This is a genomic window from Lactobacillus leichmannii (genome assembly GCF_024701915.1).
In the GTDB taxonomy this organism is placed as follows: domain Bacteria; phylum Bacillota; class Bacilli; order Lactobacillales; family Lactobacillaceae; genus Lactobacillus; species Lactobacillus delbrueckii.
The window spans coordinates 1-53,308 of the sequence record NZ_QOCY01000053.1 but is presented as its reverse complement, the minus strand read 5'-3'; the positions used below and the strand labels follow the sequence as shown (position 1 = coordinate 53,308).

Sequence of the window (53,308 nt, the reverse complement as noted above, 5' to 3'; positions counted from 1 at the left end):
ACAGACCGTCTCAATCAGCTCATAGCCGAAACGGACGAGCCTGTCTTTGTAGTTGACGACTATCTTGCTGCAGCCTACCACTACTTGAAGTCATTTATCAAATAGACAGAGAGAAAAAGACGACTGAAATTAAGCAGCCGTCTTTTTTTGTTCACTTTTCTGTCCCGCCCTTTTCCAGGTCAAGGAGAAGTTTTTTAGCTGCAAGGCCAGCGGCGTAGCCGGTAAGGCTGCCGTCGGCCCCGATAACCCGGTGGCAAGGGATTAAAATTAAGATCGGATTACAATTGTTGGCCAGGCCGATTGCCCGGCTGGCATTCTTGTCGCCGGTCATTTCAGCCAGCTGCTGGTAGCTTCTGGTCTCCCCGTAAGGAATCTGCTGGAGCTGCTGCCAGACCTTTTGCTGGAAGCTGGTGCCTTCAGGTGAAAGGGGCAGGTCAAATCTTTGTCTTTGGCCGGCAAAGTATTCCTTCAGCTCCCTCATGCAGGCCTTAACCAAGTCACCTGACCGGTCATTTGGGATAATCCGGTCAGCCGGGACTTGCTCTATAGCTTGACCAGCCTTTTTCTCAAGATAATTTGCCGGTTCAACACAGAGGATGGCGTCTTGGGAAGCGACAATTCTGAGGGGGCACAATTGGCGTGTCCATGACGGCCCGGGAGATATTTTGGGCAAAAAGCTGCCGGTACTTAGCTGGCGGCATCCCAGACAGATTGCGGAAATGGGCATAAAAGCTGGAGTAGTTAGTGTAGCCGGAATTAGCGGCAGCGTCGAAAACGCTGGATCCGGCCTGCAGGGCTTGCTTAGCGGCAGCGATTCTCACCTGGATCAAGTATTCTGCCGGCTTCATGTCATAGTAACGCTTGAAAACCAGGGACATTTGCTTTCTAGTTACGCCCAGCTCTTTCAGCTGCTGGTTAAGCTCTTGCCGGTCAGTAAAATATTGGTCAAAGACGGCCTTGCTTGCTTTAGCCAGGTCGCGGTCCGGGTCATACTGGGGCAGGTCAGGCCGGCAGCGTTTGCAGGGACGGTAGCCAGCGGCTTCTGCTTCCGCACTGCTTTTGAAATACTCAACATTGTTTCTTCTGGGACATTTTGACTTGCAAGAAGGCCGGTAGAAAATTCTTGTTGTCTGCACAGCATAAAAGAACTCGCCGTCATAAGCTGGGTCGCAAGTTTGGACTGCCTGCCACATTTCGTTGTCATCCATAGCTCTTCTCCTCGTTGTCAAACAGTAGAAAGTTTTTAAGAAGCACTTTCAGCTATATGAAACTTTAACATATTTAGTCAGTCTTTGCTTCCGAAAAAGGCAGATTCAATTGTTAGGATAAAAAGGCGGCTGACCCAAGTCAACCGCCTTTTAACTCTATGCAATTATTTCTCAATGGATTTGGCTGCTTCCAGGCCGGCAATGCTGCCGGAGTTTACGGCAAAGCCATAGTGTTGCCTGGCAGGGTAAAGTTATAGCTGTCAGCATAGATGGTGTTAGCATCTGATCCCGCGCTGTAGAGACCTGGAATAACCTGATCTTCGTCCATCCAGGACTTGGCAGTTTTCGTCAATCTTAACGCCGCCAACCGTGCCATAAGCACCGCTGTAGAACTTGCCAACCAGGTAGCCGCCCTCCCCGGTCAATTTGTGGAGGTAGTCAGGATTCTTGAAAAATTCCCTGTCTTGGCCATGATCACAATAGCTGTTGTAGTCGTCAATAGTCTTTTGCAGTTTAGCTGCTGGGATGTTCAGCTTTTCAGCTAATTCGCCGACGCTGTCAGCGGTGATGATAGCCTCATAGCCATTTTCTTCAGCCTTCTTAATGACTGGGTCCAGCAGCTTAAAGCCAGCAGCTGGGTGGACGATGTCTATGATGTCGGGACCTTCATCTTGGTACTGCTTCAGAATTGCCCGGTCCATGATGACATAGGCATAGTGGCCTGGCTGAAGGAACATGGCATTGCCAGAGAAGGTGGTATTGCCCAGCATCCCTTCATCCATAAAGCGGTCCCCGTCCTGGTTGATCATCAAGTTAGGCTGGCGCAGAACCCCATCGACCACCATGTATTCCAGGTTGTGCGGCAGGATGTAGATCATTTCGACCGTGTCGCCGTACTTTTGGGCCCCGGCCTGCCACATCATCTTCAAGCCTTCGCCCTTGATGCCAGGCACGTTGAAGGTAAAGAAGTTCTTGTCCAGGTCAAAGCCCTGCCGCTATTTCAGCATTTCTGCGCTTAACCCGTAGCCGCCAGTCGCAACGACCACAGCCGTGGCTTGGACCGTGTATACAGCTGTATCACTGGCCGGTCACCTTGCCTTCTTTAGTCAACAGCTGCTTGACAGGGGTCTCCAGGTAGAACTTGACCCCCAATTCTTCAGCCCGCTTGGTTAAAGACTTGTTCACGGCTGAGGCACAGCACAGCCCGGCCCGATCTTGCCATCCCCTGGGTCAACGATGTGCCAGGTGGCGTTAGATTCCTTGAAGTAGCGGAAAGCCCCGGCAAACTTGACCCCCATGCCTTCCAGCCAGTCAATGGTTGAGGCGGATTGCTTGAAGTAGCGGGCGACCAGGCGGCCGTTGACCCGGTAGTGGGTGTATTCCATCTGGTTCTTCAAGGCTTCAGCCACGGAGATTTCATTGAAGTTGGCCTTTTGGATCTTGGTATTGATCCCCAGTGGCCCCATCCCCATGTTAGCGGTCCCGCCAGTAATCTTTTCCTTTTCAAAAACGAGGACCTTGACCCCCCTGTTCAGCCGCGGCAACGGCGGCCGCTAAGCCAGCTGGGCCGGCAGCAACAATAGCCAGGTCGGTGGTCAATTCTTCAAAGGATAAAACACGAGAGATATTAGAATTATCATGAGGAAAATCTTTGTTAATTCTACTCCTAACAATATGGATAAGTTTATATCTATCTCCAACTTTTCTTGAACTGAGTTACGGCATACTTAGTCTTAGATAGAAACTCCAAAGTATTTATCTTTATTGACGTGAACTTACGAAAAGAGCACAAAAAACGCGAAATTAGTTTAATCAACATTTTTTCGCGCTTTTTTATATACTCAAATATTAGTGAGTAATCTTTACTCTACAACCCTGTCCTTGCCTGCTGCCTCTTCTAAAGCCTGCTGCAGGGCTGGGTCAACAGCGTGAAGATACAAGCCGTGAACTCCCCGTGTCAAGAGAACATTCAGTTCGTTTGGCAACAGATCTTCCGCAAAGTTTTCCTTAGTCCCATCCGCAAAAGTACGATACTGGATAGCATCTTTATTGCAGCTCTCTGCAGGGACATGGATGATTTTGCCATCCTTAAGTTTTACAGAGGGGCCAATTTCAACACCAACATAGTTGAGGTCAAAGCCTTGGACTGTGTAGGTTGAGCCAATCTCATCAATTGTCACTGGCTGTTGTGCCCATGACAGCTCCTTATAGCTAACGCCATCGTCAGTTCTTCTAGGCTTTTTGACTTGGTAATTCCATGGCATCTTCCAGTCACCTTCACTGACTTGCCAGAATTCAGAGCCATCGTTAGGGCTGCTCTGGCTGGAATATTCCCAGTCGTAAGTTGCAACCATCCGGCTTATGCCATTATTTTGGTCATCGTTCTTTTCTTGGATGGCTTTCTGCATATCTTGGGGCTTCTTGAAGACTTTAATTTCATACTTGCCATCTTCTGGAACCTTGTCAATCAGCCCCTTGTTTATGACATTATTCAGCCATTCAATAGTCTGAGGCTCAGCATCGATCCGCATTTGGTTGTGCAAATGGATAATGTTCTCTTCTCCAATGCTGTCTATAAGCTCTTGGAATGAATTACCTTGCCAAACTTGAGTCTTAGAAAGCACCTGCTTTTTATCATAAATGGCAACAACAATTTTTGCACGCTGGCGAATATCTGTCAGCATGTTAGCCGTATCTGACGTGTAGCCTTGATTCTTCTGAGTTCTAAGTAGGTGCGCTTCATCAACAAATGCTACGTCTACCGGATCATCTGGAGAATAATGGTTTATAAAGCTAGCTGGTTTAAGAACGCTCTTTTCATCCCCGATACCAAGCTTCTTAGCAATCTGCTGGTAAACTTTGAGCTGTTCATCATGGTTGACCATCATTGCCAAAGAAATCTTATTGCCATCTTTACCAGTCAATTTGGCCAAATCATAATAAACGTTGCTCATCAAGACGGTCTTACCAGCACCGGCATCCCCGGTAACCAAGATAAGCTTGCCTGTCTCATTCTTGTCCAGAGCCTCTTGAACGCGCTGAAGAATCAGATCCTTAGCCTTGTTCTGTTCCTGCGTCAGTTTGTTAAAAGGTGAAGCTTTAAAAATCGATGAATTTTCAATTTCTTTTCTGGCAGGGAAAAGATACTTGTAGTCTTTTTTCGCTGCTAAAGTATCCCAGATCTTATTGAAAATCGGCACAAACTCATCTTCTGTGTAATACATCCGCTGAGCGTTTTCACGGCGGTTATTTAAGTGAGAGACCGCATCGACACTACTCAGGTACTGCATCATCCGATTCTCGATGTCCAGGGTTAGTGACTTGTTGAAGTGCTTGTGACCGATGACAAACATGTGGGCATTATTGGCGTTCTTCAAGCCCTGCCAGTCTGTTCTGCGCTCTGCATCCCCATTCAAGTGTTCTAGAGTACGCCGCTGAATATCAAGGGTTTCTCCGACGTAAACGGTATAGTCATGACGGTACTTGCTTTGCTTGCCCGGTTGGTAAATGATATAGACAGTCGGGTAATCGATCAAAAATTCTTGATCTGCCTTGTCTGCGTATGCTTGACGAATCTCTTCAATGATTTGCTTAGCATTGTCATCGCTATATTGAGTTTCGTAGATTATTGGTTCGTCAACTTTCATTTTGCTCCATCCTATCACGTAGTGTATATTCCTAGCTTATACTTTAAAGAGCTTTTGTTAAAAAGGCAATATCTAGGGAGAAAAATCATCCTAGATAGATATGGAAAGATTGACCGTATTTTATAAATTGTCACTTTGGGCGGCTACATAGATTTTCCATGAAGAATCATATCTTCAAGGTCATCAAAACTAATGATTTTTGTCCCGTTCTTAATAGCTTCTCGTTCAGCTCGAGCTGGTCTCCCATTCATCAACCGATCCTTTGTCACATGACCCTTTACCAGATAATCTGTACGACCACTAACGCTCTTTGTAAATATACCACCATGTTGCTCAACTATCGCCTCCACCCTTCTTGGTGATAAACCATATGACATACCCATGGTACAAAATCGGAGCCCAGATAGCTCATCCGTTGGTTGAAATTTTTCAAGATGATTTGTGGCGAATCTTTTGTAGATCTCCAGAATCGTCTTACAATTTTCTAATGCATTATGCTTACCATACGGTAACCCAAAATAGCTTCTCAGTATTTCCAAATCAAAATCTGTTAACTCTTCAAACATCTGCTCAAGCAACCACGCTCAACTAGGTATACCTATTTAAATTATTTCTTGCTTATTGAATTTGACTTTTTCTGGCCAACCTGCTACACAGCTCTTATTTTTTGCACAAAAAATCCTTCCAAGCAGCTTGCTTGAAAGGATTTTATCTTCTTATTCCCACAAGAACTTCTGCAGGACCCGGTCCACCTGGCTGTTTTCATGGAGCCGGCTGTGCTGGCCGCCCTTGCCAGTGATCTTCACTTCCTTGTAGCTCTTGGCCTTGATTAAAAGATACTTGAGGGATCTTGATGAATTGTTGTAGACGCTGCCGTCTGACTTTTTACCAGTATCGCCGTATATGTTAAGGACGTCAATCCCCTTTGGGTAGACCTGCTGGAGTTTCGTCAGTTCTTGATAAGTTGAATTCATTTTCTTCGGCTTGCCGGCTGCATCGATTGGGGAATCCTTCTCTATACCAACAATCCCGTTGAAGTGGCCGGCAATATCAACCTGTTTCTTGATCGTTGGGAAATTCTTTTTGGCAGAATAATCCATGATCATGTAGCTGATCGCCATATTGCCCATGGAGTGGCCCACCAGGTTCATCTTGGAAAAGCCCAGCTTCTTCTGGGCTGCCTTAACTGCCTTGTAGGCATACCAGCCATCCTTGTGGTAATCAGGATTCCGGTTGTCGGAGAAGCCGACCAGAACGATTGGGTTCTTCGGATTATCCGCGAGCTTGCCCTTGATTTTGACTAACCCGTTTTCTTCAACCCTGGCTTCTAAAACTTCATTGCTCTTGCCTGCTTGTCTAGCTGCATTTGCCATGTGTTTTTCTGCGTTGATGCTGGACCCGTAGCCATGGAAGAAAAAGGTTACCGTTTCTTTGGCCTGCTCCTCTTTTTCCGCCTTAGTCAAAGGCTTTTGACAAGCCGTCAGGAAAAGCAAGGCGGTCAGCAGAACCGGGATAGTTTTGGCCAAAAATTTGCTTCTTGTTTTCGTCTTCATACTTTCCATCTTTCCAATTTGTTTATTTACTCACGTCTATTCTACCTAGATAATTCTTCACTGACAAATAGTAAGCAGAAAAAATCCTTCCAAATATCTTGGAAGGATTTTTGTCATTTTTCCGTATTTTTTACTCGCCCAAATGCCTGTCAAACCAGGTCTGGATTTCCTGCAACCGGCTTAAGCGGTTCTTTGGCCGGCCGCTTCTGGACAGTTCGTGGTTTTCCCCATGGAAGACCACCATCCGGCTTTCCACGCCGTGAGACATGAGAGCATGGAACATCTGCATCCCTTCTTCAACCGGGCAACGGTAATCCTCATCTGAATTCAAAAACAGAGTCGGTGTCTTCACATTTTTCACGTACTTGAGCGGTGAGTGCAGCCAAACCTTTTCCGGATTATCATCTTCACTGGCCCCCACCTGGTCAACGCAAAATTCTGGGGCGATGTCAGACATATGTTCAAAGCTGAGCCAGTTGGAGATGGACCGCTGGGAAGCTGCCGCCTTGAAGCGATCGGTATGGCCGATCACCCAGTTGGTCATAAAGCCGCCGTATGAACCCCCGGTGATGCCTAAACGGGTCTGGTCGATGTCTGGATAAGCCGCCAAAACCGCGTCAGTAAACTTCATTAAGTCCTCGTAGTCTACTGTCCCGTAGCGGCCCCGCAGGTCCCCGTACTGGTTCCCCTGCCCGTTTGAACCGTGGATGTTGCAGAAGAAGACGAAGTAGCCGGCTCCGGCCCAAACCTGCATCTCATGGAAGAAGGCCTTGCTGTAAGTGGCGCGGGGGCCGCCGTGAACGTCCAGGATCGCCGGGTATTTTTTGCCTGCCTGGTAATCCTTTGGCAAAAGCACCCAGCCGTGCTGGATCCCGTCTTCAACTGATTCATATTCGACTTCATTGACTTTAGCTACGTATTTGCCCGCTAAAGCCTGGTTATTGTAGCTGGACAATTTTTTCACCTGGCCATTTTTAACCAGGTAGAATTCCAAAAGCTCGTTGGCAAAGGCTGCTTCCAGGAAAAATTCATTTTCACCCGTCAAACGGAAACCCTTGATGATGCCATCCGTAGCAAAAAACGGCTTGACTTCCTGACCGTCAAAAACGTAGATTTCATCGTGGTCAACGATGGTGGTCACGAAGTAGAACTTGTCGCCATAGACGTCAAAGGCATTGCCGCCGATCACCCCGCAGTCCCCAGCAATCGCGCTCTGGCCGGAATTGTCAAAGTTAGCTGCTAATTCCAGGCCATCTTCCGTCAGCCGGTAGAATTCCGGATTTTCGTTTAAGCCGGTCTTTTTATGAGTGTTAGCGAAGCAGTAGACTTGATTGTTAAGAGCAAAAATCGCTGAAACTTCGGCCTTGCCTGCTGGTAAAAGGAGCTTAGCATCACCAGTACTTGGATCGACTTCATAGACCGCCCCGTCAAATGGACGCCGGGTCTGGTAGCTGACCCCGACTACGTAGACTTTTTCCTTGGCAACAAAGGTCTCCATGACCGTGAAGTTCGGATCGTCTTTAAAAAGTTCAGTCAGCTTTTCTTCTGCCAAGTCCCAGACATAAAGGCGGTCGCGGAGCTTGTTGATGTAGCCCTGGCAGTTGAAGTAGTATGGCAGTTCATCCAGGACCTGGTAATCGGTGGACTTTTTCTCAGCTAAATCTACCCGTCTGGACAAAAGGAGATAGTGGCCGGCAACGGAATTGATTACCTGGTAGCCTGCTTCTTTGAAAGCAGCGACTTTTGCCGGACTGGCTTGGTCAAGTTCCTGCTTGTAGAGCAAGCAATTGCCTTTGCCCTCTTGAGCGGTGTAGTAGACACTATTATTTACCAAGGCATAGCTCTTTTCCTGCCCCAAAGTCGTTAAGCGCTTAAGCTCACCATTTTCAAAGACGTCCAGCCAGTTCCAGTAGCCTTCTCCATCGGCTTTGGCCTGGTTTCTGGCCAGTACTGCCCTTTGGCCGTTTGCTTGCAAGTTGCCCAGGCTGACGACTTGATACAAATCTTCTGCTTTAACTGCTTCCATTGTTCTTTTTCCTCCTGCATCTTGTATTTAGGTGACTTCATTATAGCAAAGTTAAAGTATTAAATTTACGCTTAATCTGGATTTTTTGTAATAAAACTGATTTTTCTGCCAAAATTGACCATATCGGCTATAATTTGGTTAGCGCTTACATACGAAAGGAGAAAAACATGACACTTGATAGAAAAATTTTACAAGCTGTTGAAGAAATGCGGACTGGATCTAAGATGCATGACGATAAGCGCGATGAAGGCTTGCCAACCGAAATTCCAGAAGTCGAAAGAATCAATGACTTAAGCTACGGGCCAGACCCAAAGTGGAACTTACTGGACATTTACTTGCCTAAGAAGCGGACCGGCAAGATCCCGGTCATCATCAGCATTCACGGCGGCGGCTGGGTTTACGGGACTAAGGAAACCTACCAGTTCTACGGGCTGGGCCTGGCTAAAGAAGGCTTCTCCTTTGTCAACTTCAACTACCGCCTGGCTCCAGACGTTCAGTTCCCAGGCGAAATGGATGATGTCAACCGCTTGATGCACTGGGTGGCTGAACACGGAGCTGAATATGACTTGGACACGGGCAATGTCTTCTTAGTTGGCGACTCAGCCGGCGGGCAGATGGAAGAGCAGTATCTGGCTATCTTAACCAATAACAAGTTCCGCCAGCTTTTTGGCTACGAACTGCCAAAACTAACAGTCAGAGCAGCCGCGCTTAACTGCGGGGCCTACTTCATGCTCACCCCGGGCTTTACTGATGGCGCGCCGAGTGCCTACTTTACCCCAGAAGCAGTCAGCGGCAAGGAAGAGATGCTGAACACAGAAAAGTATCTGACGCAAAACTTGCCACCGCTCTTTATCATGACGGCTAACCAGGACTTCCTGCACGATTCCGCTGTCCGCTTGGACGGCTATCTTTTGGCCAAGGAGATCCCGCATGAGCTCCACATCTACGGGGATATGGAGAACCCGCGTGGCCACGTCTTCCACTGCAATCAAAGAGACGACATCGCCAAGCAGTGCAACCTGGACGAGCTGAACTTCTTCAGAAAGCACTTAAAGCAGTAGCTACAATAAATAAACGCGCCCTTGTAAGAGGACGCGTTTTCGTTTGTTATTTTTGATCTGGCTTGGGACTGAGAATAACATAATAGATCTCACCAAAGTAGGGATTTTTGACCATATGAGCCACTGCATCATCGCTGTCCCCCACCTGCTGGTCACAGCTCTCTACAGCTTCAGCATAGTCTTCCGGAGCGATCAAGCCCTTGACTTTCCGGCCGATAAATTCGATAAACACTTCCATGCTAGAGCATTCCGTAATCCGCAGCAGTTCCCTGTTGGCAAAAAGGATCTTCCCGTCATCAAGTCTGGGGCGGCATTGCTTTGGGCAAGCAAAGCAGTTCCCTGTTGGCAAAAAGGATCTTCCCGTCATCAGCCCGGTAGATGAAGAAGGCACCAGGCAGGTTGACTGCCAAGTCGCGCAGATTAAAGCCCAGTTGTGCCCGTCCTTCCTTGACCATATCCGGGTGGTAAGCCGCCATCGTTCCCTTCCCGGTCATTTTCACGGCATAGAGGGCCGTATCAGCCTTGTTCAAGAGTTCTTCCCGGCTTGCCCCCTCAAAACCCAGGGAGATCGTATAAGGATAGTCTTTGCCTTGGTAGCTAAAAGTCAACTTTTGCCGGAAGAGCTTTTTAAAAATCGCCCGTCCCTCAGTCATTGTCGTCCGCTTCAAAAAGACGGCAAATTCATCCCCGCCGTTGCGGCAGACCTTGCCCAGCTGGCCGAAATTGTCTTCCAGAACCTTGGCAAAAGTCTTTAGCGCCGCGTCACCTGCATCATGGCCATAGAGGTCATTGATGTACTTGAAGTCATTGCTGTCGATCAAGGCACCAACTGAAGGCTCTCCTTTATGTTTATCCAGATATTTGCTTACATCCCGGTCAAAGTCAATGCCTTAACTTAATGACATTGTTCCCGAAGGAAACTGCTTTTAGCCAATCTATTCTTTTTGCTAGTCGACGAACTTGACGGCGGTCCCGTAAGCTACGACTGACTGCATGTCGCCGGCGATTGAGCCGGAGTCAAAGCGCATCATGACTACGGCGTCCGCGTCAAGTTTGCCTGCTTCTTCACGCAAACGGTCCAGGGCGACTTCTCTTGAAGTCGTCAACATCTTGGTGAAGGCCTTGATTTCCCCGCCAATCATGCTCTTAAGACCAGCCCCAAAGACTGACGCGAAGTTCTTTGACTGGGTGGTTACCCCAAAGACTTCACCGATTACTTCATACTTGCGGCCTGGGATATTTTCCGTCGTTACTACCAACATTTTGTTTTCCATTTCAATTACCTCGTTTTCTTCAAACGTTTCCTAGATTGTAGCACAAGGGAAAATTTTGGAAAGAGGTTTTTCTATACTTGTTGTAATATTATAAAGCACTAAAAAAAGCCGCCAGCTGGCGGCTTTTTTGCTAATGTATTACTAATTAAGCGTTAGCGTTTTGCTTTGCTTCTTCTTGTTCCTTCTTGTAAGTCTTGAGGTCGAAGCGCTTCATGAATGGGTACCAGATTAAGAAAGCAACGATCGCGCAGACGATCGCTATGACAGTACCTCTCCATGACAAGGTAGCCAGGTAGCCGCCAAGGCCGATTGGAGTTGGCCATGGTTGTTGAACTTTAATATCTGGCATAAAACCGATCGCGTGGAAAATGTAAGCTACGATGGCAGAAGCCATTGGCGCGCCGATGAATGGTACAAAGAGGTTAACATTGTAAACTACTGGCAGACCAAACAAGAATGGTTCATTGATGTTGAACAAGGCTGGAACTGCTTCAACCTTACCGATTTCACGAAGCTGGGTTGACTTTGCCCGGCCAGCCATCCACCAGGCGATCAGGAGGGTTGAACCTGAACCACCAAGGATGATGAAGGCGTTCATTGGGTCACCAGCAAAGAAGTTGTGAGCACCCTTAACGTTGGCTGCAAGGTTAGCCAAAGCGATTGGAGTGTAGAATGAGCTCATGATGTTGGCACCGTGGATCCCGAACCACCAAAGGAAGTGGATGAAGAAGACGATGAGCAACACGCCCCACCAAGTACCGGCAATGTTGCCGACGAATGAGAATGGCACATACATAACCTTGAAGATGTCAGTGCCCATCAAGACAAGGATTAAGTTGATAGTTGCTACTACAAAGGCAACGCAGAAGCCCGGAATCAATGAACTGAATGAGTTGGAAACACCAGCTGGAACGACGTCTGGCATCTTGATCTGCCAGTTGTGCTTAATAGTAAAGCGGTAGATCTGTACCGTTGCCCAGCCGATCACGATCGCCGTGAACAAACCGGTCGTCCCGATTCTGGTCACACCAGAAGCTGAAACTTGAATACCGCCACCGATGATGTTATCTGCCTTCAATGATTGTACGAACTGGATTGACCCGTTCTTGTAAACCATTTCTGGAACAGTGATAAACATTGCCATCAGCATCATGAACAAGGCATTAAGTGGCACGATGTTGATCTTCTCTTCTTGCTGGTAGATCTTGGCGTATGAGTAGGTAAACTGCCCGCCGAAGATCAATGACAAGATACCCATGGTGGCGTTGTAAACGACCGTGAACATGTTTGAAAACTTGCCAAGCGTGTGCGCGTACAGACCGGCGAAGCCCGGGATCGGAAAGGCTTGCGGCAGAACCGTCAGGATCAAGAAGATCGCCCCGACGATCGTAAAAGGAATTACCGCATAACCGGAATCAATGATCGATCTAACAAAACGTGAACCAGCAAACTTCCCAATGCCAGTCGCGAGTTTATCTCTTAATGAGCTTTGTGATTCAGACATGATATTTTCCCCTATTTTTTCTCTTCAATAACTTTCGATAACTCTTTTTGCTTCATAAAAAGCAGCTACTCCTGGTCCAAAGCCCGGCTCTTTTCCGCATTGCGGATCAGCGGCAAATATTTGTCTCTTCCCAGGAAAATATTGTGGATCCTTACTAAAGCAGCAAAAGCGGCTGCCATCCCGAGCAGTAGTATGCAAAGCAAGGCCAGAACGTCACTCTTATTAATTGCAAAAGGATAGATCATACTCTTTAAAGGCGTGAACAAGCATACGCTCAGCAGCAAGTTGAGAACAAGCTGGAAAATAAGGTATTGCCGGGTTCTCGGCACATCAGCCTGCTTATTATGCAGCTTGCTCAGCTGTTCAATCACACTGACCGTGCACCACGCGACAGCTACTGCCGCCAAGATCATTCCCAGCTGGCTGTTAACAGAATAGCTCACCAGCAGCCAGAAGAAGTTGGCGAAAAAGAAAGCGATGACGAAGTAGCGAACCATCATATAGCGGGCAAAGTAGGCGTAACGAACCCGGTCATCATGCCGTCTGTCCACGTAAGTCCGGCTTTGCTGCTTAGTTTTTGCAGACATGCTTGCTCACCTCCCTCGCGCTTACACTTCGGTCTTCAAACTGCCGCTGGCGTAAAGCTTTTCGTACAAGTCGACCATTTCCCCCGCCAAGTCGCGGAAGGTGATGGCGTTCATCAAGTGGTCCTGTGAGTGGACAACCAAAAGAGTCACGTGGGTATGCTGGCCTTGGGCTTCTTTAGTTAACATGTCCGTTTGTGAGTTGTGGGCGTCAAGCAGAGACTTGTCTGCTTCTTCCAGCTTCTCTCTTGCTTCTTTGATCTTGCCAACCTTGGCCAGGCGGATTGCTTCAAAAGCCAAGCTCTTGGCGTTGCCGCCGTTGGCAATGAGGCCCATCGCCGCCATCAAGGTTGCTTCTTCCCGGCTTTGCTGATTTTCAGCTACCTGCTTCAAGGTTTTTGCTGTATCTTTTAATTCAGCCATTTTTACCTTACCTTATTTCTACTTTTAATCATCATCACATGCCCTAAGCAGCTCTCCCTTTCTGCTAAGGACTTTAAATCTTGCTATTCAGCCATCAAGCTGTCAGCAAATTCCAGAACTTTCTTCCCGTTCATCATCCCGTAGTCCTGCATCGGGATTACCCCCATCGGAATACCAGTACCTTCCAGCTTCTTTTCAAAGTCAGCCTTCATGTAGCCAACTTGCGGCCCAAGCAATACGCAGTTGATTTCTTGGTTGGCCAGCTTGTTGTCGGCTTCTGATGCCGGGCAGGCAAAGATTTCGTAGTCCTTGCCTTGGGCCTTGGCAGCTTCTTGCATCTTCTTAACGAGCAGGCTGGTGCTCATCCCAGCCGCGCAGTTCAACATAATGGTTTTGGTAGCCATAATTATTTCCTCCTAGACTTTTCTCGTGTCTTTTGTTTACGCTTACAGTGTATATCGCTTTTAAGTGAAAGTAAACCACTTTCATCACATTTTTTTCTTACAGCCTTGAAGAAAACACCAATGAGCGGCGGTATACCGGACTTTTTACGGGGTTGAATTTTTAAAAATTATTCTAAAATACATATCTTTTAATTTCAAAAAACAGGACTTTCTTCCTAATAAAAACCAGTTTTGCTGAAACACTTGCGCTATTATTGCTGTGCTAAGCTTATTTTCTTATTTCCACAAGTTTCAGTTCTATGCTTTTTTCTAAAAAATACCAATTATCTGCCCTTTCACTCTTGTAATGCCTATAAATTCCAACTATAATCATTCTTGGAAACGGTTACTTGCGAGTGATGGAAATATGCAAGTGAATCGTCGAGTGATGAAAACTGTTGAAAACATACATAAATGAAAATGGAGGTTTTGCTCAATGTATTCTGCAAAAATGCCTGAAGGATTTTTATGGGGCGGCGCGGTTGCTGCCCACCAGATTGAAGGTGCCTGGGACGTAGGCGGCAAGGGCGTGTCCGTTGCCGACGTCATGACCGTCGGTTCAGCCACTAAGCCGCGGGAAATCACCGACGGCGTATTGCCGGGGAAGAACTACCCGAACCACTCAGCCATCGATTTCTACCACCACTATAAAGAAGACATCAAACTCCTGGCCGGGATGGGCTTCAAGGCTTTCAGAACCTCCATTGCCTGGACCAGAATCTTCCCTAATGGTGACGACGCTGAACCTAATGAAGCAGGCTTGAAGTTCTACGATGACCTTTTTGACGAAATGCACAAGTACGGCATTGAACCTGTCATCACCTTGAGCCACTTCGAAATGCCATTCAACCTGGCCAAGAACTACGGCGGCTTCACCAACCGCAAGACCATCGACTTCTTCGTCCGCTTTGCTGAAGTCTGCTTCAAGCGCTACAAGGACAAGGTCAAGTACTGGATGACCTTCAACGAAATCAACAACCAAAGTGCCTTCAACAACGACTTCTTGATGGCTACCAACTCTGGTATCCTCTTTAAAGAAGGCATGACTGATGAAGAAAAAGAAGCCGCCATGTACCAGGCTGCCCACTATGAATTCGTGGCCAGCGCCCTGGCAGTCAAGATCGGCCACAAGATCAACCCTGACTTCAAGATCGGCCTGATGATCAACTACTCACCAGTCCGCCCGCTGACGCCAAGCTCAGAAGACACCCTCTTGGCTGACAAGTTCGAACAGCACCGGGACTTCTTCTCAGACGTCCAAGTCTTCGGCGAATACCCGAAGGCAATTGAAGCCTATATTGAAAAGCACGGCTACCGGCCAGACATCACTGACGAAGACAGAGTCGTCCTTAAAGAAGGGACCGTTGACTACGTGGCCTTCTCTTACTACCAGTCGACTACTGTCTCCAGCGAAAAGGTCTCAGCTGATGAACTGAGCGACCTGGAAAAGGCGGTTGCGGTTAACCCGACTTTGGAAAGAAGCGACTGGGGCTGGGAAATTGACCCGGTTGGCCTCCGCCTGGCTTTGAACCACTTGACTGACCGCTACCACCTGCCCCTCTTCATCGTTGAAAACGGCCTGGGGGCCTACGACAAGGTCGAAGACGGCAAGATTCACGACCCATACCGGGTTGACTACCTGAAGAAACACATTAGCGAAATGGAAAAGGCAGTTACGATCGACGGCGTTGACCTGATGGGCTACCTGCCATGGGGGCCAATCGACCTGGTTTCTGCCGGGACTGGCCAAATGGACAAGCGCTACGGTTTCATCTACGTCAACAAGAATGACCAAGGAGTCGGCGACCTCAGCAGAACCCCAAAGGACTCCTACTACTGGTACAAGAAGGTCATTGCATCCAACGGGACTGACCTCGACTAATCTTCTCTAATTCTTATTGCTACTTAATCTCTTAACGAAAACGCGAAAAGCGACCAAGATCTGCTATGATCTTGATCGCTTTTTTGTGCTTAGCTAATTTTCTTTTTCTACTTAAAATGGCTGCTGTAAACCAGATCTTTGAAGTCCTTTTGGCCTTTGAGCCAGGCTGAGCATTGCCTTGCCAAGTGCTATAAGAAATGTGGAAGAATGTGCGCTTGATACCGGCTGGTTCACATTATGGTCAAGATATTCAACTTTGCGACTATCGCATCATCGATATCTTTACTTCCGACACCAACATGCCTGGCTGGAACATACCCAGCACATAATATAGGACTCTGCCGGCTTCCATTTCTCTCACGAGCGTTCACTGCCAAGCTTTCGCATTGACAGCGTGGGCGATCTCTGCACTCGGTATGCCCACATCACCTGTACGGCCGAAGCCGCAGACAATGCCTTTATCCGAAGATGAGCAACCGAACTGGCTCACGAGTTCTGAACTCGCTTCTCGCATGTTCTTCCATTTGAGGAATTGCATGCGCGGTCGCAGAAGCCAATTCGCCGCCAAAGCGGCTGATTGGCCTCTCGTCCGGTGAGCCGGCTGCACCGAAACAGCCACTTACGCAACTGTCCAAGCAACAGATGGCATTCCGGCCATTAGCCTGCCCGCATGGATCCTTGCGGATCCTTCAATTTTTTACAATGCTTTATTGTATCTTGGATGATCAATCAAAAAAGTAAGATTCATCATCGCGTTCATGTCCCGATCTACAACCTTGTTGTAGTTCGGGCATTTTTTGTTGTAGCACACGTATTCATTGTGCTTGGTGCCGTGCTTCTTATTGCCAGAAAGGGTGATCTTTTCGTCATTTTTCTTGATGTTGCCACAGACTGCACAGCGCTGGGTGCTTGGATAAAAGCGGTTGGCAATCACCAGCTTAACTCCGGCTGACTTGCACTTGTATTCGAGATAGCTGCGAAAGCGTCCAAATAGCGCACGGTGTACGCTTTAGAAGCAACGTGGCTCATAAGCATGCCCTTGACGTCCAGATCCTCAATGCAGATTGCATCATATTCTCTGACAAGGTGAGTCGTATACTTGTGCATCGCGTCATCCTGCATGCGGTGAGCACGCTCGTAAAGCTTCTGAAGCTTGGTTCTCGCTTTTTGATAGCTTTTTGAGCGCTTCCCGGCAATCTGGCCATTTTCTTCCAGCTTTCTTGCCAGAATCCGCTGCTGGTGTTTGATGTTCTCATAGACTCTTCCAAGATTGGCGGCGCCATTGTTTCCCTTGTGCAGAAAATAGTGTTCCCCTTCTGCATCATTGAAATGGCTGACATTGACATCGATCCCCGTCTTCTTACCCGTATGCTTGTGAATGTATGGTGGCATTTCATACTTGTAAGGAACTGCCATGTAGTAATGGCCGTGTTCACGGTAAAAGCTTACCGTCCCAAATTCGGCATTTTTGGGAACTTCAGAAAATCTTATGCTATGCCACTCACCCTTATAAGGTGCTGGGACGGGCAAGGTTAGCTTTCCGTGATTGCCTTCCTTTGCGAGAGCCACGCCTTGATTCAACTTAAAGCCTTGGCGTCTGGCTTTCTTGGATTGAAAAAAGCAAAAAAACATGCTTCCAAAAAATGGAAACATGTTTTTTCTGTCTATTCTGCTGAGAAGTAGTCCTGGAGCAGGTCTGAGTGGTGCTTCAACTTCTTGACAGCCTTAGCTTCAATCTGCCGGACCCGTTCCCGGGTAACACCCAGACTGCGGCCAACTTCTTCCAGAGTGTGCGGCTCATCGTTTTCCAGGCCGAAGCGCAGCTTCAAGACCTTAGCTTCTCTGTCAGTCAGGAACTCACCCATCATGCTGGACAGTTGGTCCTTCAGCATTTCAAAAGCAGTGTATTCTTCCGGGTTGGTTGCCTTGTTGTCTTCCAAAAGGTCCCCCAATTGCGAGTCCCCTTCTTCGCCAACCGGCTTGTCCAAAGAGTCAGTTTCCTGGTTCTTGGCTACCGTGATAATTTCCTGCACCTTCTGCAAAGGTTCATTCATTTCCGCGGCCAGCTCTTCCGGCTTGGCATCCCGGTCCAGGTCCTGCTGCAGAATCCGCTGGATCCGGTTCATCTTGTTTATGCTTTCCACTACGTGAACCGGGATTCTGATCATCCGGTCCTGGTCAGCCAGGGCCCGGGTAATGGCCTGCCGGATCCACCAGGTAGCATAAGTTGAAAACTTAAAGCCCTTGGAGTAGTCAAACTTGTCAACTGCCTTCATCAGGCCGATATTGCCTTCCTGGATCAAGTCCAGGATCCCCATCTTCCCATTGTGCTTGGCATAGCGCTTGGCAATGGAGACAACCAAACGGAGGTTGGCGGCGGCCAGTTCATCCTTGGCTGACTCATCGCCGTTTTCAATCCGCTTGGCTACTTCTACTTCTTCGTCCCGGCTCAAAAGCGGGACCTTGCCGATTTCCTTTAAATACATCCGAACCGAGTCGTAAACCCGGTCATTGTCGCTGGAAGCGACCAGTTCTTTTTGTTCTTTCTTTTCAGCTTCTTCTTCAGCCTTGAGGGCCAGAGCAGACGGTTCACCCTGGTCGTCAACGATACTAATCCCATTGTCCGCAAACTCTTCTACCAGCTTGGCAGTTTCGGCATCATTCAGACCATACGGCAGCAAGAGCCGGGCCTTCAAGTCCTTTTCGCGGATCTGCTTGGTCTTCTTTAAACCGGTAATCACCATTTTAACTGCTTTTTCCAGTGGAAAATCATTTACGTTAGAAGCATTTTCTTTTGCCATTCAATCCGCCCTGTTCTTATTCTGCTAAAAATTTACTACTCTAAAAAGTCACGCAACCGGTTGCTCCGGCTTGGGTGCCGCAGCTTGCGCAAGGCCTTGGCCTCGATTTGCCGGATCCGCTCCCGGGTCACGCCAAAGACCCGGCCGACTTCTTCCAAAGTCCGGGGATTTCCGTCATCCAGACCAAAACGCAGACGCAATACATTCTCCTCCCTGTCAGTCAAAGTGTCAAGCACTTCCGCCAGCTGGTCTTTCAGCATTTCACTGGCCGCGTGCTGTTCCGGGCTGGTCGCGTCCTTGTCTTCAATAAAGTCGCCTAAGTGGGAGTCATCCTCTTCCCCAATCGGTGTCTCCAAGGAAACTGGCTCCTGGGCCACCTTGAGGACCTCCCGGACCTTCTTGACCGGCAAGTCCATTTCCGCGGCAATTTCTTCTGGCTCCGGGTCTCTGCCCAGATCCTGGAGAAGCTGCCGCTGAATCCGGATCAGCTTGTTAATGGTTTCTACCATATGAACCGGAATTCTGATCGTCCGGGCCTGGTCGGCAATCGCGCGGGTGATTGCTTGTCGGATCCACCAGGTCGCGTAAGTAGAAAACTTGAAGCCCAGCTGGTAGTCAAACTTGTCGACCGCCTTCATCAGGCCCATGTTCCCTTCCTGGATCAGGTCCAAAAAGCTCATCCCCCGGCCAACATAGCGCTTGGCAATGGAAACCACCAGACGCAGGTTGGCACTGGTCAGTTCATCCTTGGCCTCCTGGTCGCCGGCTTCAATCCGCTTGGCCAGCTGGACTTCTTCATCCCCGCTGAGCAGGCTGACCCGGCCGATCCGCTTCAAATACTGGCGGACCGGGTCATTCATCCGACTGCCTGGGGCTGACAAGTGTTCCAGCTCTGCCTTTTCCACGTTTTTCTGCTTGGCCAGGGCCAATTTGGACGGTTCGCCCTTGTCATCGACAATGCTGATCCCGTTGTCTTCAAATTCCTGCACCAGCTGATCGACCGCCCGGCCTTCGATTTGGTAAGGCTTCAGCAAGCGGTCGGTAAATTCCTTTTCAGAAATTTGCTTGCTCTTCTTGACATCCTTAACAACTAACTTAACGGCTTCAGCCAGGGATACCTGGTCTGCCTTTCCTGTCTGCTTAGCTTTGTCTGTCATTTGATTGCCTTCACTCTATCACAGCAGCATCACGCTACACATTAATCTAAGAAATCCCGCAACTGGCTGCTCCGGCTCGGGTGGCGGAGCTTTCTGAGGGCCTTGGCCTCAATTTGCCGGATCCGTTCCCGGGTCACTTCAAAATGCTGGCCGACTTCTTCCAAAGTCCTGGCCTTGCCATCATCTAAGCCAAAACGCAAACGGAGGACTTCTTCTTCCCGGTCACTCAAGGTATCCAGAACCTCGGCCAGCTGCTCTTTCAGCATCTCATTGGCCGCGTGCTGTTCGGGACTCATCGCGTCCTTGTCTTCGATGAAGTCGCCCAAATTGGAGTCGTCTTCTTCCCCAATTGGGGTCTCCAAAGAAACCGGCTCTTGGCAAAGCTTCAAGATCTCCCTAACCTTCTTGACCGGCAAGTCCATTTCCGCCCCGATTTCTTCCGGTTCCGGGTCTCTGCCTAAATCCTGGAGGAGCTGGCGCTGGATCCGGATCAGCTTGTTAATGGTTTCCACCATGTGGACCGGGATTCTGATCGTCCGGGCCTGGTCGGCAATTGCCCGGGTGATTGCCTGCCGGATCCACCAGGTCGCGTAAGTGGAGAACTTGTAGCCCAGCCGGTAGTCAAACTTGTCGACCGCCTTCATCAGGCCCATGTTCCCTTCCTGGATCAAGTCCAGGAAGTTCATCCCCCGGCCGACATAGCGCTTGGCAATCGAGACAACCAAACGCAGATTGGCTTCAGCCAGTTCCTGCTTGGCCTCTTCATCGCCGGCCTCAATCCGCTTGGCCAGGGCGACTTCTTCCTCACTGGTCAAAAGGTTGACCCGGCCGATTTCCTTTAAGTACATTCTGACCGGGTCGTTCATCTTCATCCCGGTCGGGGCGTCCATATTGTTCAGTTCCGCCTTTTCAACATTTTTCTGCTTGGTCAGAGCCAGCTTGGAAGGCTTGCCGTCCTCATCAACAATGCTGATCCCGTTGTCTTCAAATTCCTGGACCAGCTGGTCGACGGCCTTGCCCTCTAATTTGTAGGGCTTGATCAAGCGGTCTTCGAAAGCAGCTTCAGTGATTTGGTGGCTGGCCTTTACTCCCTCAACAACCAGCTTCACCGCCTTTTCCAGGGACATCTCATTAGCCTTGGTTTGCTTTTCTTCTGTCACTAACTGCCTCCTCTTCCTGCAGCTTCAGTTGCCTTAGCTGCAAAATTGCCTGTGTTTCCAGCAAAATTGCCGTTTGGTCGTTTCGCCGACGCGCGTCTGCAATCGCCTGCATGTGGCGGTCGATCTCATCATCTATCTTGCACAGGTTGAGTACCCGAACCTGCGCCTCGAGCTCTTCCAAGGTGATTTTCCCTGGCAGCCCGGTCATATCAGTACTAACAATTATACTCTGAAGTTCTTCAGGAATAAAATCCAAAAATCCGCTCAATGAAACATTTTCATGAGTTTCAATGTAATTGAGCCAAAGTTTGGCCAGGCGCTCGTATTCCGGGTTTGGAAAAACAAAACCGTTGACGGTCAAGTAGTCCCGGGCCTCATCAGAATAGATGTAGGCATAAAGCAGGCGCTGCTGGGCCTTTAGAGCCCTGGTGACCGGCTGCGGATCCGCGGCTGGAGCCAAGGGGGCCAGCTCGGGCAGGACTTCGCTGCTGGTATGCTGGTCCACCCGGCGCTGCTTGCGGCGGGCCCTGGACAAGTTGACCTTTAAAGCGTCGAGGGAGACTCCGGTTTCCTTGGCCAGGCGGCCTACATAAAGGTCTTGTTCAACCGGGTTGGGCAAGGCGGCGATTTCCGCTACTGCCTCTCTTAAATAGGCCACTTGCTCGCGCTCATTGTTTAAGTTGTACTTCTTCTTTAAGCGCTGCAGGAAAAAGTCAGTGGTCGAAATAGCCCCTCTAATCGCGGCCTGGTAGCTGTCCGATCCGTACTGCTTAACATATTCGTCCGGGTCGAGCTTGTCAGGCAGGATCACGATGCCCAGGTCAAAGTTGCCGGCCTGCTTGAAGAGGCCCACCGCCCGTTCAGTTGCGTGCTGGCCTGGATCGTCGCCGTCATAGTTGATGACGACTTGCTTGGTGATCCGGCGGATCATATAGACCTGCTGCTGGGTCAAACTGGTCCCCATGGAGGCAATCCCGGTCTTGACCCCGGCCTTATAGGCCGAAATCACGTCCATATGTCCTTCAAACAAGACCAGGTGTCCCTCTTTTCTGGCATGTTTCTTGGCTTCTGAAAAGTGGAAGAGCAGGTCGGACTTGTTGAAGATGCTGGTTTCCGGACTGTTCAAGTACTTGGGTTCTTCCGGGTCATCGCTGATTCTCCGGCCGGAAAAGGCTACCGGGTGGCCGCTTTCATCACTCATCGGGAACATCAAGCGGTCTCTGAAGCGGTCAAAGAGGCGGCCGTCCTGGCTCTTGACAAACAAGCCGCTTTCCGCCAGCTGATCATCCGTATAGCCTTCGCCTCGCAAATAGGTCAAGAGCAGGTCGGACTTGCCTGGGGCATAGCCGATCTTAAAGTGCTTGAGCAGGTCATCGTTCAAGCCTCTTTTTCTTGCATATTCCAGGCCCCTTTCCCCGATCTTGGTAGTCATGAGAACCTTCTGGTAAAAGTCCGCCGCTTCCTTGTGCATCTGCATCAAAGGATTCAGCTTGACCGGCTGCTCCTGGTATTCCTGGGGCATGGGGATATTGGCGAATTCCGCTACTCTTTCAACGCTTTCTGGAAAAGTAACTTCTTCCTTTTCCATGATGAACTTGTAGACATTGCCGCCTTTATGGCAGCCAAAGCAGTAGAAGAACTGCTTGTCCGGGTTGACGCTGAAAGAGGGGGTCTTTTCTTGATGAAAAGGGCAAAGACCAACATAGTCTTTGCCTCTCTTCTCCAGTGATACATACTGGCTGATCACGTCAACGATATTTACGCTGCCCCGAACTTCATTGATAAAATCTTCCGAAATTCTTCCAGCCAATTTGCCTCACCCTTTATTAAAAATTTGCTTCTTACTTGATAACCAACTTGCTCAAGTCGCCCAAGCGCTTGGCCAGGTCATTGACAGCTGCCAGCTGGCTCAAGCGGTTGTTCTTGACTGCTTCATCCTTGGCCATGATCATGTTGACGTCGAAGTAGCGGTCGATTACCCCTTGCAAGGCAACGAAGGCTTCGTAAAGTTCAGCATGGTCCTTGACATTTGCCAAAGCTTCAACTCCATTATAAAGGTCTTGTTCGCTTCTGTCTTCAAATAAGCTTGGGTCAACCGGACTAGCCTGGCTGAACTTAGCCTTCTTCAAGATGTTGGCGATTCTAGTCAGACTTTCAACGACTGGCTTGAAGGCCTTGTCGTCATGGTGCTGCTGCAGAACCTTGGCAGCGGCCAGGATCTGGCTTGGATCTTGTTCGCTTGATGCCAGAACGGCGTCGATAACGTCGTATTGGTAGTTGTTCTTTTGCAAGAACTGCTTGATCCGGTCACGGATGAAGTCAGCAAGTTGCTTGTCTTCTTCCGCCCCTTGCGGCAGCTTGGCCGGAGTCTTGCCAGACAAAAGTTCCACGATTTCTGGAACAACCTGGTCAAATGGCAGGGACCAGTCTTCGTTCAAAAGGATCCGGACAATCCCGTAAGCGTAACGGCGCAAAGCGTATGGATCGTTTGATGATGAAGGAATCATCCCGGCACCAAAGAATGCGATAATGGTGTCCAGCTTGTCAGCAACTGACAAGAGGGCGCCGACCTTGGTCTTCGGCAAGTCGCCTTCAGCCGTGGTTGGCATGTAGTGTTCCTTGATGGCAACAGAAACGTTTTCGTTTTCGCCAGCCAGGCGAGCATAGTGCATCCCCATAACCCCTTGCAGTTCAGCGAATTCGCCGACCATTTGGGTTACCAGGTCGAACTTGTACAGGCCGCTTACCCGGTCAAAGTCAGCCACTTCTTCAGCTGACAGGCCGAATCTCTTGGCCAGGTAGTCGCCGATGATCCGGACCCGGGTCATCTTTTCTGCCATAGAACCGATCTTGTCGTGGAAGGAAACGCTGTCCATCCGGTCAACAAAGTGGCTGAGCGGGTACTTGCGGTCTTCGTCGTAGAAGAATACCGCGTCATCCAGGCGGGCAACCAGGACCTTTTCATTACCGGAAATCACGTTTTCCAAGTGGTCCTTGTTCCCGTTTCTCACGGAGATGAAGTAGTTGATCAGCTTGCCTTCCTGGTCGTAGACTTCAAAGTAGCGCTGGTTGTCCTTCATGGAAGTGATCAGGACTTCGTCCGGGATTTCCAGGTACTTTTGGTCAAATGAGCCGGCAAAAACAGTCGGGTATTCAACCAGGTTGTTGACTTCTTCCAAGAGGCTGGCATCCAGCTTGATTTGCCAGTTGTGGCTGTTTATCAGGTCGTTGATCTGGGAAACGATCATGTCCTTGCGTTCGTCAGCATCAACGATGACGTATTGATCCCGCAGAGCTTCCACGTAGTCGTCAGCGTTGGCCAAAACCACGCTGTCGCCCAGGAAGCGGTGACCGGCAGTCTTGCGGCCGGCAGTGATGTCCAGGAACTCAACTGGGACGACTTCGCTGCCGTAAAGGGCAACGAGCCAGTGGATCGGGCGGACAAATTCAAAGTCTTGGGAGTCCCAGCGCATCTTGGTCGGGAAGGTCATGGCCTTGATTACTTCATCCAGGCCCAAGAGGATTTCCTTAGCTTCCTTGCCGGCCTTTTGCACGTGCACGTAGGCATATTCCACGCCCTTGAGTTCTTCAAAGTAGATGTCGTCGGCGCTCATCCCCTGGCCGCGGGCAAAACCGACAGCGGCCTTGGTCCAGTTGCCGTCAGCGTCCTGGGCGATCTTCTTGGCCGGCCCCTTCTTGACTTCGTCCACGTCAGCCTGCTTTTCATCCAGTTCCTTGACCAGGACAGTCAGGCGGCGGGGAGTTGAGTAGGTCTTGATTTCCTTAAAGCCCAGGCCGTTTTCCTTCAAGAACTTGCCAGTTCTGTCAGCCAGCTGCTTGACTGATTTGCTGACCACGTGGGCTGGCATTTCTTCAACGCCGATTTCAAATAAAAAGTCTTTAGTCATTGCTTGCCTCCGCCTTTGCTTGTGCACTCTTCAACAATGGGAAGCCGCGCTTTTCACGTTCTTCCACAAACTTAACCGCTACTTCGTGAGCCATGTTGCGGATTCGGTGCAGGTAGCCGGCCCGTTCAGTTACTGAGACTGTCCCCCGGGCGTCCAGTAGGTTGAAGGTGTGGGAACACTTCAAGATGTAGTCGTAAGCCGGGTGAACCAGGTTCTGGCCCAAAAGGCGCTTGGCAATTCTTTCGTAAGTGTCAAAGAATTCCAGCAATTGCTTCTGGTCGCTTTCTTCAAAGGCGTACTTGGAGTGTTCGTATTCAGGTTCCTTGAAAATGTCCCGGTAAAGGACGCCGTCGCCCCATTCCAGGTCAAAGACTGAGTTAACGTCCTGGATGTAGGAAGCCAGCCGTTCAACCCCGTAAGTGATTTCGCCCATGGTTGGCTTGACGTCCAGTTCGCCGACAGTTTGGAAGTAGGTAAATTGGGAAACTTCCATCCCGTCCAGCCAGACTTCCCAGCCAACACCGGCACAGCCCATGGATGGGTTTTCCCAGTTGTCTTCAACGAAGCGGATGTCGTGTTCCAAAGGTTCAATGCCTAGAACCTTCAAGGAGTCCAGGTAGTATTGCTGGATTTCCAGCGGAGCCGGCTTTAAAACGACTTGGAACTGGTGGTGCTGGAAGAGCCGGTTCGGGTTGTCCCCGTAGCGCCCGTCAGCTGGCCGGCGGGAAGGCTCAACGTAGCAGGCCTTCCAAGGTTCAGGCCCGACTGCCCGCAAGAAGGTGTATGGGCTCATCGTCCCCGCACCCTTGTTTTCATCATATGACGGCATGATCATGCAGCCTTTTGAAGCCCAGAACTGTTCAAGCTTGAAGATCATGGTCTGAATATCTAATTTTTGTGCCATAGTTACCTCCTATGCAAGGCCATAAAAATAGCCTATGCAATTTTATTTTTGCATAGGGACGAAAAAGTATTCGCGGTTCCACCCTAATTCAGGAAGCCTATTTGCCTCCTGCTCTTAATTAGCTTGGCTAGAGGGGCCTTTTCCCGCTGTATCCTTCCACCAACCGATACTCGCTGCCGCGGTACTTTTTTATTTCCTCATCATTACCAATATACAGGCTAATTTTACCACAAATCCCTTTTCTTTTCATGTTTTTTTAGGAAAATCAGCTGCCCCGGACCTCATTTAAAAAGCGGAGGCTGGGCAGGTGCAAATCCACTGTTGCCTGGTAGATCTGGGCGATGGCCCGCCGGCTTTCCTTTTTCAAATCTTCGCCGATCTGGATCTCCCCTAAACGGCTGATTGGTAAAAGGGCCAGGGTTCTGATTAAGGCAGTAGCCTTTGGCGACAAGTGCAGGCGGCTGACAGAGCGGAAATGGTCGCTGCAGACCACCCCGCCGGCGGCGATTGAATAGTCAAAAATTCCTTTTTCCTTGCCGCAGATCACGCAGGCCCCCAGCTGAGGAGCTACCCCGAAGGCATCCAGGAGCTGCAGCTGGACAATTTGGGCAATAATTTCCGGGTCCTGGCCGGCCACGATCCGGTTAAAGGCCACTAGCAAAAGGTCATAGTAGCCCCCCAGTTTCTGGTACTCGCTGAAGGCATGGTCAGCTAAGTCAAAAAGATAAGAAAGATAGGCATTTTTGTCCAGGTCGGTAAAAAGCTCATCGTGCTGGCTGAGCTTCTTATAGGTCCACAGCTGGCTGATCCCCTTGTAGCGGGTCAAGATGCCAAAAGTCCCTTCCGTAAAGGGCAAAACCGCGGCGGCCAGCTGAGACTTGGGCCGCATCCCACCTTTGGCAATTACGGTGACGATTCCCAGTTCCTTGGTCCAGAGCTTGGCCAAGATGTCAGCCTCTTTATACTGCTGCCTTTTAAAAAGCAGGCCGTGGACATCGAGCAGGTCAGCGGCCATTAAAGTTCCTTCTTGTCATAGCCGATGGACTTGAGGAAGGCCGGGTCCTGCCGCCAGTCGCGCCGTACCTTGACCCAGAGCTTCAAGTTAACCTTCTCGCCCAGAAGATTTTCGATTTCTTTTCTGGACCGCATCCCGATCTGCTTAATCATGGACCCTCTTTGCCCGATAATGATCCGCTTTTGCCCGTCTTTTTCCACAAAAATCGTGGCATCAATCTGCAATTTGCCATTGATCCGCTGGTTCATCTGGTCAACCCAGACAGCAGTTGAGTGGGGAACTTCCTGGTCGGTCAAGCGGAGGATCTGTTCTCTGATCATCTCAGCCACCACGAAGTATTCCGGCCGGTCGGTTACTTCATCTGAAGCGTAGTATTGCGGTCCTTCTGGCAAGTAGTCCTTCAAGGTCTTGAGCAAGTCGTCGACCCCGTTGCCCTGCCGGGCGGAAATTGGCAAAAATTCCGCGAACTTGCCGACGGCCTGGTAGGAGTCGATGATTGGCAAAAGGTCATTTGGGTGAACCTGATCGATCTTGTTGATAACCAAAAATACTGGAATATCCAAATCCTTCAAAAGACCGGCCACGTATTCCTCACCTTTGCCGGCTTCTTTAGCGTCAACCATGAACATGACTAAGTCAACGTCCTTTAAAGAAGACAGGCTGGCCTTGTCCATGTATTCGTCCAGGTCGGAATGGCTCTTGAAAATTCCCGGCGTGTCGACAAAGACAACTTGCATGTCATCTTCAGTGTAGATGCCGGAAATCTTGTTTCTGGTAGTTTGCGGCTTGGCGGAGGTGATCGCCACCTTCTGCCCGATTAAGCGGTTCATCAAGGTTGACTTGCCTACATTTGGCCGGCCAACCAATGCTACGAAACCTGACTTGTGTTTACTTGTTTGCCCCATCTTGAATGTCCTTTTCTGTGAAATGGTATGGTATCAATTGCTCAACTGTAAAGTGCTCATAGTCCCCCTGGCTGTCGGTCAGAATTACTTCCGTTTCCGGAGCCATAAATTCGCTCATTACCTGCCGGCAGGCCCCGCAAGGGGAGATTGGCCGGTCAGTGTTGCCGATGATCAAAAGGCACTTGATCTTGCCCGGCCGGCCAGCGTTCACCCAGGAGAAGATCGCCGTCCGTTCGGCGCAGTTGGTCAAGCCAAAAGAAGAGTTTTCAATATTGACCCCGGTAAAAATTTCTCCCGCGTCCGTCACTAAAGCGCTGGCCACGTGAAAGTGGGAATAAGGGCTATAGGCATCCGCCAAATGGTCCTTGGCCAGCAAAAAGAGTTTTTCTTCCAACTCGTTCATGCTATTTTCCTCTTCCTTCGTCTAATTGGTCCGGATAAAGGGGCAGGCCATATTCTTCCAAAACCTTGCCCTGGATGCCAAACATTTCCTTGGCTTCGTCTGGCTCGATGTGGTCATAGCAATTTAAGTGCAAGTAGCCGTGCACGATCGTGTAGCCAAATTCCCGGTCAAAGCCGGTGCCATATTCCTTGCTGTGGCGCTCGATGACACTTGGGCACATGAACAAGTCGCCAATGTCTTCGGTAAAGTCCGGGTCCTGGGTGAACATAGCCAGGTCCAGGCCGTCGTCGCCGTCTTCAATGGCGAAAGAAATCACATCGGTTGGCCGGTCTTTATCCCGGTAGTCCCGGTTGATAGCCTGCGACCGGTCTTCGTCAACGAAGTTGATGCTCATTTCCTGGGCATTGTCCTTGCCGATTTCCTTTTTCGCCATGAGGAGCAGCTGCATGATCCAGTCTTCCCAGTCCCGGTCTCCCTTAGTCAAAAAGCCGACTTCATCGCTGTAGCTTACGTCAATTCCCTGCATTATTTTCCTTCCTCTTCATATGCCTTGATAATCTTTGCTACGACTGGGTGCCGGACAACGTCAGCCGCACTGAATTCCACGAACTCGATCTGGTCGATCCCCTGCAGGATATTGCGGGCCGTAATCAAACCGCTGTGGGCCTTGCCAGGCAGGTCGATCTGGGTCATGTCCCCGTTGACCACCATCTTGGAGTTAAAGCCCAGCCGGGTTAAAAACATCTTCATTTGGGCGTCAGTCGTGTTCTGCGCTTCGTCTAAAATGACGAAAGCTTCTTCCAAGGTCCGCCCTCTCATGTAAGCAAGAGGAGCGATTTCGATAACGCCCCGCTCCATCAAGCGGTCAGTTGGTCCCTGCCCTAAGATGGCATAAAGGGAGTCATAGATTGGACGCAGGTAAGGGTCAACCTTTTCCTTAAGGTCCCCTGGCAAAAAGCCCAGGGATTCCCCGGCTTCAACTGCCGGCCGGGTCAAGATGATCTTGGAGACCTCTCCCCGCTTAAAGGCAGCAACCGCGCAGACGACAGCCAGGAAGGTCTTCCCTGTCCCGGCGGGTCCGATCCCAAAGACCACGTCGCTCTTGTTGATGGCTTCAACATAGCTCTTCTGGGTCATATTCTTGACCCGGACTGGCCGGCCCTTAGCATCTCTGATCAAGATCTGCTTGTAGAGGTCGCCAAAGTATTCAGTTGTCCCCCGGTCAGCCATTTTCATGGCGCTGACCACATCGGCCGGAGTTAAATTGATCCCGTTGCTGGCTACCCCGTCCAAGGCCTTTAAAACCCGCAAGACGGTCTCCACCTGCTCTTCAGGTCCAGCAACCTTGATCTGACCACCCAGGTCAGTAACGATAACCTCATAGCCTTCTTCGATCAGCTTCAAATTGCTGTCATTTACGCCCACCAGCTTCTGGACATTTTCGCTGCTGTGGGGCAAAAACTTCTTTTCCAATAAAAGAACTCCTTCATTTTCAAACCAGCGGGCAAGCACATCTCTGTCCGCCAGACTATACTCTTCTAAACCAATGATACACGATTTAGGCCAAAAGAGAACACGGAAAATAAGCAAGAAAAAAGCTCCCGTTTTCACGAGAGCTTCAGTCGATTAATAATGTCTACGCTTGCGAGCGGCCTCAGATTTTAACTTTCTACGAACGCTTGGCTTTTCGTAGAATTCACGCTTGCGGTATTCTTGCAAAGTACCACTTCTAGAAACGGAACGCTTGAAACGACGAAGAGCATCATCAATAGACTCGTTTTCGTGAACGATAGTCTTAGCCATGTGTGATCCCTCCTTCCATTTCTTGGCATTGCTGCCATAAACATATGTCTAAATTATAGCAAAAATTGACTAATCGTCAATAGACTGGACAGATTTTTTAAAAAGTTTTTTTGGGCTAAGGCCCAGAAAGCGCATTATCCGGTATAATAGAGTTGATGAGGTGATCTATATGACTGAAAATAAAGCAGAAAACAAGCAAACAGAAAAAACTGAAAAGATGGAAGTCAACATTATCATTATTTCCGACTCAGCTGGGGAAACGGCCTTTAACAACGCCCAGGCGGCTGCCGTCCAGTTCCCTGACGCCGAAGTCAACTACCGCCGCTATCCTTTCATTGTTAACGAAAAGAAGCTGGCCGCTACCCTGGAAGAAATCGAGCAGTATCCTAACCTGGTCATCGTCTACAGCATGCTGGATGAGAAGCTGCAATTGCCGATCATCAAGTTTGCCCGAGAACACAAGGCTAGGTACATCGACATTTTGTCTCCGATCATTGAGGCTATCAGCCAGACGACCCATATGAAGCCGACCGGCCTGGTTGGGGCTAACCACCAATTGACCAACAAGTACTTCAACCGGATCTCCGCCATGGAATTCGCGGTTATGTACGACGACGGCAAGGATCCGCGGGGCTTTTTGGAAGCAGACGTTGTCTTGTTAGGTGTCTCCCGGACTTCCAAGACTCCCCTTTCCTTGCTTTTGGCTAACAAGGGGCTTAAGGTGGCCAACTTGCCGCTAGTACCGCAGACCCACATACCAAAGGAAATCTACCAAATTGACCCGAAGAAGATCATTGGTTTGACAACCGATCCGCAAGTGCTCAACCGCATCCGCCGGCAAAGAATGATCAGCTACGGGATGGACCCCGACACTGCCTACTCCAACATGGACTCCATCAATGCCGAACTGGACAGTGCCATGGCCTTATACAAGAAGCTGGGCTGCTTCGTGATCAACGTGGCTGAACGGTCAATCGAAGAAACCGCGGCTTTGATTATGAACCACCTGGGTTACGAAGAAGATTAATCAAATAATTGTGTAAAAAAACGCGCTACTTACAACAAACGTAAGCGCGCGTTTTTCTTTTACTTCAGCGGACTTTCATCCACTCTGAAGACTTCTCCAGAAACTGGATCAACTAAAATGAAATATTCCTTCTTGCCGTTCTCGCGCAAGCTGTCAGTTACGCTGAAGACGTAAAAATACTCTGACCGCTTGTCTGGACTGGTCTTAGTCATCAGCAGCTTGACATTGTGGTGTCCATGCTGTTTAGCGTAAGTAGTGGCGATCTCAGTCGCCAAATCCAAGCCTATATATTTTGGTTGATAGCGGCTATTGTCCCTTTCATCTGGCATCTATTTCACCACCTCACTTAACCTTCATAACACAAATATAATTTGTTTTTTAATATTTCTCAATAGCTAAACGACTTTTTGTTCTCTAAATCTGCCATAAACTTTCTGGACTTCCGTGACACTCATGAAGACAAAGGGGTCACATTTTTCTACTGTGGTCCGGATGTCGTAGAGGTCGTAAGTGTCGATAATGGTTAAAAGTACGGTCTTTTCAGTATGCCCGTAGGCCCCTTCCACGTCGTGGAAGATAGTGATCCCGCGGTGCATCTTTTCTTGAATCCCTTCGATGATAGCATTGGGATGTTCAGTAACAATCATTACCTGCAGCTTGTTGTGCTGAGTGTAGACTGAGTCGATGAAGCGGCCGTTGATGAAAATGTTCAAGGCCGTGTAGAGGGCTCTGGACCAGTCAAAGAGAAAACCGGCGATCAAAACGATAATCAAGTTGATCAAGATATTGAACTTGCCGTAGTTAATACCAGTTTTCTTCCTGACCACGATTCCTAAGATGTCCAAACCACCTGTAGAGATCCCACTCTTCAAAGCCATACCAGTGCCAATCCCGTTGACTGCTGCCCCGAAAATGGCGCAGAGGATTGGGTCCAGGCTAACTTGGGTCGGTTGGATGAAACGCATCATGATCGTGGACATAGTAACCGCGAAGATGGTGTAGGCGGTAAACTCACGGCCGATCTTGAACCAAGCTAGGATAAAGAGGGGTACGTTCAAAGCAAAGTACATCACTTCTGTTGGGATGGTAAATGGCATGTAGCGGCTGGTCACAGTGTTGACGATCTGCGCGAAGCCGGTGATCCCGGAAGAATAGATGTGGCCGGGATGCCAGAAGAAGTTCAGGGCTACGGCAACCATAACTGAGTATAGAATTGCCGTCCCGATTTTTACCAAAAAGCCGTAATTGCGTGAAAATCGATTTAAATCAAACAGCTTCATTTTTCTGCTTTCCTTTCCGTTGTAACAGGATCAGCAGCTATTGGCTACTGGCCTTGCCCCGCCTATATAAGAAGACAAAGCGATGAATATCCTTATTTATGATACAGCTTTTTCATAAATCATTGGGGCTTTCCCAACAATTTTTGTAAGTACCCAATAGCAGAGTATATTAAAATCCCATCCTAGCAATGCTAAGATGGGATTAATCAGTTTATGGGACTTTTACTTACAGTGGAGCTGAACATTCTCAGCCCATGGTAAATAGGCTTCCAGATGCTGAATGACAGCTCATTGGGCAGCTTGTCTAGAAGATAGTTGATGTATTTGAATTGATCCAAGCCATTTTGCTTGGCGGTTTCGAGTATGCTCATAATGATTGCCATGGATTTGGCGCCTGTACTACTCTGTGAAAAGAGCCAGTTCTTGCGTCCCATGACGATCTCTTTGACTGCTCGTTCTGCTCTGTTGTTGGATAATTCAAGGCGACTATCTTTTAGAGCGTTCATGAACTTGTCCATGTGCTTCATGCAATACTTGAAGGCTGTCCCCAGCTTACCGGAAGGCACCACGTAGATTGATCCCTTGATTAGCCACCAAAGTCGCGTCGGACTCTATAGCCTTGTCTTTAGGCAAGATATTGATCACAATGAAGGTATCCGCTGAAGCCTGCCAGGAAATCCCATGCTTCGGCGCCTTTTCGTGATCCATAGTGATACAGGACAATCGGCTTCTCGGCATGCTTGCCTGACAAGAAGGTCCAGACGTAGTCTTTAGCTCTTTCACTGTCTAAGACTCGATATGGCGTCTCATCTGCGTGAATTACATCCTGCTTTAGCAGCTCTTTTCTCAAGAGTTCGTAAAGGCTGGAGAGGTAGTACTCGCAGACCTTGATATGCCAATTAAAGACCGTATTGTGATCAAGCGGAAGGCCCATACGCCGTAAGTCTTTCTCTTGCCGGTAGGCAGGAACCTTGAGAACGTACTTCTGATAGATAGTATTTGAGATCAAAGAAGCTGAGCCAAGACTGTTGGTTAACGGAGCCTTAGGTACAGGTGCTTTAATAATCTTGTCAGCTGGTGCCTCATCACTGCAGTGCTAGCACTTGTAAGAGTGCTGAATATGATCGATTCTCTTAACTTGGGCTGGCAGTCTGGACAAGTAAGATCATCCAAACGATGATGAACCTCCTCGCCCGGCAGAGAATCTAAGATGTCTTGCTTTTTACCGACTTGCTTGCGTCTCTTATAGGTAACTTAAACTTCCCACTTACAAAAGTGGGAAGTTTAAGTTAATAAAAATTATTATTCTGCTTCCACAAACTTGGTAATCCGCTTGAGAGCCTCTTTTAAGACTTCATCGCTGGAAGCGTAGGACATGCGGACATAGCCGGCCCCGCCAGCCCCAAAGTAGCTGCCCGGGATCACGCCGACTCTGGCATCCTTGGCCAGGGACTTGGCAAAGCCAACGTCGTCGCCCTGGTACTTTTCAGGAATCTTGGCAAAGATGTAGAAGGCCCCGCGCGGCAAAGCCATGTCAAAGCCCAGCTTCTTCAAGCCCTCTTCCATGAAGTTGACCCGGCGCTGGTAGATATCTCTGAATTCCTTCGGGTCATCCAGACCGTTGGTCAAGGCTTCAATGGCCGCAGCTTGCACGTTGTTGGTCACGACCGTGATCATGAAGTCGTTCATCTTGCGGACGCTGGCCATGATTTCAGCTGGCCCGCAGATATAGCCCAGCCGCCAGCCAGTCATGGCGTGGGACTTGGACAGACCGGAAATAAAGATGGTTCTGTCTGGAATGTAAGTAGCCAAAGAGTAGTGCTTGGCATCTCCGTAGATCAGTTCGGAGTAGATTTCATCACTGATCGCGTACATGTGGTGCTTCTTGATAACTTCAGCCAGGCCTTCGATAACTTCCTTAGGGTAGGTTACCCCGGTCGGGTTGGTCGGGTCGTTCAGCATAACAGCCTTAACCCCCTTGCCTTCCCGTTCAATGACTTCTTCCAGCTTTTCCGGGGTCAAAATAAAGCCGGTGTCTGAAGTGTCGACTTCAACTGGAGTAGCCCCAGTCAAGCAGACCAGCTGCATGTACATGGACCAGACTGGAGTAGGCACGATCACCTTGTCGCCATCGTTCAAAAGGGCGGACAAGCTGCAGTTCAAGGCTTCGGTTGCCCCGACCGTGACGGTGATTTCACTCGCCGGGTCATAGTCAACCCCGGTCACGCCCTTAACGTACTTGCTGATGGCCTGGAGCAGTTCCGGCTTGCCTGACTGCGGGCCGTAGTGGCTGTCATTGTTTTCAATGTCCCGGATGGCTGCCTGCTTGATGTGTTCCGGGGTATTTAAGTCCGGTTCACCCAGGGTCAGCTTGACAACATCATCGAACTGGGAAACATACTTGTCAAAACGGCGGATATCTGAAGGAACCACGGCGTCGAGCTTGTGGTTGATAATCGGCAGTAAATCTTGCGCTAATTTTGGCATTGGAAAAAACCTCTTAATTCAAATCAAAAAGAACAGCAACTTAACATTTAAGCCTATTTTAGCATAGTTTGTTAAGGAAAGCGGCAGATATAGCTAACTTTGTCCATTTTTCCTCAAATTAAAAATTATTTTCTTAATTCTATACCAGGCAAAAGTTTATTTTGTTAAAAATGTCCCGGGATTATTTTTGATATTTTAAGTCGTTGGCAATCAAATCGTCATAGCTTTCCCGCTTGATCACCAGCTGGTCAACCCCGTCCTCGGCAAAAACCACGGCCGGACGCGGATTGCGGTTGTAGTTTGAGGCCATGGAATAGCCATAGGCGCCAGTACTTAAGAGGGCAACTACGTCACCTGGTTCGGTTTTTGGTAAAGGACAAGACTTGATCAAGATATCCCCGCTTTCGCAGTACTTGCCGACCAGGTTAACCCTTTCTTCATCTTCTGCCTGAGGGCGGTCAGCAACAACGGCTGAATATTCTGCCTGGTAAAGAGCTGGGCGGATATTGTCCCCCATCCCCCCGTCAAGGGCGACATAGCTCGGGTAGCCAGGCAGGTCCTTTCTTGAGCCGACAGTATAAAGGCTAAAGCCCGCAGGGCCGACGATCGACCGGCCTGGTTCAATCCAGATGGCCGGCAATTTCAAATTGTTTTCCTGACACTTGCTTTTGACTTCTTTAACAATGGCCCGGACGAATTCTTCAGCCGGAAGCGGCTGGTCCTGGTCAGTATAGTGGATGCCAAAGCCGCCCCCCACATTCAAGATGTCCGTTTCATAGCCGTATTTCTCTTTCCAGGCACTAGCCAGCTGGCAGAGCTTGTCTGCGCAGCCCACGAAGCCCCGGACGTCAAAAATTTGCGAGCCAATGTGGGCGTGAATGCCGGCCATCTTCATCCGCGGATTGGCCAGGACCAGTTCCAGGGCCCGGTCAGCCTGGCCGCTTTCCATATCAAAGCCAAACTTGGAGTCCACCTGGCCAGTCTGGATATATTCGTTGGTGTGGGCGCTGATGCCGGGGGTAACCCGGAGCATGACCTTGCTGCTTGCGTCTTTTTCTTCCAAAATCTGGCTGAGCAAGTCAATTTCATGGAAGTTGTCCAAAATAATGACCCCGACTCCCTGGTCAACAGCCATTTCCAGTTCTGCCCGGCTCTTGTTGTTGCCGTGGAAACTCACCTTGTCCATAGGAAAGCCCGCCTTCATGGCCGTCCAGAGTTCCCCGCCAGAGACGACGTCGGTGTGGCCGCCTTCTTCATTGATGACCTGGTAAATGGCCAGGCAGGAAAAGGCCTTTGAAGCATAGCTGACTTCATAGTCTACCCCTTCTTCTTCAAAGACCCGCTTAAAGGCCCGGATTGCCTGGCGGATTTTCCCCACGTCAAAAACCTGCAGGGGGGTCTGGTACTTGGCCGCCAGTTCCAGGGCATCTACCCCGGCAATCTGCAGGTGGCCGGCTTGATTGACATCGCTTGCTTTAATTAATCCGTTCACGCTTTTACCTCAGCTTTTTTTCTAAAAAGTTTAATCAACCTAACTAATAAGTTTAGCCTTCTCCACCTGCCTGGTCAAGGCAGACAAGCTGAGAAAAGAAAAGGGCAAGAAAGATAGAAAAAACAAAAAAGACACCCGACTGGGTGTCTTCCTCACAATTGCGTTAGCTGGATTCGAACCAGCGCATGACGGTACCAAAAACCGTTGCCTTACCACTTGGCTATAACGCAATCTTCAATTCAACCAAGGGACGGCTCCTCGCATCCCCCGACCAAGTAATATCATACTTAGCTTTTTAACTCTTGGCAAGCCTTTTTTTACAAAAAATTTGCCTTAGCCAAGATTCACTTTAAAAAGATTAACCATTAACCAGCTTTTTGACCTTTTTCTCAGCCTTCAAGGCTTCAAAATAAGCCCGTTCTTCTTTCACGTTGCCCAAGGCAATCGTTCCCCGCTTCTGGTTGATGCTCAAGTCATCGATAATCGCATCGACCAGCTCCCAGAAATAGGGACTGACAGCGGCTAAGTCATCGCTCTCCCCTACGCAGAGGTGGGCTGCCTGGCTCATCAAGAGCCAGGCTCGGCCGGCTTCTTTCTGCATCTTCTGGTGGCCCTTCTCCAGGGTCTGCCGGGAACTGAGTTCCAGGCGCTGAGCCTGCTTTTGAAAGTCTTCTTCACATTCTTCTTCCACTGCCAGGGCAAAAACGATCACTTCGCCCAGGGCCCGGCTGGCAAAAGCAAAGTAGCCTTCCCCACCCTTTTCCCGGCTGGCCACTAAAGCTGCCCGCAGCTGATTCAAAAGGGGGGCAAAGTCCGTCGCCGGGTCGAGCTGGCTGCTGGAAAGGCTGGCGTAAAAGGCCGCCTGCTGGTCCCCTTCTTCTGCTAAGGCCAGATACAGCTGCCTGGCCTGCTTGAAGCGCTTGGCCCGGTAGGCCTGCTTGGCTTCAGCATAAATCTCCGCCTGGTCGGCAAGGTCAAATTGCCGGCGCAACTGGTCAGCTGAATAGGCTGCCCCACAGGTCTGGCAGACAAAACGGCTGCCTTCTTTTAACAAATCTCTTTGCCCGCAAAGCTCACACTTGATTTTTCTCATTGGCTATTTCCCCATGTTGACTTAATTTATCGGCGACTTGTAACCGCTTACCAGTCGATATTATAGCAAAGGTTTGTGAAAAATACAGATTAAAAAACAAAAAATCAAGACCCATTTTGGTCTTGATTTAAAGAATGATGTTAATAAACTCAGTTGCTCTGCGTGCTTTCTGCTCCCGGGGCAACCTCAATCATGAATTCTGAACTGGTCCAGGTCGACTTGTCCGGGTATGTGACCTTAATCTGGGTCTTGTAGCTGCCGGCCTTGGCAAAGTCTGGCACCGTCAGGCGAAGTTGGCAATCAAGCTGGAAGCCGCGATTGCCTTGCCCACTTGGGTTTTAGCGGCTAATAAGACAGGGGTGTAGCGGGATGAGTCAGCAGGATTATTGACAGTTACCGTCAAAAAGGCGCTGGTCTCCTTGCTCTTCTTAGGCAGGCTGGAGAGGTTAGTTACCGTTAGTTACCAGCTGGCTTGGTGACAGTTTCTGCCCTAAAGTTACCTGCCCTGGACGGACCTTGACCTGGTAGCGGGCCTTGTCAGTCTGCCGCTTAACCGTGACCTTAACAAATCTTGTCACTTCCCAGCTCTTATCCGGGTAAGTTACTTTGACAGCAAGCAGGTAAGTCCCAGCCTGCTTGGTGTTGATCTTTTGCGAGAGCTGGTGCCCTTCTTCGGCAGAGCCTTGGCGTTTTTAATTAAGGACTTGGCTGTTAATTTCGCCCCATAAGCGACGATCTGGCCCTTGTCTTTCTGCCGCTTGACCGTCACTTTAACCTGCCGGGTGTATTCCTGGCTCTTGTCTGGGTAGGTGACCAAAACGGCCGCGTAGTAGCTCCCGGCCCGCTTGAAGTTTGGCACTCGGGCAAAGCGGAAACTGGTCTTCTTAGGCAGTTTTGCCCGGTTGGTGATCAGGCGCTTGGACTTCTTGCTCTTCTTATTAGCTTTTTATGCTTTTTGACCGTCTTCTTCGCCTTCCAGGTATGTTCATAAACGCTGACGGTTACTTCCTGGCTGGTCTCCATTGAATTGTCCGGATAAAGCAGGCGGATCCAGGTCTTATATGTCCCCGCCTTGGCGAAATTGGGCTCGGGCACGAATTCATAAACCGTATTAGCCGGCAGGCTTTTAGCATTCTTGACCAGCTCCTGGGCAATCCGGTATTCGCCTTCCCGTACCTAAAAGTTTCTAACTTCTGGATTATATTCATCTGCCTGGCTGGCTTGGCTTTCCTAGCCGGCCAAAAGGCAAAGGGACATAAGGGCAGCGGCCGTTAGGACGCTATATAGCTTCGTCATTTTTTATTCCTCCAAAACATAATTCAAACACTTTTTTGCAAGCACATACTTTATAAGTTAATTATAGTCCAAATCGTTTTTTGTGTCCGCTTTCAGAATTTTTGGCCAGCTTTTTCCCATAAAAAAGCTGCCAGAATCTGGCAGCTCATGCAAAAAATTATCTTTACTTTCTAACTCTTATTTGCTCTGGACCTTGCTGTGGAAGGACATGCGGAAGCTGGCTTCGAAGTCTTCCCCGCTTGCCAGCCGGTTCATCCCCTTCTTATCTTCCAGGTCCCCGTCAGTATCGGTAAGGTCAGCGATCCCCCACCATGGTTCGATACAGACGTAATCAGCCGTCTTTGGGTACTGGGACCAGATGCCCACGTAAGGAGCTGAATCAGTTCTGACATTGATGTGGAAGCGGCTGGTTTCCGTCTTGATGGAGAACTTGTTGTCCGGGTGCCGCATCACCAGCACCATGGCATCATCCTTAAAGAGATCGTCAGTGATCGTGATCAAGGATTCAGTTGGGGCCAGGAACCGCTTTTCCCAGTTGAGCAGGCCGCCTTCCAGCGGCACCTGCACCCGGGGCTTAGCCGGGTTGACCTGCAGGTAGAAGTCATCCTTCTTGACCCCGTCTTCAACCGGCAAGGCAAAGCCCGGGTGGCCGCCGACACCGAAGATCATGTCCCCTTCACCCTTGTTAGTGACGTGGAAGCTTTCCTTGATCATGTTGTTCAAAAGCTCATAGCTGACCCGGAATTCAAACTTGAAGGGGTAGACAGCTCTGGTTTCTTCTGTGTCGGTCAAAAGGAAGGTCAGCTTTTCCTTAGTCTGCTCTTCCAGGGCAAATTCCATGTTGCGGGCAAAGCCGTGCTGTCCCATGTGGTAGGTCTGGCCCTGGTAGCTGTATTCATCATTCTTCAGCTTGCCCACGATCGGGAACAAGACTGGAGCATGCCGGCCCCAGACTTCCGGGTCAGCCTGCCAGATGTATTCATTGCCGATGTGCTTGCCAATGACGCTCTGCAGCTCTGCCCCGCGGCTTGATACCGTAACCTTCAGAATCTCGTTTTCGATAGTATAATCCATTATTTGCCCCTTGATACTCTTATTTTTTCTAAACTCAATCGCATTTTTACACTAATTCAGGAACAATTTGCCAAAAATCCCCCCTTTACAGGATGAACTTGGTCAGGTCCTTGTTCTTGACGATATCGCTCAATTTCTGTTCGACATAGGCCTGGGTGATGGTGATTTGCCCCATTTCCATGTCCGGCCCTTCATAGAGAACTTCTTCCAGCAGCTTCTCCAAGATCGTAGCCAGGCGGCGGGCACCTATATTGTCCGTCCCCTGGTTGACTTCAAAGGCAATTTCAGCAATCTTGTCGACTGCTTCAGCTGTGAAAGACCAGGTCAACCCCGTCAGCCTTCAGCAAGGCAATGTACTGCTTTAAGAGGGAGTTTTGCGGGTCCTTCAAGATTCTGACGAAGTCATCCTTGGTCAAGGCGTCCAGCTCAACTCTGATCGGGAACCGGCCCTGCAGTTCCGGAATGAGGTCGCTCGGCTTGCTTTCAGCAAAGGCCCCGGCCGCAATAAAGAGGATATGGTCGGTTGAAAGCGGACCGTACTTAGTGCTTACGGTTGAGCCTTCAACGATCGGCAGGATGTCTCTTTGAACCCCTTCTCTTGAGACGCCGGCGGAGTTGCGCTTATCAGCCGCGGTAATCTTGTCGATTTCGTCGATGAAGATGATCCCGCTCTGCCCGGCCCGGTCCATGGCCTTTTGGTAGATGTCGTCATAGTTGACCAGCTTCTTTTCTTCTTCTTGGACCAAAAGCTTTCTGGCCTGGCTGACCGGCAGGGTCCGCTTGACTTTCTTCTTAGGAAGCATGTCACCCAGCATGCTGGACATGTCCATCCCCATCTGCCCCATCATGTCGCCCATTGGGTTGGCCTTTGGAGCTTGTTCAACTTCGATGGTGACTTCTTCGTTTTCCAAAAGCCCCCGGTCCAGCTTTTCAGCCACGCTGAGTCTTTGGTTTCTGATCTCGTCAGTAACTTCTTCTGTTTCTTCCGACATCCCGCCGCCAGCCAGCAGGCTCTGAATCATTTCCTGCATCTGCTGCATCTGGTTTTGCCGGTTGTTGCGCTTAACGCCTGGCACCAGCAGGCGGACCAGGGTCTTGTTGGCCTGGCGGATGGCCTGGCCTTCAACCTTGACAAATTCTTCTTTTTCCACGATCCGGACAGCTTCATTGGCCAGGTCCCGGACCATGGATTCAACATCCCGGCCCACGTAGCCGACTTCGGTAAACTTGGTAGCCTCAACCTTGACGAAAGGCGCGTCAACGATGTCAGCCAGGCGGCGGGCGATTTCCGTCTTCCCGACCCCGGTTGGCCCGGCCATCAAAATGTTCTTTGGCGTAATGTCCTTTTGCACGTCTTCTGGCAGCTGGGCCCGGCGGTAGCGGTTGTACAGGGCGATAGCCACGGACTTCTTGGCCTCATTCTGCCCGACGATGTACTTGTCCAGCAGGTCAACGATCTGCTTTGGCGTTTTCTCTCTCATCCCTATTTTTCCTCGATTTCATCCGTAACAATCTCGTGGTCGGTAAAAACATCGATGTCCGCAGCTATGTTGACTGCTTCCTTGGCGATTTCACTGGCCGTCATCCCGCTGGCATGCCGGAGCATCCCCACGGCCGCTGCCTGGGCATAGTAGCCGCCTGAGCCGATGGCCACCACGCTTTCGTCTGGTTCGAGCACTTCCCCGTTGCCGGAAATCAAGAGCAGGTCCTGGTCGTTAAAAGCAATAACCATGGCTTCCAATTTCTGCAAGGTCTGGTCTTTCCGCCAGGACTGGGCCATTTCCACGGCTGCCCGGCGTAAGTCGCCGCTGTAGCTTTCCAGCTTTCCTTCCAGCATTTCCTGCAGGCTGACGGCATCCGCCACCCCGCCGGCAAAGCCGATCACCACTTGGTCGTGGTAAATGCGGCGGATCTTCTTGGCCGTGGTCTTGGCGATGATGCTCTTGCCCAGGGTCACCTGGCCGTCGCCGGCAATCGCCGTCTGGCCATTGTATTTTACTGAACAAATCGTTGTCATTTTCTTCCTCCGTTTGTTTGCTTTTCTATTGATCGCGTTATTTAAAAATCTTGCTAAAAAGCGGAAATGATTGCTGCTTTCCAAACATTTTCATAATAACACTTTTCCTCATTTTCGGGGAAAATGCTGGCGATATTCCGCCGTAAGATGCTGCATGCTGACATGAGTATAGATCTGGGTCGTAGACAAGTCCTCATGGCCCAAGAGCTCCTGCACGCTCCTGAGGTCTGCCCCGTTGTTGAGCATGGCGGTGGCGAAGCTATGGCGGAGTTCATGGGGGTGGGCACCAGCCGTCAAGCCTGCTTTTTGAAAAATTTGCTGGACGGCTTTGGCAATCCCCCGGCTGGAAATTGGCCTACCGAGCTTGTTTAAAAAGACTGCCTCGGTATCTGGCTCATTTTTCAATAAACTTGGCCGGGCTACCTGCAGATATTCCTCCAAGTACTTTTTGCTCTCTTGGTCAAAAAAGACATAACGGTCCTTATTGCCCTTGCCGTGCACCAAAATCATGCCGTTTTCCAGGTCAAGCTGCTTAATTTTCAAGTCAGTCAGTTCGCTCAGCCGCATCCCGGTCGCGTAAAAAAGCGCCACAATTGCCCGGTTGCGGACTGTTAACGGTTTGCCATCGTTTAGCGAGCGGATGACCTGGCCGACTTCATCTTGGTAGAAAAATTCCGGCAGCTTTTTCTTCCCTCGCCTAAGCTGAATGGCCACGGTCGGGTCAGCTTTGACCAAACCCCGCCTGGTCAAAAGTCGGTAAAAAGACTTAAGGCTGGATAATTTTCGGGATAAAGTGCTGGATGCCAGCTTTTGCCCGGTTGCCAGCAGGTAAATTTCCAGGTCCCGGCGGGATATTTGATCCCAGCCTGGAAAGCCCCCGTTTTCCTGCCAGAATTTCTTAGCTGCTGCCAGGTCCTTTTGGTAGGCCAGGACGGTTTTGGGGCTGTAAGAGCGCTCATTTTTCAAGTAGGAAAGAAACTGCTCTTCAAGGGTCATTAGTCAGCCAGCTTCTCTGCCTTAAAGGCGGCCAGGTCGGCTAGGCCCCGTTCACTGATCTTTTCGTGGCGCTCGCGCTTGTTTCTGATCTTCTTGCCCTCCAGGCCCGGAATCAAGGCAAAGCTGGCGTTCATTGGCTGAAAGTGCTTGGCATCAGTGGTCGTAATGTAGTGAGCCATAGAGCCAAGGGCAGTGGTTACCGGGAATTCAACCGTCTCTTGCCCCAGGGCTTCTCTAGCCGCGTTAATCCCGGCGACCAGGCCGCTGCCGGCACTTTCCACGTAGCCTTCCACCCCGGTCATCTGGCCGGCAAAGAAGAGGCCTGGCCGCTTTTTAGCTTCATAGCTGGCCTTTAAAACTTCCGGGCTGGCCATGTAGGTGTTCCGGTGCATCTTGCCGTAGCGGACGAAGCGGGCGTTTTCCAGGCCAGGGATCATTTGGAAGACCCGCTTTTGTTCCCCGTACTTGAGGTGGGTCTGGAAGCCCACGATATTGTACATGGAGGCAGCAGCGTTGTCCTGGCGGAGCTGAACGACAGCGTAAGGAGTCTTGCCGTCCTTCGGGTTCTCCAGGCCGACTGGCTTTAAAGGACCAAAGAGCATGGTCTTGGCCCCCCGGGCCGCCATGACTTCGATCGGCATGCAGCCTTCAAAGACCTCGCTGTTTTCAAAGCCGTGCATTTCAGCAGTTTCCGCGTGAACCAGGGCATTGGCAAAGCGGTCGTATTCTTCCTTGGTCATCGGGCAGTTGAGGTAGGCGGCTTCGCCCCGGTCATAACGACTCTTCTTGTAAACGATGTCCATGTCAATGGAGTCAGCCGCGATGATTGGAGCGGCCGCGTCAAAGAAGTGGAGGCTTTCGGTGCCTTCAAAGTCCTGGATCTTTTCTGCCAGGCTATCGCTGGTCAAAGGACCGGTCGCGATAACGGTGATGCCTTCACTTGGCAGGTCAGTGATTTCTTCATCGTGAATGGTCACTTCCGGCAGGCTGGTCAATTTGTCGGTCACATACTTGGAGAAAAGCTCCCGGTCAACGGCTAACGCCCCGCCGGCTGGAACCTGGCAGGCATCAGCGGCTTGCATGATCAAGGAGTCCATCTGCCGCATTTCTTCTTTCAAGAGGCCAACAGCGTTTGAAAGCTGGTTGGACCGCATGGAGTTGGTGCAGACTAATTCCGCAAAATTGCCGCTTTCATGGGCCGGAGTCATTTTCTTTGGCCGCATTTCGTACAAGTCAACCTTGATCCCTCTTTTGGCCAGCTGCCATGCTGCTTCGCTGCCGGCCAACCCGGCGCCAATTACCGTAACTTTTTCTGTCATTTGATTCAATCCTTCGCTTAAAAATTATTTACTTACCATTTTACCGAAAAAGCTTCTCCCTGCCTAATCGCACGCTCTGAGCAAAAAATGCCACCAAGGGCCTTGGTGACATCTTTGCTTTAACTTTCAACTTATTCGACTGCTTCGTCTTGTTCTTCTCTTGGCTCTTCCTTGTAGTCGCCATTCGGGCAGAGGACGACCATGCCGTCCTTGCGCTTCTTTTCGACCAGGAAGTGGCCGTCGTGCGGGCAGACCCGGCTGATCGGCTTGTCCCAGGAAACAAAGTCACAGTCTGGATAGCGGGAACAGCCATAGAATTTCCGGCCCCGCTTGGACTTCTTTTCCAGAACTTCGCCTTCCCCGCACTTCGGACAAGTCACGCCGACCTTCTTGACGATGGTCTGGGTGTGGCGGCAGTCCGGGAAACGGGAACAGCCGTAGAACTTGCCGTAGCGGCCCATCTTGACCAGCATCGGGGCCCCGCAGACTTCACAATCAAAGCCAGCTGGCTGGTCCTTGATCTGGATCTTCTGGATCTCGCTGTCGGCTTTCTCCAGTTCTTTGGAGAATGGCTTGTAGTACTGGTCAACCACACTGACCCAGTCTTTCTTGCCTTCTTCGACTTCATCGAGTTCATCTTCCAGCTTGGCCGTGTAGTCAACGCTGGTGATGTCCGGGAAGAACTGCTCAACCAAGCCGTCGACGATTTCCCCCAGTTCAGTTGGCACGATTGCCCGCCCTTCCAGCTTGACATAATTCCGGGACTGGATGTTCTGGATGGTCGGCGCGTAAGTTGACGGCCGGCCAACCCCATTTTCTTCCAGAGCCCGGACCAGGCTGGCTTCAGTATAGCGGGCCGGCGGCTGGGTGAAGTGCTGCTTGTTGTCTGACTTGGTCAGCTTGACCTCGTCGCCCTCTTCCAGGGCTGGCAGGGCCACGTTCTTTTCACTCCGGTTGTCATAAACCTTGGTGTAGCCGGCAAACTTCATAACTGACCCGCTGGCTCTGAAGGTCACCCCATTTTGGGTCAAGTCATAGCGGACCGTGTCAAAGACGGCCGGAGTCATTTCACTAGCCAGAAAACGGCTCCAAATTAAGGTGTAAAGGCGGAGCTCATCCTTGGTCAAAACCTTTTCCAGGGACTTCGGTGTCCGGTAGACACTGGTCGGCCGGACAGCTTCGTGGGCATCCTGAGCGTCGCCTTGATTCTTGAAGTGGCGCTCCTTCTTGACCGCGAAGTCGCTACCGTATTCCTCAACGATGAACTGAGCTGCTTCCTGGCGGGCAACTGGTGAGATCCGCTTGGAGTCAGTCCTCATGTAGGTGATCAAACCGACCGTGCCTTCCTTGCCCAGGCTGATCCCTTCATACAGGTGCTGGGCAATGTTCATGGTCTTTGAAGTCCGGAAGTTCAGCCGCCGGTTGGCTTCCTGCTGCATGGTGGAAGTGGTAAACGGCGCGGCTGGCTGCCGGCGGACTTCTCTTTTAACTACCTTACTGACCGTAAACGGCTGCTTCTTGTCAAACTTAGCCAGCAGCTTCTGGACGGCCTCGTTATTTGGCAATTCCGTCTTTTTGCCTTCTTCGCCGTAAAAGCTAGCCTGGAACTTGTCCTTGCCCTTGGCAAATTCAGCGTCAATCGTCCAGTATTCAACCGGCTTGAAGGCCTTAATTTCCTTTTCCCGATCGATAACCAGCTTCAAGGCAACTGACTGCACCCGGCCGGCTGACAGCCCCTTCTTGACCTTGGACCAGAGAATCGGCGACAAAGAGTAGCCGACCAAGCGGTCCAAGACCCGGCGGGCCTGCTGAGCGTTGACCATGTCCATATCGATGGTCCGGGAGTGGTTGAAGGCATCCTTGACCGCGTCCTTGGTAACTTCGTTAAAGGTTACCCGGTTGGCTTCTTTTTCGTCCAGGCCTAAAACGTGGGCCACGTGCCAGGCAATAGCTTCCCCTTCCCGGTCGGGGTCGGAAGCCAGGTAGACTTTGTTCGCCTTCTTGGCTTCAGCCTTCAGTTCCTTGATGGTGTCACCCTTCCCCCGGATGGAGATGTATTTTGGCTGGTAGTCGTGTTCAATGTCGACCCCCATCTGGGACTTGGGCAAGTCCCGGATGTGCCCTTTAGAGGCGATTACGTGGTACTTCCGGCCCAGGTACTTCTCGATAGTGTGGGCCTTGGCTGGAGATTCCACGATAACCAGGTCTTTTTTCACCTTGCTCTTTTTCCGCTTCGGGCTGCCCTTCTTGGCAGCCGCGGTCTTTTTACTGCTCTTGCTTTTATCTTCTTTTGCTGTAGCAGGCATCAAATGCCCCTTTCACTAAATTCGAAATTAAATCTTCTTCAATATAGAAATAATTTCCGGAATTGTCAACCAAAAGAAAATTAACTTAAGGGAGCAGACAGGCAATTTTTGCAAGAATTTAATCTTTCACAGGTCAATTTCCTTGTCGATAACCGGGGTTGCCCCGGCTGAAATCAGCTGGTTGGTGCCGGCCGACAAGGGGCTGGTGATTGCACCCGGGACGGCAAATACGTTCCGGTTTTCCTGCAGGGCCAAATTGGCCGTAATCAACGAACCGGAATGGGCTTTGGCTTCAGTCACGATCACGTTCTTGCAAATCCCGGCCAAAATCCGGTTGCGCTCTGGAAAGCGGAAGGGCCTTGGCGGCGTGTCGGGCAGGTATTCGCTAAGCAGGAGACCCCGGGCGGCAATTTGCTGCTGCAAGAGCGTATTTTCCCGGGGGTAAAAATAGTTCAGGCCATTAGCCACAACCGCGATGGTCTTGCCGCCAAAATTCAAGGCATTCTGGTGGGCCAGGGCATCAACGCCCTTAGCCAGGCCACTGGCGATCACCTGTTTTTTCTTTAGCAAAACCGGCATGAGGTTCTCAATCACCTTGCCGGAATATTGACTTGGCGTTCTTGACCCCACGATCACCGTCACCTCTTTTTCCAAAAGGGACAAGTCCCCCTTGGCAAAAAGCAAAATCGGCGGCCGATAAATTTCTCTTAACCGTACTGGATAAGCATCGTCAAAGAAACTAATTATTTTGAAATTCCTTTGCAAGTTTTCAATGGCACTTTCGTAGCGGTCACTTAAAAAGGCCCGCTCCACCCGGTAGAGGATTTCATCAGGCAGTTCCAGGCAGTTCAGCCATTCATGGTCTACGTCCTCATCCGGGGGCATCTGCTGCATGACCTGCAATATTTTGAGATAGCTGAGGCCCTTCTGCAGCTTCAGGCGCAGTAAGAATTCGGTTTTATTCATTTTTTCCCTCCACTTACTATTACGCCAAAAAGCGGGAATTTTCCTTTTTCTCAAAATTTTTCTTTTTTGACCAAAAAGAAAAAGACCGATCTAGTCAGCCTTTTTAAGTCCAACCATCTCGCTCACCGGACTGAAGGTCAGGCGGTGAATCGGCGTTGGGCCGTATTTTCTTAATGCTTCCAGGTGGTCCTTGGTTCCATAGCCGGCATTATGGTCAAAGGCATAGTCTGGATAAAGACGGGCGTAATCGTCCATCAAAGAGTCTCTGAAAACCTTGGCCACAATTGAGGCCGCGGCAATCGAGTTAGACTTAGCATCCCCCTTGATCAATTCTAGCTGGGGCAAGTCCACCGGCACCTTCATGGCATCGACCAGCAAAGCATCTGGCCTGGTGCTCAAAGCTTCCACGGCCTGCTTCATGGCCAGGCGGTCAGCCTCGTAAATATTGATCTGGTCAATCACTTTGTTGTCCATGACCCCGACGCCGACAGCAACAGCCTCTTGCAGGATCTTGGGATACAGGACCAGGCGCTTTTGCGGACTCAGTTTCTTTGAGTCATTGACTTCCAGTAAGGAAAAATCTTCCGGCAAAATGACGGCAGCTGCTACAACCGGGCCAGCCAAAGGACCCCGGCCGACTTCATCGACTCCGGCTACGAGCTGCCCTTTAGCCCAAAAATCCTTCTCGTAACTGAAGCGGCCCAAGAATTCTTCCTTTTGCTTAGCCAGCTTTTCCTGCCGGCGCTGGTAGCTGACCAGCAGCTTCTGGACCCCCTTGCGGTCGTCTTTGGCTAATTCCGCCAGAATAGCTGGATCGATAGAATCTGCTTGCAGCAGGTCTTTAATTTCATTAATTTTCATTATTCGCGCTTGGCCGGTCCAGGCTGATCCTGCCTAGCTTGCCCTTTCTTAACCGCTGCAGCATGAAGAGGGAGAAACGGTCATAGTCGTCCCGCATCCCGTTGTTTTGAGTCATGGCCAAAAGCAGGTCAGTGTCGCCGATATTTTCCAGCTTGTCCTTAGTGCAGTTGGCGAACTTGGCCAGATAAGCCGGGTAGTACTGCCGCAGCTGCCGGATGACAAAAAGGGCAACGTCGTCAGCGTGGAAAATCGTGTCCTTGATGGCCCCAAAAGCAGCCAGCTTGTAGCCTACGTCCTGGTCTTCAAACTTTGGCCAGAGAATCCCCGGCGTGTCCAGGATCTGGATGCCATATGGGGCCTTCAGCCAGGCCTGGCCCTTGGTTACCCCCGGCCGGTCCCCGGTCATGGTGACATTGCGGCCAACCAGGCGGTTGATGATAGTGGACTTGCCGCAGTTAGGCACGCCAACTAGGCAGACGCGGATGATCGGGTTGGAGGCCCCTCTCTCTTCCAGCTTCTTGACCTTTTCACTGGCTGCCTTCTTGATCAAGGTGATCAAGGCCTGCATATTAGTGTTGTGCTGGGCTTCCATTGCCATGACCAAGGTGCGCGGGCCCTGCAATTTCTTTTGCCAGAGCTTGGTCATCACCGGGTCAGCCAGGTCGGTCTTGTTTAAAATGATCAGGTGGGGCTTGTCGCCGACCAGTTCACTGATCATCGGGTTTCTGGAAGCGCTGGGAATCCGGGCGTCCAAAACTTCAATAACAACGTCAATTAAGTTTAATTTTTCTTCCAGCTGATTCCTAGCCTTGTTCATGTGGCCTGGATACCATTGAATTTTAGTCATTTTTCCTCCCAAAAACAGCAGAAAAGGAAGCCGGGGCTCCCTTTCGTGCTTGTCACTGAATCCTAAAAATTATCCTAGTGTAATGTCATACTGACATTTAAAACATGCGCAATCAGAACTATAGCTGCTGATATAGAGCCGCATGCGTAGTATCCGTGTCAGCATTATTAAGATATCATCATGACACTACACTAGTACTGCATTTTCTCTTCATAAACCTGGTAAGCATCGTCAAAAATCGTCATGCTGGGCAGGTAAGCGGCATTTTCCTCCAGATATTCTGACAGCCTGGTCCGGTCCTGTTCCTGTCTGGGAAAGGTCGAGTCAAACTGGGCGTTGTTGGCAAACTGGGCCAGGTCGCCATTTGAATCCGGATCGCGCAAAGTCATCAAAAACTGGTAAAAACTTTGTCGGTAGGCCATATATTACTCCGTATAAAACATGACCGCGTAGGCCTCATGGCCGGCGTGGGTGATGATGATCGGGCTGGTTTCCTGGACCAGGATCTCCAGGTCCGGGTTGACTTCCTTGAAGCGCTGGGCGAGCTCTTCCATCTTGTCTCTGGTGTCGACATAGGAGATGCCGACATACTTGACCTTGTCGCCCAGTTCTTTCAACTGGTCGACAAGCATGTCGTCAAACTTCTTGATGAATTTCTTCCCCCGGCCCCGGTAAGGGACATTCAAGCTGCCCTCTTTCATGGTTAGGCCGACGTGGAAGTTCAAAGCTGAAACCACCCGGCCGGCCCACTTGCCCAAACGGCCGCCGGCTAAAATGTTCTGCAGGTTGGGCACCATCATTTCCAGGTACATATTCTTGCCGATCTGATCCAGGTGAGCCAGGATTTCATCCATTTCCTTGCCCGCTTCCGCGTCCTTGGCCGCCTCAATGCAGTAGTAGCCTTGAGAGCGGTCAGTATAGCCGCAGTCGATGACCGTGATCTTGCCGGCTACCATTTCAGCGGCCTGGCGGGCGGAATCAACCGTCCCCGACAGGGTCTTGGCCATGAAAATCCCCAGGACTTCACTGCCGTCAGCCGTCAGTTCCTCCATTCTCTCCACGAACAGGCCGACCGGGGGCTGGCTGGTCTTGGGCAGCTTCTCTGCCTCATCCATCTTTTGGATAAAGTCGGCCCGGGTAATGTCAACGCCATCCGTGTAGGTATGTCCGTCGATTGTCACCGACAGGGGCACCACCGTAATACCGTATTTTTCAATTTCTTCCGGACTCAGCTGTACTGAGGAATCCGTCATGATCTTGATCTTAGACAATTTAACTGACCTCAATTTACAAATTATCCTATCAGCTTCTCAGTTGTGATAGAATTAGACTTAATACTGTGATAGAATTAGACTTAATACAGACTTTAGTATAGCAAATTTTCGGCTAAAAATTATAATTAATTGATCAAAACTGAAAGGGACTTTATATGGCTTTCAATCCTTGGCAGCCGGTCGAAGACCGGCCCAAATCTTACTATATTATTGACAATGTTCTCTCAGCCGTCGTGCACGGGATCGGCTTCGGCCTCTCAATCGCCGGTCTGGTTATTTTAGTGGTCCGGGCCGCCCACAGCCACAGCGCCCTCAGAGTGACAACTTTTGCCATCTACGGGGCTTGCATGATCCTGCTTTACCTCTTCTCGACCCTCTACCACAGCCTGGTCTTTACCAAGGCGAACAAGGTCTTCCAGATCTTCGACCACTCTTCAATCTTTATCGCGATTGCCGGCTCTTATACCCCTTATACCTTGGTCACGATCGGCGGGGCTAAAGGCTGGGTCATGTTCGGCATCATCTGGGCCCTGACGGTCTTTGGGATCCTCTATTATATCTTCAACCAGCGCAAGCACGTTATCGGCGACACCATCCTTTATATCGCCATGGGCTGGATGGTGATCCTGGCCGGCAGCCATCTTTATTTCAGCCTGGGGCCGACCGGCTTCTGGCTTTTAGTCTCAGGCGGGATTGCCTACACCTTTGGCTGCCTCTTCTTCTCTATGCGGGGCCTGCCATATAGCCACGTCATCTGGCACTTCTTCGTTTTGCTGGGCTCCATCTTGATTTTCTTTTCAGTTTTATTTTATGTATAAAAAAGGCGCTGGTGACCAGCGCTTTTTAGATTGCCAAAAATTCCGCGATTGCCGCCTGGCTGTTCTCTACCTGGCCGCTGACCACGCCCTCAAGGGCTTTGCGCAAAAGCTGGCCCAGTTCCGGTGAAGGCTTAATCCCCTCCTTGATCAGCCACTGGCCGTCAATGGCCAGCTCCCCTGCCGCCTTGATTGGCAGACGGTTATAGCGGTCTAACAGGGCCTGGCTGGATAGAGGCTTGCCCAAAAGCCCCGCTAGCTTTAAAGCCGCCTCCAGGTTCTCCTGGCCGATTTCAAAGAGGTCAAAATCGCTCTCTTCCCCCCGGCTCAAGAGGTCAAAGGCGGCCACGATCTGTCTGACTTGCTGGTTCATTGCATTGGAGTTCTTCCAGGCCCGCATGAAAGGCGAAATCTTGTCAGCCGGCAGGTTGATTAAAACGGCGATCAAGCTCCAAAAGACTGCTTCGTCATCCGGACCAGCCTTAAGGTCAGTGAAGACAGAGAGCTGGTCCTTTTTCCCAGCCAGACCCGGGCATTCCTCGCTTAAGCCGGTGGCCAAAAAGTCCTTAAAAGCCTGCCGGCTGTCCTTGCCCAGGGCCAGCTTGACAAATTCTTCCCTGATTCTTTCCACGGAAATCTTGCTTAAAAGCTCGTGATTGTTGATAATAGCCTGCCTGGTCTTTTCTTCCAGGCTGAAAGAGAGCTGGCTCATGAAGCGGACTGCTCGCATCATCCGCAAGGCATCCTCATGGAAACGGTCTTCAGCCACGCCAACAGCCTTGATCACCCGCCGCTTCAAGTCGCCTAAACCGTCGAAAAGGTCAATGATCTCCCCTTGCCGGTTCATGGCCAGGGCATTGATGGTAAAGTCCCGCCGCTTTAAGTCCTCGTCCAGGTTCTGCACGAAGGTGACCTTGTCTGGCCGGCGGAAGTCCTGGTAGCCGGATTCCGTTCTGAAAGTCGTGATCTCGTAGCTGGATCCCCCATAAAGGACGGTCACTGTCCCGTGCTGGATGCCAGTGTCGATACTTTTGGCAAAAGTCTCCTTGACTTCTTCCGGGTAGGCACTGGTCGCGATATCCACGTCATGAATCGGCCGCTCTAAGAGCAGGTCGCGGACGCAGCCGCCGACGAAGTAAGCTTCAAAGCCAGCTTCTTCCAACTTTTCCAGGACCGGCATGGCCTGGGTAAAAACTTCCGTTATACGAATATTAGTCATCTTTTTCTCCACCTCGACTTTTTTTTGCTAAAATTGATTACGCGTGGGAATAATTAAGAAAGGAATGTCGAAATGAACAAGCCAAAATTCAAATGGACCACTAGTGACACGATCAACATCCTGATGATTGCCCTGGGCTCGGCCATCTACGCCTTCAGCGTGGACATGGTGTCGATTCCCAACAAGCTGGCCGACGGGGGATTGTCGGGTTTCACCCTGATCATCCGCCACTTCTGGGGGGTCAACCCCGGTCTCAGCACCTTCATCATCAACATTCCCTTGATCTTTTTAGGCTTTAAATATATGGGCAAGCGGGCCATGATTTATACCGTCTGGGGAACCCTTTGCCTGTCCTTCTTCTTAAGCATGTGGACCCTGCAGTCTATTATAGACCAAGTTCCCCTCCATCACGACCCCTTCCTGGCTACTGTCACGGCCGGCTGCTTGTCGGGGCTGGGACTAGGACTGGTCTTCCACTTTAACGGGACCACCGGGGGCAGCGATATTGCCGCCCGGGTCTTGCAGGAAAAATATGGGATCACGCCCAGCAAGGGCCTTCTGGCCCTGGACTTCTTAGCCCTGGCCTGCTCCCTGTCTTACCTGGACTTCTTCCATGTCGGCTACACCATGGTCTCCTGCTTCATTTTATCCAAAGTCATGGCCTTGGTTACTGAAGGCGGGACCCGGGCCAAGGGGGTCTTTATCATTTCCCAGAATTACCGGAATATCGCCAAGCTGATTGACCTGCGCTTAGAGCGGGGCTTCACCTACATTAACGCTGAGGGCGGCTATTCCAACGAACCCCGCCACATGATCTACCTGGTCCTGTCACCAAGAGAAATCCCAGAATTAAAGAAAATCGTCAAGCAAGAAGACCCGCATGCCTTCATCATCTTCTTTGACGTCAACGAAGCTTTGGGCGAAGGCTTCAGCTACAAGACCAAGTCGCCAAGCTTATTTATCAGAAAGTAAAAGGAGTCACCAGCGTGACTCCTTTTTTCTTGCCTTAATCTTGCTTAATCCTGAGAGCCGCGTCCCGCAGCTTCTTGCTAAAGACAGGCGCCAGGTGCTGCAGGAGGCTGACCGGATTAATTTCGCCCTTGTCATAGACATTAGTCAGAAGCAAATAGGCTTGGATCTCACCAAAGTCATTCTTAACCGGAACCAGCAGAATGCGGTCAATATCATTCTTGGCGCAGAAATCCCGAATTCAAAAACATATCCAATGCTATTCAGGTGAATAGCATTAAACACATTCTTGTCCTCTAGCCGAAGCTG

At 50.2% G+C, this 53,308-nt stretch carries 52 protein-coding genes, 1 tRNA gene and 5 pseudogenes; 5 read left to right on the top strand and 53 right to left on the bottom strand.

What is annotated here, in order from left to right; translation table 11 throughout:
* The 9 genes and pseudogenes from DS743_RS09290 to DS743_RS08175 form a co-directional block, all read right to left on the bottom strand.
* A pseudogene (locus tag DS743_RS09290) lies at nucleotides 1-75 on the bottom strand (IS607 family transposase); the annotation flags it as partial.
* Nucleotides 76-151: 76 nt separating this feature from the next.
* A complete protein-coding gene (locus DS743_RS08210; protein ID WP_035184565.1) occupies nucleotides 152-634 on the bottom strand; it encodes a methylated-DNA--[protein]-cysteine S-methyltransferase in 483 nt (160 codons plus the stop codon).
* Nucleotides 585-1,208, bottom strand: coding sequence for a bifunctional transcriptional activator/DNA repair enzyme AdaA (locus tag DS743_RS08205; protein WP_231128294.1), 624 nt, complete (start codon nucleotides 1,206-1,208; stop codon nucleotides 585-587). Before DS743_RS08205 ends, DS743_RS08210 begins: the two co-directional genes overlap by 50 nt.
* A gap of 275 nt (nucleotides 1,209-1,483) precedes the next feature.
* A complete protein-coding gene (locus tag DS743_RS08200; RefSeq protein ID WP_231128293.1) occupies nucleotides 1,484-2,161 on the bottom strand; it encodes an FAD-binding protein in 678 nt (225 codons plus the stop codon).
* A 228-nt stretch (nucleotides 2,162-2,389) separates the two neighbouring features.
* Nucleotides 2,390-2,752: an FAD-binding protein gene (locus DS743_RS08195; protein ID WP_231128292.1), complete on the bottom strand. Its 363-nt coding sequence runs from the start codon at nucleotides 2,750-2,752 to the stop codon at nucleotides 2,390-2,392.
* A gap of 318 nt (nucleotides 2,753-3,070) precedes the next feature.
* Nucleotides 3,071-4,855: a DUF2075 domain-containing protein gene (locus DS743_RS08190; RefSeq protein ID WP_035184567.1), complete on the bottom strand. Its 1,785-nt coding sequence runs from the start codon at nucleotides 4,853-4,855 to the stop codon at nucleotides 3,071-3,073.
* 143 nt (nucleotides 4,856-4,998) lie between these two features.
* Nucleotides 4,999-5,421 (bottom strand): BRCT domain-containing protein, encoded by a 423-nt coding sequence (locus DS743_RS08185; RefSeq protein ID WP_141372469.1) that lies wholly within the window; start codon nucleotides 5,419-5,421, stop codon nucleotides 4,999-5,001.
* A gap of 150 nt (nucleotides 5,422-5,571) precedes the next feature.
* Entirely contained in the window at nucleotides 5,572-6,408 is an 837-nt protein-coding gene (locus DS743_RS08180) for an alpha/beta hydrolase (RefSeq protein ID WP_035184570.1), read from the bottom strand.
* A gap of 130 nt (nucleotides 6,409-6,538) precedes the next feature.
* On the bottom strand, nucleotides 6,539-8,434 hold the full coding sequence (locus DS743_RS08175; RefSeq protein ID WP_035184572.1) for an alpha/beta hydrolase family protein: 1,896 nt from the start codon (nucleotides 8,432-8,434) through the stop codon (nucleotides 6,539-6,541).
* A gap of 167 nt (nucleotides 8,435-8,601) precedes the next feature.
* Here DS743_RS08175 and DS743_RS08170 point away from each other — a divergent pair, with 167 nt between their 5' ends.
* Entirely contained in the window at nucleotides 8,602-9,495 is an 894-nt protein-coding gene (locus DS743_RS08170) for an alpha/beta hydrolase (protein ID WP_035184574.1), read from the top strand.
* A 46-nt stretch (nucleotides 9,496-9,541) separates the two neighbouring features.
* On the opposite strand, the gene DS743_RS08165 is transcribed toward DS743_RS08170, so the two are convergent.
* The 7 genes from DS743_RS08165 to DS743_RS08135 form a co-directional block, all read right to left on the bottom strand.
* Nucleotides 9,542-9,733 (bottom strand): hypothetical protein, encoded by a 192-nt coding sequence (locus DS743_RS08165; RefSeq protein WP_231128291.1) that lies wholly within the window; start codon nucleotides 9,731-9,733, stop codon nucleotides 9,542-9,544.
* Nucleotides 9,734-9,791: 58 nt separating this feature from the next.
* Nucleotides 9,792-10,352, bottom strand: a complete 561-nt coding sequence (locus DS743_RS08160) for a GGDEF domain-containing protein (protein ID WP_257786138.1) — start codon at nucleotides 10,350-10,352, stop codon at nucleotides 9,792-9,794.
* A 90-nt stretch (nucleotides 10,353-10,442) separates the two neighbouring features.
* Nucleotides 10,443-10,769, bottom strand: coding sequence for a heavy metal-binding domain-containing protein (locus tag DS743_RS08155; RefSeq protein WP_003613025.1), 327 nt, complete (start codon nucleotides 10,767-10,769; stop codon nucleotides 10,443-10,445).
* A 145-nt stretch (nucleotides 10,770-10,914) separates the two neighbouring features.
* A complete protein-coding gene (gene celB, locus DS743_RS08150) occupies nucleotides 10,915-12,273 on the bottom strand; it encodes a PTS cellobiose transporter subunit IIC (RefSeq protein ID WP_003615304.1) in 1,359 nt (452 codons plus the stop codon).
* Between the two features lie 65 nt (nucleotides 12,274-12,338).
* Nucleotides 12,339-12,860, bottom strand: coding sequence for a hypothetical protein (locus tag DS743_RS08145; protein ID WP_035184576.1), 522 nt, complete (start codon nucleotides 12,858-12,860; stop codon nucleotides 12,339-12,341).
* A gap of 21 nt (nucleotides 12,861-12,881) precedes the next feature.
* Nucleotides 12,882-13,202 carry a PTS lactose/cellobiose transporter subunit IIA gene (locus DS743_RS08140; protein WP_181406068.1) on the bottom strand — a complete coding sequence of 107 codons (321 nt, stop codon included), beginning with the start codon at nucleotides 13,200-13,202 and terminating at the stop codon, nucleotides 12,882-12,884.
* 161 nt (nucleotides 13,203-13,363) lie between these two features.
* A complete protein-coding gene (locus DS743_RS08135) occupies nucleotides 13,364-13,684 on the bottom strand; it encodes a PTS sugar transporter subunit IIB (RefSeq protein WP_003615311.1) in 321 nt (106 codons plus the stop codon).
* A gap of 475 nt (nucleotides 13,685-14,159) precedes the next feature.
* Between DS743_RS08135 and DS743_RS08130 the strand changes: the two genes are divergently transcribed.
* Entirely contained in the window at nucleotides 14,160-15,605 is a 1,446-nt protein-coding gene (locus DS743_RS08130; RefSeq protein WP_035184577.1) for a 6-phospho-beta-glucosidase, read from the top strand.
* A gap of 697 nt (nucleotides 15,606-16,302) precedes the next feature.
* On the opposite strand, the gene DS743_RS08125 is transcribed toward DS743_RS08130, so the two are convergent.
* The 14 genes from DS743_RS08125 to rpsU all read right to left on the bottom strand — a co-directional run bounded on the left by DS743_RS08125 (nucleotide 16,303) and on the right by rpsU (nucleotide 29,661).
* Nucleotides 16,303-16,539, bottom strand: a complete 237-nt coding sequence (locus DS743_RS08125) for a zinc ribbon domain-containing protein (RefSeq protein ID WP_051977313.1) — start codon at nucleotides 16,537-16,539, stop codon at nucleotides 16,303-16,305.
* Nucleotides 16,536-17,258, bottom strand: a complete 723-nt coding sequence (locus DS743_RS08120) for an RNA-guided endonuclease InsQ/TnpB family protein (protein ID WP_231128290.1) — start codon at nucleotides 17,256-17,258, stop codon at nucleotides 16,536-16,538. The genes DS743_RS08125 and DS743_RS08120 overlap by 4 nt, the downstream gene beginning before the upstream one ends.
* Before the next feature lie 11 nt (nucleotides 17,259-17,269).
* The gene (locus DS743_RS08115) at nucleotides 17,270-18,406 is read right to left on the bottom strand and encodes a sigma-70 family RNA polymerase sigma factor (protein WP_035161261.1); all 1,137 of its coding nucleotides are present in this window, start codon (nucleotides 18,404-18,406) and stop codon (nucleotides 17,270-17,272) included.
* A 35-nt stretch (nucleotides 18,407-18,441) separates the two neighbouring features.
* Nucleotides 18,442-19,563 carry an RNA polymerase sigma factor RpoD gene (rpoD, locus tag DS743_RS08110; RefSeq protein ID WP_072544181.1) on the bottom strand — a complete coding sequence of 374 codons (1,122 nt, stop codon included), beginning with the start codon at nucleotides 19,561-19,563 and terminating at the stop codon, nucleotides 18,442-18,444.
* Nucleotides 19,564-19,604: 41 nt separating this feature from the next.
* Complete coding sequence (rpoD, locus tag DS743_RS08105; RefSeq protein ID WP_003615317.1) at nucleotides 19,605-20,723, bottom strand: RNA polymerase sigma factor RpoD; 1,119 nt, start codon at nucleotides 20,721-20,723, stop codon at nucleotides 19,605-19,607.
* Nucleotides 20,695-22,533, bottom strand: coding sequence for a DNA primase (gene dnaG, locus DS743_RS08100; protein WP_035184578.1), 1,839 nt, complete (start codon nucleotides 22,531-22,533; stop codon nucleotides 20,695-20,697). The genes rpoD (DS743_RS08105) and dnaG overlap by 29 nt, the downstream gene beginning before the upstream one ends.
* 31 nt (nucleotides 22,534-22,564) lie before the next feature.
* Entirely contained in the window at nucleotides 22,565-24,631 is a 2,067-nt protein-coding gene (gene glyS / locus DS743_RS08095; protein ID WP_035184580.1) for a glycine--tRNA ligase subunit beta, read from the bottom strand.
* Nucleotides 24,624-25,535 (bottom strand): glycine--tRNA ligase subunit alpha, encoded by a 912-nt coding sequence (gene glyQ / locus DS743_RS08090; protein WP_003615321.1) that lies wholly within the window; start codon nucleotides 25,533-25,535, stop codon nucleotides 24,624-24,626. Before glyQ ends, glyS begins: the two co-directional genes overlap by 8 nt.
* A gap of 265 nt (nucleotides 25,536-25,800) precedes the next feature.
* Entirely contained in the window at nucleotides 25,801-26,550 is a 750-nt protein-coding gene (recO, locus tag DS743_RS08085) for a DNA repair protein RecO (protein WP_013439692.1), read from the bottom strand.
* Nucleotides 26,550-27,455: a GTPase Era gene (gene era / locus DS743_RS08080; RefSeq protein WP_003612996.1), complete on the bottom strand. Its 906-nt coding sequence runs from the start codon at nucleotides 27,453-27,455 to the stop codon at nucleotides 26,550-26,552. Before era ends, recO begins: the two co-directional genes overlap by 1 nt.
* The gene (gene cdd / locus DS743_RS08075; protein WP_002880164.1) at nucleotides 27,439-27,858 is read right to left on the bottom strand and encodes a cytidine deaminase; all 420 of its coding nucleotides are present in this window, start codon (nucleotides 27,856-27,858) and stop codon (nucleotides 27,439-27,441) included. The genes era and cdd overlap by 17 nt, the downstream gene beginning before the upstream one ends.
* Before the next feature lies 1 nt (nucleotide 27,859).
* A complete protein-coding gene (gene ybeY, locus DS743_RS08070; RefSeq protein WP_002880169.1) occupies nucleotides 27,860-28,384 on the bottom strand; it encodes an rRNA maturation RNase YbeY in 525 nt (174 codons plus the stop codon).
* A complete protein-coding gene (locus DS743_RS08065; protein WP_035161276.1) occupies nucleotides 28,384-29,331 on the bottom strand; it encodes a PhoH family protein in 948 nt (315 codons plus the stop codon). The genes ybeY and DS743_RS08065 overlap by 1 nt, the downstream gene beginning before the upstream one ends.
* 153 nt (nucleotides 29,332-29,484) lie before the next feature.
* Nucleotides 29,485-29,661 carry a 30S ribosomal protein S21 gene (rpsU, locus tag DS743_RS08060; RefSeq protein ID WP_002880182.1) on the bottom strand — a complete coding sequence of 59 codons (177 nt, stop codon included), beginning with the start codon at nucleotides 29,659-29,661 and terminating at the stop codon, nucleotides 29,485-29,487.
* 169 nt (nucleotides 29,662-29,830) lie between these two features.
* On the opposite strand from rpsU, the gene DS743_RS08055 reads away from it, so the two are divergent.
* A complete protein-coding gene (locus tag DS743_RS08055; RefSeq protein ID WP_025895362.1) occupies nucleotides 29,831-30,688 on the top strand; it encodes a pyruvate, water dikinase regulatory protein in 858 nt (285 codons plus the stop codon).
* Nucleotides 30,689-30,747: 59 nt separating this feature from the next.
* Here the strand turns inward: DS743_RS08055 and DS743_RS08050 are convergent, their stop codons facing one another.
* The 22 genes and pseudogenes from DS743_RS08050 to fakB form a co-directional block, all read right to left on the bottom strand.
* Nucleotides 30,748-31,017 (bottom strand): PepSY domain-containing protein, encoded by a 270-nt coding sequence (locus DS743_RS08050; protein ID WP_013439694.1) that lies wholly within the window; start codon nucleotides 31,015-31,017, stop codon nucleotides 30,748-30,750.
* A gap of 66 nt (nucleotides 31,018-31,083) precedes the next feature.
* On the bottom strand, nucleotides 31,084-31,968 hold the full coding sequence (locus tag DS743_RS08045) for a YitT family protein (RefSeq protein WP_035184581.1): 885 nt from the start codon (nucleotides 31,966-31,968) through the stop codon (nucleotides 31,084-31,086).
* A gap of 222 nt (nucleotides 31,969-32,190) precedes the next feature.
* Nucleotides 32,191-33,222 (bottom strand): annotated as a pseudogene (locus tag DS743_RS08040) (IS66 family transposase); the annotation flags it as partial.
* Nucleotides 33,223-33,270: 48 nt separating this feature from the next.
* Nucleotides 33,271-34,455: an aminotransferase class I/II-fold pyridoxal phosphate-dependent enzyme gene (locus DS743_RS08035; protein ID WP_035184583.1), complete on the bottom strand. Its 1,185-nt coding sequence runs from the start codon at nucleotides 34,453-34,455 to the stop codon at nucleotides 33,271-33,273.
* A gap of 181 nt (nucleotides 34,456-34,636) precedes the next feature.
* Nucleotides 34,637-35,947, bottom strand: a complete 1,311-nt coding sequence (gene lysA / locus DS743_RS08030; protein ID WP_035184584.1) for a diaminopimelate decarboxylase — start codon at nucleotides 35,945-35,947, stop codon at nucleotides 34,637-34,639.
* Nucleotides 35,948-36,105: 158 nt separating this feature from the next.
* Nucleotides 36,106-36,177, bottom strand: a tRNA-Gln gene (locus DS743_RS08025).
* A gap of 128 nt (nucleotides 36,178-36,305) precedes the next feature.
* Nucleotides 36,306-37,040 (bottom strand): hypothetical protein, encoded by a 735-nt coding sequence (locus tag DS743_RS08020; protein ID WP_013439698.1) that lies wholly within the window; start codon nucleotides 37,038-37,040, stop codon nucleotides 36,306-36,308.
* A gap of 149 nt (nucleotides 37,041-37,189) precedes the next feature.
* Nucleotides 37,190-37,321, bottom strand: coding sequence for a hypothetical protein (locus DS743_RS08015; protein ID WP_016396522.1), 132 nt, complete (start codon nucleotides 37,319-37,321; stop codon nucleotides 37,190-37,192).
* 165 nt (nucleotides 37,322-37,486) lie between these two features.
* The gene (locus DS743_RS08010; protein WP_003615345.1) at nucleotides 37,487-37,618 is read right to left on the bottom strand and encodes a hypothetical protein; all 132 of its coding nucleotides are present in this window, start codon (nucleotides 37,616-37,618) and stop codon (nucleotides 37,487-37,489) included.
* Nucleotides 37,619-37,851: 233 nt separating this feature from the next.
* Nucleotides 37,852-37,950, bottom strand: a pseudogene (locus DS743_RS09250) (hypothetical protein); the annotation flags it as partial.
* Nucleotides 37,950-38,201, bottom strand: a pseudogene (locus tag DS743_RS08000) (Rib/alpha-like domain-containing protein); the annotation flags it as partial. The pseudogenes DS743_RS08000 and DS743_RS09250, both read right to left, overlap by 1 nt.
* A 312-nt stretch (nucleotides 38,202-38,513) precedes the next feature.
* Nucleotides 38,514-39,410, bottom strand: coding sequence for an aldose 1-epimerase family protein (locus DS743_RS07995; RefSeq protein ID WP_003613145.1), 897 nt, complete (start codon nucleotides 39,408-39,410; stop codon nucleotides 38,514-38,516).
* 85 nt (nucleotides 39,411-39,495) lie between these two features.
* Nucleotides 39,496-40,891, bottom strand: a pseudogene (gene hslU / locus DS743_RS07990) (ATP-dependent protease ATPase subunit HslU).
* A gap of 2 nt (nucleotides 40,892-40,893) precedes the next feature.
* Complete coding sequence (gene hslV / locus DS743_RS07985; protein WP_013439704.1) at nucleotides 40,894-41,427, bottom strand: ATP-dependent protease subunit HslV; 534 nt, start codon at nucleotides 41,425-41,427, stop codon at nucleotides 40,894-40,896.
* A 108-nt stretch (nucleotides 41,428-41,535) separates the two neighbouring features.
* A complete protein-coding gene (gene xerC / locus DS743_RS07980; protein WP_035184589.1) occupies nucleotides 41,536-42,423 on the bottom strand; it encodes a tyrosine recombinase XerC in 888 nt (295 codons plus the stop codon).
* Complete coding sequence (trmFO, locus tag DS743_RS07975) at nucleotides 42,423-43,742, bottom strand: methylenetetrahydrofolate--tRNA-(uracil(54)-C(5))-methyltransferase (FADH(2)-oxidizing) TrmFO (RefSeq protein WP_003615349.1); 1,320 nt, start codon at nucleotides 43,740-43,742, stop codon at nucleotides 42,423-42,425. The genes xerC and trmFO overlap by 1 nt, the downstream gene beginning before the upstream one ends.
* A gap of 131 nt (nucleotides 43,743-43,873) precedes the next feature.
* Entirely contained in the window at nucleotides 43,874-46,048 is a 2,175-nt protein-coding gene (gene topA, locus DS743_RS07970) for a type I DNA topoisomerase (protein ID WP_035184592.1), read from the bottom strand.
* A gap of 126 nt (nucleotides 46,049-46,174) precedes the next feature.
* On the bottom strand, nucleotides 46,175-47,014 hold the full coding sequence (dprA, locus tag DS743_RS07965; protein ID WP_003613722.1) for a DNA-processing protein DprA: 840 nt from the start codon (nucleotides 47,012-47,014) through the stop codon (nucleotides 46,175-46,177).
* Between the two features lie 90 nt (nucleotides 47,015-47,104).
* Nucleotides 47,105-47,875, bottom strand: a complete 771-nt coding sequence (gene rnhB / locus DS743_RS07960) for a ribonuclease HII (protein WP_035184593.1) — start codon at nucleotides 47,873-47,875, stop codon at nucleotides 47,105-47,107.
* Nucleotides 47,865-48,722 (bottom strand): ribosome biogenesis GTPase YlqF, encoded by an 858-nt coding sequence (gene ylqF, locus DS743_RS07955; protein ID WP_141372473.1) that lies wholly within the window; start codon nucleotides 48,720-48,722, stop codon nucleotides 47,865-47,867. Before ylqF ends, rnhB begins: the two co-directional genes overlap by 11 nt.
* A gap of 191 nt (nucleotides 48,723-48,913) precedes the next feature.
* A complete protein-coding gene (locus tag DS743_RS07950; protein WP_013439708.1) occupies nucleotides 48,914-49,144 on the bottom strand; it encodes a YozE family protein in 231 nt (76 codons plus the stop codon).
* Nucleotides 49,145-49,147: 3 nt separating this feature from the next.
* Nucleotides 49,148-49,993 carry a DegV family protein gene (gene fakB, locus DS743_RS07945; protein ID WP_011543974.1) on the bottom strand — a complete coding sequence of 282 codons (846 nt, stop codon included), beginning with the start codon at nucleotides 49,991-49,993 and terminating at the stop codon, nucleotides 49,148-49,150.
* Between the two features lie 158 nt (nucleotides 49,994-50,151).
* Here fakB and trhA point away from each other — a divergent pair, with 158 nt between their 5' ends.
* On the top strand, nucleotides 50,152-50,814 hold the full coding sequence (gene trhA / locus DS743_RS07940; protein ID WP_035184597.1) for a PAQR family membrane homeostasis protein TrhA: 663 nt from the start codon (nucleotides 50,152-50,154) through the stop codon (nucleotides 50,812-50,814).
* A gap of 25 nt (nucleotides 50,815-50,839) precedes the next feature.
* On the opposite strand, the gene DS743_RS07935 is transcribed toward trhA, so the two are convergent.
* Nucleotides 50,840-52,030 carry a CCA tRNA nucleotidyltransferase gene (locus DS743_RS07935; protein WP_035184599.1) on the bottom strand — a complete coding sequence of 397 codons (1,191 nt, stop codon included), beginning with the start codon at nucleotides 52,028-52,030 and terminating at the stop codon, nucleotides 50,840-50,842.
* A 72-nt stretch (nucleotides 52,031-52,102) separates the two neighbouring features.
* Between DS743_RS07935 and DS743_RS07930 the strand changes: the two genes are divergently transcribed.
* Nucleotides 52,103-53,002: a YitT family protein gene (locus DS743_RS07930; RefSeq protein WP_003615364.1), complete on the top strand. Its 900-nt coding sequence runs from the start codon at nucleotides 52,103-52,105 to the stop codon at nucleotides 53,000-53,002.
* The last annotated feature ends 306 nt before the right edge of the window (nucleotides 53,003-53,308 follow it).

Bases quoted from the DNA above. Each gene is read 5' to 3' on its own strand.
- DS743_RS08205 (WP_231128294.1), bottom strand. From the start codon at position 1,208: ATGGATGACAACGAAATGTGGCAGGCAGTCCAAACTTGCGACCCAGCT.
- DS743_RS08190 (WP_035184567.1), bottom strand. From the start codon at position 4,855: ATGAAAGTTGACGAACCAATAATCTACGAAACTCAATATAGCGATGAC.
- DS743_RS08185 (WP_141372469.1), bottom strand. From the start codon at position 5,421: ATGTTTGAAGAGTTAACAGATTTTGATTTGGAAATACTGAGAAGCTAT.
- DS743_RS08180 (WP_035184570.1), bottom strand. From the start codon at position 6,408: ATGAAGACGAAAACAAGAAGCAAATTTTTGGCCAAAACTATCCCGGTT.
- DS743_RS08175 (WP_035184572.1), bottom strand. From the start codon at position 8,434: ATGGAAGCAGTTAAAGCAGAAGATTTGTATCAAGTCGTCAGCCTGGGC.
- DS743_RS08170 (WP_035184574.1), top strand. From the start codon at position 8,602: ATGACACTTGATAGAAAAATTTTACAAGCTGTTGAAGAAATGCGGACT.
- DS743_RS08165 (WP_231128291.1), bottom strand. From the start codon at position 9,733: ATGGAAGTGTTTATCGAATTTATCGGCCGGAAAGTCAAGGGCTTGATC.
- DS743_RS08155 (WP_003613025.1), bottom strand. From the start codon at position 10,769: ATGGAAAACAAAATGTTGGTAGTAACGACGGAAAATATCCCAGGCCGC.
- celB (WP_003615304.1), bottom strand. From the start codon at position 12,273: ATGTCTGAATCACAAAGCTCATTAAGAGATAAACTCGCGACTGGCATT.
- DS743_RS08145 (WP_035184576.1), bottom strand. From the start codon at position 12,860: ATGTCTGCAAAAACTAAGCAGCAAAGCCGGACTTACGTGGACAGACGG.
- DS743_RS08140 (WP_181406068.1), bottom strand. From the start codon at position 13,202: ATGGCGGCGATGGGCCTCATTGCCAACGGCGGCAACGCCAAGAGCTTG.
- DS743_RS08135 (WP_003615311.1), bottom strand. From the start codon at position 13,684: ATGGCTACCAAAACCATTATGTTGAACTGCGCGGCTGGGATGAGCACC.
- DS743_RS08130 (WP_035184577.1), top strand. From the start codon at position 14,160: ATGTATTCTGCAAAAATGCCTGAAGGATTTTTATGGGGCGGCGCGGTT.
- DS743_RS08120 (WP_231128290.1), bottom strand. From the start codon at position 17,258: ATGTTTCCATTTTTTGGAAGCATGTTTTTTTGCTTTTTTCAATCCAAG.
- DS743_RS08115 (WP_035161261.1), bottom strand. From the start codon at position 18,406: ATGGCAAAAGAAAATGCTTCTAACGTAAATGATTTTCCACTGGAAAAA.
- rpoD (WP_072544181.1), bottom strand. From the start codon at position 19,563: ATGACAGACAAAGCTAAGCAGACAGGAAAGGCAGACCAGGTATCCCTG.
- glyS (WP_035184580.1), bottom strand. From the start codon at position 24,631: ATGACTAAAGACTTTTTATTTGAAATCGGCGTTGAAGAAATGCCAGCC.
- glyQ (WP_003615321.1), bottom strand. From the start codon at position 25,535: ATGGCACAAAAATTAGATATTCAGACCATGATCTTCAAGCTTGAACAG.
- recO (WP_013439692.1), bottom strand. From the start codon at position 26,550: ATGGCCGCTGACCTGCTCGATGTCCACGGCCTGCTTTTTAAAAGGCAG.
- era (WP_003612996.1), bottom strand. From the start codon at position 27,455: ATGGGGCAAACAAGTAAACACAAGTCAGGTTTCGTAGCATTGGTTGGC.
- cdd (WP_002880164.1), bottom strand. From the start codon at position 27,858: ATGAACGAGTTGGAAGAAAAACTCTTTTTGCTGGCCAAGGACCATTTG.
- ybeY (WP_002880169.1), bottom strand. From the start codon at position 28,384: ATGCAGGGAATTGACGTAAGCTACAGCGATGAAGTCGGCTTTTTGACT.
- rpsU (WP_002880182.1), bottom strand. From the start codon at position 29,661: ATGGCTAAGACTATCGTTCACGAAAACGAGTCTATTGATGATGCTCTT.
- DS743_RS08055 (WP_025895362.1), top strand. From the start codon at position 29,831: ATGACTGAAAATAAAGCAGAAAACAAGCAAACAGAAAAAACTGAAAAG.
- DS743_RS08050 (WP_013439694.1), bottom strand. From the start codon at position 31,017: ATGCCAGATGAAAGGGACAATAGCCGCTATCAACCAAAATATATAGGC.
- DS743_RS08045 (WP_035184581.1), bottom strand. From the start codon at position 31,968: ATGAAGCTGTTTGATTTAAATCGATTTTCACGCAATTACGGCTTTTTG.
- DS743_RS08035 (WP_035184583.1), bottom strand. From the start codon at position 34,455: ATGCCAAAATTAGCGCAAGATTTACTGCCGATTATCAACCACAAGCTC.
- DS743_RS08020 (WP_013439698.1), bottom strand. From the start codon at position 37,040: ATGAGAAAAATCAAGTGTGAGCTTTGCGGGCAAAGAGATTTGTTAAAA.
- DS743_RS07995 (WP_003613145.1), bottom strand. From the start codon at position 39,410: ATGGATTATACTATCGAAAACGAGATTCTGAAGGTTACGGTATCAAGC.
- hslV (WP_013439704.1), bottom strand. From the start codon at position 41,427: ATGACAACGATTTGTTCAGTAAAATACAATGGCCAGACGGCGATTGCC.
- xerC (WP_035184589.1), bottom strand. From the start codon at position 42,423: ATGACCCTTGAAGAGCAGTTTCTTTCCTACTTGAAAAATGAGCGCTCT.
- trmFO (WP_003615349.1), bottom strand. From the start codon at position 43,742: ATGACAGAAAAAGTTACGGTAATTGGCGCCGGGTTGGCCGGCAGCGAA.
- topA (WP_035184592.1), bottom strand. From the start codon at position 46,048: ATGCCTGCTACAGCAAAAGAAGATAAAAGCAAGAGCAGTAAAAAGACC.
- dprA (WP_003613722.1), bottom strand. From the start codon at position 47,014: ATGAATAAAACCGAATTCTTACTGCGCCTGAAGCTGCAGAAGGGCCTC.
- rnhB (WP_035184593.1), bottom strand. From the start codon at position 47,875: ATGAAAATTAATGAAATTAAAGACCTGCTGCAAGCAGATTCTATCGAT.
- ylqF (WP_141372473.1), bottom strand. From the start codon at position 48,722: ATGACTAAAATTCAATGGTATCCAGGCCACATGAACAAGGCTAGGAAT.
- DS743_RS07950 (WP_013439708.1), bottom strand. From the start codon at position 49,144: ATGGCCTACCGACAAAGTTTTTACCAGTTTTTGATGACTTTGCGCGAT.
- trhA (WP_035184597.1), top strand. From the start codon at position 50,152: ATGGCTTTCAATCCTTGGCAGCCGGTCGAAGACCGGCCCAAATCTTAC.
- DS743_RS07935 (WP_035184599.1), bottom strand. From the start codon at position 52,030: ATGACTAATATTCGTATAACGGAAGTTTTTACCCAGGCCATGCCGGTC.
- DS743_RS07930 (WP_003615364.1), top strand. From the start codon at position 52,103: ATGAACAAGCCAAAATTCAAATGGACCACTAGTGACACGATCAACATC.